This window comes from Halomonas sp. DP5Y7-2 (assembly GCF_019802025.1).
Lineage (GTDB): Bacteria > Pseudomonadota > Gammaproteobacteria > Pseudomonadales > Halomonadaceae > Halomonas > Halomonas litopenaei_A.
The window spans coordinates 1-57,671 of sequence record NZ_JAHVHY010000006.1; the positions used below are offsets into that span (position 1 = coordinate 1).

General features: G+C 62.7%; 48 protein-coding genes (1 of these 48 running past the window's edge). 23 read left to right on the forward strand and 25 right to left on the reverse strand.

The genetic code is table 11. From position 1 onward, the window contains the following. The first annotated feature begins 1,076 nt into the window (after positions 1-1,076). A complete protein-coding gene (locus KUW18_RS12195) occupies positions 1,077-1,565 on the forward strand; it encodes a DUF2938 domain-containing protein (protein WP_222561529.1) in 489 nt (162 codons plus the stop codon). Here KUW18_RS12195 and KUW18_RS12200 read toward each other — a convergent pair. Further along, on the reverse strand, positions 1,558-2,301 hold the full coding sequence (locus tag KUW18_RS12200; RefSeq protein ID WP_222486598.1) for a hypothetical protein: 744 nt from the start codon (positions 2,299-2,301) through the stop codon (positions 1,558-1,560). The genes KUW18_RS12195 and KUW18_RS12200 overlap by 8 nt on opposite strands. 843 nt (positions 2,302-3,144) lie before the next feature. Between KUW18_RS12200 and KUW18_RS12205 the strand changes: the two genes are divergently transcribed. After that, positions 3,145-3,585 (forward strand): hemerythrin domain-containing protein, encoded by a 441-nt coding sequence (locus KUW18_RS12205; RefSeq protein WP_222561530.1) that lies wholly within the window; start codon positions 3,145-3,147, stop codon positions 3,583-3,585. Between the two features lie 292 nt (positions 3,586-3,877). Next, positions 3,878-4,729, forward strand: coding sequence for an SDR family oxidoreductase (locus KUW18_RS12210; protein ID WP_222561531.1), 852 nt, complete (start codon positions 3,878-3,880; stop codon positions 4,727-4,729). A 113-nt stretch (positions 4,730-4,842) separates the two neighbouring features. Here KUW18_RS12210 and cysK read toward each other — a convergent pair whose 3' ends face one another. Both cysK and KUW18_RS12220 read right to left on the reverse strand, forming a co-directional pair. Continuing rightward, positions 4,843-5,814, reverse strand: coding sequence for a cysteine synthase A (gene cysK, locus KUW18_RS12215; protein ID WP_206936878.1), 972 nt, complete (start codon positions 5,812-5,814; stop codon positions 4,843-4,845). Positions 5,815-6,075: 261 nt separating this feature from the next. Then, the gene (locus KUW18_RS12220; protein ID WP_222561532.1) at positions 6,076-7,014 is read right to left on the reverse strand and encodes an alpha/beta fold hydrolase; all 939 of its coding nucleotides are present in this window, start codon (positions 7,012-7,014) and stop codon (positions 6,076-6,078) included. A 417-nt stretch (positions 7,015-7,431) separates the two neighbouring features. On the opposite strand from KUW18_RS12220, the gene KUW18_RS12225 reads away from it, so the two are divergent. After that, complete coding sequence (locus KUW18_RS12225) at positions 7,432-8,301, forward strand: oxidoreductase (protein WP_222561533.1); 870 nt, start codon at positions 7,432-7,434, stop codon at positions 8,299-8,301. Positions 8,302-8,437: 136 nt separating this feature from the next. On the opposite strand, the gene KUW18_RS12230 is transcribed toward KUW18_RS12225, so the two are convergent. The 8 genes from KUW18_RS12230 to KUW18_RS12265 all read right to left on the reverse strand — a co-directional run bounded on the left by KUW18_RS12230 (position 8,438) and on the right by KUW18_RS12265 (position 17,031). Then, the gene (locus tag KUW18_RS12230; protein ID WP_222561534.1) at positions 8,438-9,244 is read right to left on the reverse strand and encodes a transporter substrate-binding domain-containing protein; all 807 of its coding nucleotides are present in this window, start codon (positions 9,242-9,244) and stop codon (positions 8,438-8,440) included. 116 nt (positions 9,245-9,360) lie between these two features. Further along, positions 9,361-10,860 (reverse strand): tripartite tricarboxylate transporter permease, encoded by a 1,500-nt coding sequence (locus tag KUW18_RS12235; RefSeq protein WP_222561535.1) that lies wholly within the window; start codon positions 10,858-10,860, stop codon positions 9,361-9,363. A 30-nt stretch (positions 10,861-10,890) separates the two neighbouring features. Next, positions 10,891-11,454: a tripartite tricarboxylate transporter TctB family protein gene (locus KUW18_RS12240; protein WP_222561536.1), complete on the reverse strand. Its 564-nt coding sequence runs from the start codon at positions 11,452-11,454 to the stop codon at positions 10,891-10,893. Then, complete coding sequence (locus tag KUW18_RS12245; protein ID WP_206936886.1) at positions 11,451-12,422, reverse strand: Bug family tripartite tricarboxylate transporter substrate binding protein; 972 nt, start codon at positions 12,420-12,422, stop codon at positions 11,451-11,453. The genes KUW18_RS12240 and KUW18_RS12245 overlap by 4 nt, the downstream gene beginning before the upstream one ends. Positions 12,423-12,522: 100 nt before the next feature. Continuing rightward, the gene (locus tag KUW18_RS12250) at positions 12,523-13,053 is read right to left on the reverse strand and encodes a chromate transporter (RefSeq protein ID WP_222162924.1); all 531 of its coding nucleotides are present in this window, start codon (positions 13,051-13,053) and stop codon (positions 12,523-12,525) included. Next, a complete protein-coding gene (locus KUW18_RS12255) occupies positions 13,050-13,619 on the reverse strand; it encodes a chromate transporter (RefSeq protein WP_206936890.1) in 570 nt (189 codons plus the stop codon). The genes KUW18_RS12250 and KUW18_RS12255 overlap by 4 nt, the downstream gene beginning before the upstream one ends. A 3-nt stretch (positions 13,620-13,622) precedes the next feature. Continuing rightward, positions 13,623-15,185, reverse strand: coding sequence for a gamma-glutamyltransferase family protein (locus tag KUW18_RS12260; RefSeq protein WP_261317443.1), 1,563 nt, complete (start codon positions 15,183-15,185; stop codon positions 13,623-13,625). A gap of 343 nt (positions 15,186-15,528) precedes the next feature. Further along, a complete protein-coding gene (locus KUW18_RS12265; RefSeq protein WP_222561537.1) occupies positions 15,529-17,031 on the reverse strand; it encodes a Na+/H+ antiporter NhaC family protein in 1,503 nt (500 codons plus the stop codon). Between the two features lie 377 nt (positions 17,032-17,408). Here KUW18_RS12265 and KUW18_RS12270 point away from each other — a divergent pair, with 377 nt between their 5' ends. Beyond that, positions 17,409-18,086, forward strand: coding sequence for a GntR family transcriptional regulator (locus tag KUW18_RS12270; RefSeq protein WP_206936895.1), 678 nt, complete (start codon positions 17,409-17,411; stop codon positions 18,084-18,086). Between the two features lie 52 nt (positions 18,087-18,138). Here KUW18_RS12270 and KUW18_RS12275 read toward each other — a convergent pair whose 3' ends face one another. Both KUW18_RS12275 and KUW18_RS12280 read right to left on the reverse strand, forming a co-directional pair. Next, entirely contained in the window at positions 18,139-18,831 is a 693-nt protein-coding gene (locus tag KUW18_RS12275; RefSeq protein WP_206936897.1) for a GntR family transcriptional regulator, read from the reverse strand. Between the two features lie 104 nt (positions 18,832-18,935). Then, on the reverse strand, positions 18,936-20,711 hold the full coding sequence (locus tag KUW18_RS12280) for an IlvD/Edd family dehydratase (RefSeq protein ID WP_222485646.1): 1,776 nt from the start codon (positions 20,709-20,711) through the stop codon (positions 18,936-18,938). A 339-nt stretch (positions 20,712-21,050) separates the two neighbouring features. Here KUW18_RS12280 and KUW18_RS12285 point away from each other — a divergent pair, with 339 nt between their 5' ends. The 7 genes from KUW18_RS12285 to KUW18_RS12315 all read left to right on the forward strand — a co-directional run bounded on the left by KUW18_RS12285 (position 21,051) and on the right by KUW18_RS12315 (position 28,873). Then, positions 21,051-22,022, forward strand: coding sequence for a tripartite tricarboxylate transporter substrate binding protein (locus tag KUW18_RS12285; RefSeq protein ID WP_222561538.1), 972 nt, complete (start codon positions 21,051-21,053; stop codon positions 22,020-22,022). A gap of 60 nt (positions 22,023-22,082) precedes the next feature. After that, positions 22,083-22,643 (forward strand): tripartite tricarboxylate transporter TctB family protein, encoded by a 561-nt coding sequence (locus tag KUW18_RS12290; protein ID WP_222561539.1) that lies wholly within the window; start codon positions 22,083-22,085, stop codon positions 22,641-22,643. Positions 22,644-22,720: 77 nt separating this feature from the next. Next, on the forward strand, positions 22,721-24,238 hold the full coding sequence (locus KUW18_RS12295; RefSeq protein ID WP_224852046.1) for a tripartite tricarboxylate transporter permease: 1,518 nt from the start codon (positions 22,721-22,723) through the stop codon (positions 24,236-24,238). A gap of 205 nt (positions 24,239-24,443) precedes the next feature. Then, positions 24,444-25,565 carry a mandelate racemase/muconate lactonizing enzyme family protein gene (locus KUW18_RS12300; protein ID WP_206936904.1) on the forward strand — a complete coding sequence of 374 codons (1,122 nt, stop codon included), beginning with the start codon at positions 24,444-24,446 and terminating at the stop codon, positions 25,563-25,565. A gap of 115 nt (positions 25,566-25,680) precedes the next feature. After that, positions 25,681-26,619: a dihydrodipicolinate synthase family protein gene (locus KUW18_RS12305; protein ID WP_222561540.1), complete on the forward strand. Its 939-nt coding sequence runs from the start codon at positions 25,681-25,683 to the stop codon at positions 26,617-26,619. Positions 26,620-26,693: 74 nt separating this feature from the next. Beyond that, a complete protein-coding gene (locus KUW18_RS12310) occupies positions 26,694-27,689 on the forward strand; it encodes a 2-hydroxyacid dehydrogenase (protein WP_222561541.1) in 996 nt (331 codons plus the stop codon). Between the two features lie 23 nt (positions 27,690-27,712). Further along, the gene (locus KUW18_RS12315) at positions 27,713-28,873 is read left to right on the forward strand and encodes an alpha-hydroxy acid oxidase (protein ID WP_222561542.1); all 1,161 of its coding nucleotides are present in this window, start codon (positions 27,713-27,715) and stop codon (positions 28,871-28,873) included. 141 nt (positions 28,874-29,014) lie between these two features. On the opposite strand, the gene KUW18_RS12320 is transcribed toward KUW18_RS12315, so the two are convergent. Beyond that, positions 29,015-29,446: an STAS/SEC14 domain-containing protein gene (locus tag KUW18_RS12320; protein WP_222561543.1), complete on the reverse strand. Its 432-nt coding sequence runs from the start codon at positions 29,444-29,446 to the stop codon at positions 29,015-29,017. Positions 29,447-29,678: 232 nt separating this feature from the next. Here KUW18_RS12320 and KUW18_RS12325 point away from each other — a divergent pair, with 232 nt between their 5' ends. From KUW18_RS12325 to KUW18_RS12335, 3 genes are all read left to right on the forward strand, one after another. Beyond that, on the forward strand, positions 29,679-30,197 hold the full coding sequence (locus tag KUW18_RS12325; protein WP_222485638.1) for a hypothetical protein: 519 nt from the start codon (positions 29,679-29,681) through the stop codon (positions 30,195-30,197). 201 nt (positions 30,198-30,398) lie between these two features. Continuing rightward, positions 30,399-30,848: a VOC family protein gene (locus KUW18_RS12330; protein WP_261396666.1), complete on the forward strand. Its 450-nt coding sequence runs from the start codon at positions 30,399-30,401 to the stop codon at positions 30,846-30,848. Positions 30,849-30,928: 80 nt separating this feature from the next. Then, entirely contained in the window at positions 30,929-31,117 is a 189-nt protein-coding gene (locus KUW18_RS12335) for an ArsA-related P-loop ATPase (protein WP_222561544.1), read from the forward strand. Between the two features lie 9 nt (positions 31,118-31,126). On the opposite strand, the gene KUW18_RS12340 is transcribed toward KUW18_RS12335, so the two are convergent. Beyond that, on the reverse strand, positions 31,127-34,240 hold the full coding sequence (locus KUW18_RS12340; protein ID WP_222561545.1) for an efflux RND transporter permease subunit: 3,114 nt from the start codon (positions 34,238-34,240) through the stop codon (positions 31,127-31,129). Continuing rightward, complete coding sequence (locus KUW18_RS12345) at positions 34,240-35,406, reverse strand: efflux RND transporter periplasmic adaptor subunit (protein WP_222162938.1); 1,167 nt, start codon at positions 35,404-35,406, stop codon at positions 34,240-34,242. The genes KUW18_RS12340 and KUW18_RS12345 overlap by 1 nt, the downstream gene beginning before the upstream one ends. A gap of 330 nt (positions 35,407-35,736) precedes the next feature. Between KUW18_RS12345 and KUW18_RS12350 the strand changes: the two genes are divergently transcribed. Next, on the forward strand, positions 35,737-36,912 hold the full coding sequence (locus KUW18_RS12350; protein WP_222162939.1) for an NAD(P)/FAD-dependent oxidoreductase: 1,176 nt from the start codon (positions 35,737-35,739) through the stop codon (positions 36,910-36,912). Positions 36,913-36,921: 9 nt separating this feature from the next. Here the strand turns inward: KUW18_RS12350 and KUW18_RS12355 are convergent, their stop codons facing one another. Then, complete coding sequence (locus KUW18_RS12355; protein WP_206936918.1) at positions 36,922-37,824, reverse strand: LysR family transcriptional regulator; 903 nt, start codon at positions 37,822-37,824, stop codon at positions 36,922-36,924. A gap of 125 nt (positions 37,825-37,949) precedes the next feature. Here KUW18_RS12355 and KUW18_RS12360 point away from each other — a divergent pair, with 125 nt between their 5' ends. The 6 genes from KUW18_RS12360 (at position 37,950) to KUW18_RS12385 (ending at position 46,371) form a co-directional block, all read left to right on the forward strand. Continuing rightward, on the forward strand, positions 37,950-39,014 hold the full coding sequence (locus KUW18_RS12360) for a tartrate dehydrogenase (protein WP_222561546.1): 1,065 nt from the start codon (positions 37,950-37,952) through the stop codon (positions 39,012-39,014). 165 nt (positions 39,015-39,179) lie between these two features. Beyond that, positions 39,180-40,154, forward strand: coding sequence for a TAXI family TRAP transporter solute-binding subunit (locus tag KUW18_RS12365; RefSeq protein ID WP_206936921.1), 975 nt, complete (start codon positions 39,180-39,182; stop codon positions 40,152-40,154). 95 nt (positions 40,155-40,249) lie between these two features. Further along, entirely contained in the window at positions 40,250-42,448 is a 2,199-nt protein-coding gene (locus KUW18_RS12370; protein ID WP_222561547.1) for a TRAP transporter permease, read from the forward strand. Positions 42,449-42,745: 297 nt separating this feature from the next. After that, positions 42,746-43,309 (forward strand): RNA polymerase sigma factor, encoded by a 564-nt coding sequence (locus tag KUW18_RS12375; protein WP_222561548.1) that lies wholly within the window; start codon positions 42,746-42,748, stop codon positions 43,307-43,309. 206 nt (positions 43,310-43,515) lie between these two features. Beyond that, a complete protein-coding gene (locus KUW18_RS12380) occupies positions 43,516-45,303 on the forward strand; it encodes a vWA domain-containing protein (RefSeq protein ID WP_206936926.1) in 1,788 nt (595 codons plus the stop codon). Positions 45,304-45,354: 51 nt separating this feature from the next. Next, entirely contained in the window at positions 45,355-46,371 is a 1,017-nt protein-coding gene (locus KUW18_RS12385; protein ID WP_206936928.1) for a CHAD domain-containing protein, read from the forward strand. 39 nt (positions 46,372-46,410) lie between these two features. Here the strand turns inward: KUW18_RS12385 and KUW18_RS12390 are convergent, their stop codons facing one another. From KUW18_RS12390 to KUW18_RS12410, 5 genes are all read right to left on the reverse strand, one after another. Then, positions 46,411-47,145, reverse strand: a complete 735-nt coding sequence (locus tag KUW18_RS12390) for a ParA family protein (RefSeq protein WP_206936929.1) — start codon at positions 47,143-47,145, stop codon at positions 46,411-46,413. Between the two features lie 318 nt (positions 47,146-47,463). Then, positions 47,464-47,757, reverse strand: coding sequence for a YqjK-like family protein (locus KUW18_RS12395; protein ID WP_222561549.1), 294 nt, complete (start codon positions 47,755-47,757; stop codon positions 47,464-47,466). Then, entirely contained in the window at positions 47,754-48,185 is a 432-nt protein-coding gene (locus tag KUW18_RS12400; protein WP_222561550.1) for a phage holin family protein, read from the reverse strand. Before KUW18_RS12400 ends, KUW18_RS12395 begins: the two co-directional genes overlap by 4 nt. Beyond that, positions 48,185-48,565, reverse strand: coding sequence for a YqjD family protein (locus KUW18_RS12405; RefSeq protein ID WP_206936934.1), 381 nt, complete (start codon positions 48,563-48,565; stop codon positions 48,185-48,187). Before KUW18_RS12405 ends, KUW18_RS12400 begins: the two co-directional genes overlap by 1 nt. Before the next feature lie 152 nt (positions 48,566-48,717). Beyond that, complete coding sequence (locus KUW18_RS12410; RefSeq protein WP_206936936.1) at positions 48,718-49,818, reverse strand: phospholipase A; 1,101 nt, start codon at positions 49,816-49,818, stop codon at positions 48,718-48,720. Positions 49,819-49,969: 151 nt separating this feature from the next. Between KUW18_RS12410 and mscK the strand changes: the two genes are divergently transcribed. Next, positions 49,970-53,392 (forward strand): mechanosensitive channel MscK, encoded by a 3,423-nt coding sequence (mscK, locus tag KUW18_RS12415; protein ID WP_222561551.1) that lies wholly within the window; start codon positions 49,970-49,972, stop codon positions 53,390-53,392. 33 nt (positions 53,393-53,425) lie between these two features. On the opposite strand, the gene KUW18_RS12420 is transcribed toward mscK, so the two are convergent. From KUW18_RS12420 to KUW18_RS12430, 3 genes are all read right to left on the reverse strand, one after another. Further along, positions 53,426-54,184 carry a TlyA family RNA methyltransferase gene (locus KUW18_RS12420; protein WP_222561552.1) on the reverse strand — a complete coding sequence of 253 codons (759 nt, stop codon included), beginning with the start codon at positions 54,182-54,184 and terminating at the stop codon, positions 53,426-53,428. A gap of 180 nt (positions 54,185-54,364) precedes the next feature. After that, positions 54,365-56,392, reverse strand: coding sequence for a hypothetical protein (locus KUW18_RS12425; protein WP_222561553.1), 2,028 nt, complete (start codon positions 56,390-56,392; stop codon positions 54,365-54,367). Between the two features lie 173 nt (positions 56,393-56,565). Then, positions 56,566-57,671, reverse strand: partial view of an acetyl-CoA carboxylase biotin carboxylase subunit family protein gene (locus tag KUW18_RS12430; protein ID WP_206936942.1) — the 3' portion only. 118 nt of this gene lie beyond the right edge of the window; 1,106 of the gene's 1,224 nt are visible here — the last part of the coding sequence; its start codon lies beyond the right edge, outside the window; it ends in the stop codon at positions 56,566-56,568.

Consider the following 57,671-nt stretch of genomic DNA (forward strand, 5'->3'; position numbering starts at 1 on the left):
TGGGGCCGCACTGCGTGCGGTCCGGCCACTCGCAGGCTCGTGGCGTTCGCCACCCCTTGCAGCTTCGCTGCAAAAGCCAGGGTGGCTCACCCCCATGCGAGAGACATTGATATCTAAGCTGATATCTAAGCGTCATCGTCAGGCATTTATTCAGAAGAACCCCGATTATCGAGAGATGGTCGGGGTTTCTTAATTTAAAAAGCCGCATGCATGGGTTCTTGATACGTTCAGCCCTCTTTATTTGTGGGGCCACGCCGAATACCCCCTCGGCGCGGTCCGGCCCGGCTCTTCTCAAGGGCAGGCTCGTGACGTTCGCCACCCCTTGCAGCTTCGCTGCAGCCCTTGCAAAGAGCTCCAGGGTGGCTCACCCCCATGCGACTCCCCTGTAGGGAACAGGGGAGAACCGCCGCAGGCGGGCCCTGAGGAACGAAGGGCGAGTCTCAGGGATGAGGCGAGTAAAGACATTGATATCTAGGCGTTATCGTCAGGCATTTATTCGGAAGAACCCCGATTATCGTGAGATGGTCGGGGTTTCTTTTGTGTAAAAAGCCGCATGCATGGGCTCTTGATACATTCAGCCCGCTCTTTATTTGCGGGGCCACGCCGAATACCCCCTCGGCGCGGTCGCGCCTGGCTCTTCTCAAGGGCGGGCTCGTGGCGTTCGCCACCCTTTGCAGCGTCGCTGCAGCCGTTGTAAGGAGCTCCAGGGTGACTCACCCCCATGCAAGAGTTGCTGTAGCCACGGCGTCATCGTCAGGCATTTATTTAGAAGAAGCCCAATTCCGAAAGGAGTTGGGCTTTCTTTATTTAAAGAGCCGCATCCATGGACTCTCTATACGTTCAGCCATTTGCTACACGTGGGCGCGCTTAAGCACTATCCGTTGTACTTAAGTTCGTTGTGATGAGGGGCTGGGCGTCTATGTCCTGTCGTTAGCGCAGCGATCACGGGAGATCCACCCAAAAGGGCATTGTGGAAATGTGTCGACCTATTCGATAGTAGAGCGAACAGGGATGGGCCTCGTGGCTTTTCTCTACTGGATCATCAGGGGCACGAGTGCCCCGGCAGGGAGGCGAACATGCTGGAAACCTTGGGACTTGCGGTATTGATCGGGCTTGGTGGCACTGCGCTACTCGATGTATGGAACCTGCTGCTGAACAGGACGTTGGGTCAGCCGCTACCGCCCTGGCACCTGATCGGCCGCTGGTTCGCCGGCCTGCCGCGAGGTCAGCTGGTTCATCGTCAAGGTATCTCGTCGTCGGCACCTATCCGAGGGGAGCTGGCCATCGGATGGTGCATGCACTACGTGGTAGGAATCAGTTTCGCGCTGGTACTTCTGCTGATTTGGGGCCTTGAATGGGCCGCTATGCCGACGTTTGGTCCGGCTTTGCTGGTGGGGCTGGTGACCGTTGGGGCCGGCTGGTTCATCCTGCAGCCGGGACTGGGGGTTGGCGTGGCTTGTTCCAATGCACCCAACCCCGGTCTAGCACGCATGAATAATGTGGTAGGTCATGTGGTGTTCGCGCTCGGCATGTATCTGGCGGCGCGACTCTTCACTGCTATCTGAGCGGCGCTCTGATCAGTGATGCAGGGGTGAAGTGTGGCTCCAGGTAGACGGTATTGGCGCTAAGGGGCATGCCTTGCAGCGCTGCAGTGAGTGACGATCGGGTAAGATCCGGCGCTGCCAAGGCTATCGCTTCGCCGAGCAGGATGCCCAGAGCATAGCCTCTTAGGGACTCTGGCCCTTGCTCATGGGCAGCGGCCCAACTGAGTGCTTGCGGATGAGGAATGGCGAGAATCACATCATGACCGTTGGCGGCCAAGGCTGCGGCGTGATTGCCCAGATGACCAAGGCATCCCGCCAAGGTGCGTGGCGTCTGCCGTCGCTCACCGTCTTCCAGCTCTGCCACGATGTCCTCGCTGGTGACCAGCGCAACGTCGGGCGCTGCCGTCACCGGTAATATCATGGTCAGCAGGCGAAAGCGGAACTCATCGCCATCTTGCCCCAGTAGCCCGACCTGCTCGGCGCTGATGCGGCGTACCTCGGCCAAGGCTGCCAGGAGGCAGGCGGTTTTCAGGCGCTCTTTCAACATGGTGTCCAGCTCCACCAGGGTGAACAGGGCATCCTGTCGTGTGGTCATTTCAATCCGATGTGACGAAGGACCCTGCTGGTGGTGGCGGGAAATGGCGGCGCTAAAGCCGATATCAAGATCGGAGCTGCCGGAGATACCGATCAAGACACGCTGATCGTCGGCAGCCGGAGCGGCATTCGCCGCGTAGCTCGGGTGACTGGGGTGACTCAATAGGACAACGCACCCTGCCAGAAGCAGGCTTCGAAGGACGGCTCTCAATAGGAAGGTCCTTGTCGCATGTTGTATTAGCAAACCACCAATAGCGTGAGTGATCAAGCCAGGGGTGACCGTCAGCGGGACCCATGCTTGAGCGTTGCGGCCTCTTGCCGCAAGCGTTCCGCCAGGGCGCGAGCCGGCTCGCTCAGTAAGCTGTCTTTGCGAGTGATCAGGCCGAAGGGAGCCAAGGTTCTTGCCAGAGTGACCGGTAGGAGACGGGCCCATCGTGTACTTACTGATGCAGCTGTGCTCAAGATATCATTCGGCGACGATAAGACAGAACCCCAGGTACCAGCCTGGCCACGATTCACCACAATTTCATCGGTGGCGCCTTCGTTGGCTTGTTTGAGCGCCTTTAAGTCTTCGACCCAGCCAGCGGGGGATATTCTGCGGCGTATTTTTGGACCGTGGGAGATCGGGCGTCCTCAGTTTTCTATGGCTGAGCCGCTGTTTCTGGCCCTGATGTCCCGTCTTGACGTTCCCGACCCCGACGTCACTTTCCTTGAGCTCTTTGGACCGGGCCATCTCTATCGTTGCTTGTGTTGCTCTATCGTTGCTTGTGTTTCGTTCCCACCGCGCTTAGGCATCAATGCTACTGGTCAGTTGCCGTCAGCTCGGTAGACTTCGGCCTCGGCAGGCTGTCGGTTGCAGTTCTCGATCTGTGCGTCCATTCTTGTATAAGTTTGGTACATGACGTAGTGCGTCTTGCTACGCACAGTTCGGACCGTGATGTTGCCGGTAATCAGACGCCGCTTACGGCGCGATCCTGGCACCGCTTCTACAAGGAGGAAGAGAACCGTGACCATCTTTGAAGCCCTGCGCGAGAGCCACGACAAGCAGCGCCGCCTGCTGGAACTGCTGGTGGAGACGGAAGGTAATAGCGAAGGGCGTGACGAGCTGTTCAAGCGACTCAAGGAGGAGCTCGAGAACCACGCCGGCGCGGAAGAACGGGCGCTGTACATGCCGATGATGGAGCATGACATGACCCAGGAGAAGGCGCGCCACAGCGTTGCCGAGCACCACGAAATCGATGAATTGATCGAAACACTGGAGTCCACGGACTATAGCTCGCCGGGCTGGCTGGCCAACGCCAAAAAACTGCAGCATCTGGTCACCCATCACCTTGACGAGGAAGAGCAAGAGGTCTTTCAACTGGCAGGCCGCGTGTTTGATGACGCCACCAAGGCCAATCTGGCCGAGGAGTACCATCAGGACATGCAGGATCGCGAAGCCAGTTGAGAAGGAGGGTGTCCAAGCCGTAGGCAGGACAGGCGCCGGAGACGACTCCGGCGCCTTTTTTATGGAGGCCCATTGGCAGCTGATCCGAGTGGTAAACTCGTGTGTCGTTGCTTGCCCCTTGAAGTCAGTCGCTGACTGCTCCACTCTCTACAGAAGTGGTACGCAACCTTTACAGCGCGTGCAGATAATGGGTTCCTGCCGCAAACGCCTGTTGCGTACCATCGGCCCCCAGGGATGCCCTGAGCGGCGGGGGATGACGTTCACCATGTCGATGAGCCGAAGGAGTGGATTCATGTCTACACAGCAACCCCCTCAGCAACAGCATCGTCAGCCCGGCAGCGAGTCGGCCATGCAACCCGAGCCGGAGGTAATCCGCGACAGCTACCGTGGTAGCGGCAAGCTTGACGGTAAGGTGGCGCTGATCAGCGGCGGCGACAGCGGTATCGGCCGCTCCGTGGCGGTACACTATGCCCGTGAGGGCGCACACTGCGCCATTGTGCATCTGGAAGAAGACCAGGATGCCGAGACCACCCGCCAGATGGTCGAGAAGGAAGGCGGTGAGTGTCTGGTGCTAAAAGGGGATGTCGGCGATGCTGACTTCTGCCGTCAGGCCGTGGCCAGCACCATCGAGCGGTTCGGGCGGCTTAATATCCTGGTCAACAATGCCGCCGAACAGTATGACTGGTCCGACATTACCGAGGTGGATGAGGCGCAGCTGGAGCGGACCTTCCGCACCAATGTCTACAGCCACTTCTATCTGGCCAAGGCGGCGGTGCCCCATCTCGATGCCGGCGACACGATCATCGCTACGTCGTCGATCAATGCTTTCAAGGGCAACGACACGTTGCTCGACTACACCGCGACCAAGGGAGCAGTACAGGCACTGGTCCGTTCGCTGTCAGCCACCCTGATGGACCGTGAAATTCGCGTTAACGCCGTCGCACCTGGTCCTGTCTGGACTCCGCTGATACCGGCAAGCTTCGACGAGGAAAAGGTAGCTGAATTTGGTAGCCAAGTGCCTATGAATCGAGCGGGTCAGCCCAGCGAAATGGGGCCCGCCTATGTCTACCTGGCCAGTGAAGAGTCGTCTTACATGAGTGGACAGACGCTGCACCTCAATGGTGGCGTCGTGCTCAATACCTGAGATGCCATGGCTGGCTTGACGACTCGTCTCACCGGCAGCAGTGGTGCCAGGCAACATCGAAATGGCAGGCGAGCCGGCCCGTGCCGGCTCGCCTGTTGTCCGTCTGACGGAGCTTACTGATTCAGTTCCTGTTCGGTGAACAGTTCCGTGAACAGCGCGGAGGTAAGGTAGCGTTCGGCGCTATCCGGCAGTATCACCACGATGTTCTTGCCGGCGAATTCCGGCAGCTTGGCGATACGAGTGGCGGCCGCAACAGCTGCACCGCACGAGATACCGCACAGGATGCCCTCTTCACGCATCAGCCGGTGAGCCATCTCCATGGCATCATCATTGGTGACCGTTTCGATGCGATCCACCAGACTCATGTCCAGGTTGTCCGGGACAAAGCCAGCTCCGATGCCCTGAATCTTGTGGGGGGCAGGAGAGAGGGACTCGCCGTCGCGGGTCTGGGTCAGGATGGGGGAGTCGCTGGGCTCCACCGCCACCGTGGTGATGGCCTTGCCCTGGGTGTTCTTGATATAGCGTGAGACCCCAGTGAGGGTGCCTCCAGTGCCGACACCAGCGACGAAGACGTCGATGGCGCCATCGGTATCCTGCCAGATTTCTGGCCCGGTGGTGGTTTCGTGGATACGCGGGTTGGCCGGATTGGAGAACTGCTGCGGCAGGAAGTAACGCTCGGGATCCGACTTGGCCAGTTCCTCGGCCTTGGCAATGGCGCCCGGCATGCCCCTGGCAGGATCGGTCAGCACCAGCTCTGCGCCCAGGGCCTTCAGCACCTTGCGGCGCTCCAGACTCATCGAGGCCGGCATGGTCAGCGTCAACGGATAGCCTTTGGCGGCGGCCACGTAGGCCAGGGCAATCCCGGTGTTGCCGCTGGTGGGCTCGATGATGGTCATGCCCGGCTTGAGCACGCCGCGCTCCTCCGCGTCCCAGATCATCGCTGCGCCGATTCGGCACTTGACGCTGTAGGCCGGGTTGCGGCCCTCAATCTTGGCCCAGATGGTAGCGCCTTCATTGACCCGATTCAGTCGTACCAGAGGGGTGTTGCCGATGGCCGTGGCGTTGTCTTCATAGATCCGTGCCATATCAGGGCTCCTTCGCTTGAGGCCCGCCGTCCAGCGCTGTAGCGGTGACCGCCTGTCGCGTGCGGGCTGGGGTGGTCGAGGTATAAGGCGTCTAGGTGTTCTCACTATGCATCAGTATGGCCTCTATCACGAGAGAGCGAGGACTCGCTAACCTTTCAACGCTATCAGCGCGAGGAAAAGAGCACGCCCGCGCAGGGCGGGCGTGAGGTCGGTGGCGGGAGCCAAGTGCGTGCGCTAAGTGCGTGCGTAAGATGCGTGCGCTCACTCACGGTCCCAGCGAACAAAGGCGTCGACCACCTCCTGGGGACGTTCCAGCGGATAGAAATGGCTGGCGTTCAGGTACTCCCAGGTCGCGTGAGGCATGATCCGGGCCAGGGCAACGCCTGAGACGTAGGGGGGCTGGAAGGGATCATGGATCCCCCACAGCAGCATCGCAGGCTTGTTCCACATCACCATCTGGGGGGAGGCTTCAAGGGTCAGGCGATTGTCCATGGCCTTTAAATATTCAATGAAGTGGCGCCGGGTGGAGGCGTTCTCTGCATAGTTGCCGTAAAGGTCGTTGAGTATCTCGTCTGTCAGGGTCTCGTCGGGATTCAACAGCCCCGCAGATGCGAAATTCCTGACGATGTCCCGCACGTTTTCTTCGTTGAAGATCTCTTCCGCCTCATCTGACTTGGCCTTGGCGATAGCCGCGTTGGCCTCAGGGACCGGCCACATGTCCAGCACGGCGGAGTTGCCGATGACGATCTTGCGCACCGCGTTGTGATCTTTCAGCTCAGGATCGGTCACCATGATTTGAGCGATACCACCGCCAAGGTCGTGGCCGAACAGAATATAGGGGCCTGGCATCACCTGATTGGCAAAGGCCGTCATGATCTCTGCTTGGCCCTTGAGGGAATGGTCGGCGTCCATGGGTCCGTCGGTGTAGCTGAGACCGAGCTGGCCCGGCGCGAACACATGGTAGCCCTGATCTGCCAGCAGCGGACCGACCTTGGAAAACAGCACGCTGTTGAGGGGGATGCCATGGATGAGCATGACAGCAGGATCACCTTCCTGCCCCCACTCTCGATAGGCGACACGGTAGTCGCCCACATCTGCATACTGGCGTCCGGGCATTTCATCGGCCGCGGCGATCTGGGAACCTGCTGCCAGGGGCAGGCAGAGGGCAACAGCAAGAGCGATAGCAGGGATCGTGCGCATCAATTGGCGACTCCTTCAGGGGCGTGGTTTCTTGTGACGCGGGATGTGGTGACGCAGTGACGTTGAACAGCCCGTCCTGAGGGCGTGGGCGGCATCGCTGGGGCCGCCATTGCCAGCAGTACAGACGCCGTTCGATGGCACCCGGCTTATGGCGTCTGGAGTCCGCGCAGAGAGCACTCAGCGAACGGCTTGTCAGGCACAGTCCAGGTCAAGACCTATCCAAGACAGCCCCCATCCACGTCAAGAAAAGGCAGTTCATACTCTAGATCAGCGTATGTCGTTTGAGAGTGGGCCTTGCCTATCAGAAGCATGTTTGAGCATAACGTGATGGAAGCAGGCTGATTTCTGCCAAGTGTCCGTGACCACAACCGTGACAGGCATGGCGCACAGGCCATCACGAATCAAGGAATCTTGCATATGACCGAGCAATATCAAGCGTCGCCCGCAAAAGGCAGCGTACTGGTGACAGGGGCCTCATCCGGCATCGGCGATGCCATCAGTCGGGCGCTGCTCGAGGAGGGCTTCACCGTCTACGCCGTTGCCAGGCGTACCGAGCGCATGCAGGCATTGGCGCAGCAAGGCGCCCACGTCATGGCGCTCGATATCGCCGATGGAGACAGTATCGCCAGGCTGGTGAAGACGCTGAGTGATGACGGAGTGGTGCTCGAGGGGCTTGTCAATAATGCCGGCTATGGCAGCTATGGGGTGCTGGAAGAAGTCCCCATCGAGGAAGCTCGGCGTCAGTTCGAGGTCAATGTCTTCGGGCTGATGGCCTTGACCCAGGCGTTGCTGCCCAGCATGCGCCAGCATGGCCGTGGTCGCATCGTCAATATCGGTTCCATGGCGGGACGACTATGGATGCCCGTGGGCGGCTGGTATCACGCCACCAAGTTTGCGCTCGAGGCCCTGAGCGATGCGTTGAGGGTCGAGCTGCGACCCTTCGGGATCAAGGTGAGCCTGGTCCAGCCCGGAATGATACGTAGCGAGTGGGCAGACATCGCACGTGCATCCCTGGAGGAGGATACCGCTGGAACACCCTATGCTCGCATCAAGCGTGGCATGTCCAGGGTGCTGGCTGATCAGCGCCAGGATGGCGAGCCTGAGCAGATAGCAAGGGTAGTGCTGCATGCGTTGACCGCGGCGCGACCGCGTCGGCGTTACCTGTTGCCGCTGCACGCCAAGATCCTGGTGGGACTGCACTGGTTGCTGCCCACCTGGCTTTACGAACGCTGTGTTCGCGCACTGTTGGCACGGCAGGGGGCTTCCACGCGAGATGGTCGATCTTAGGGACTCGATTGCCTAACGTCGCCGCGTACCGGCACGTGAGGGTGGCATACCCCTGAATGCGACACGCCCCCAGCCGCAAGGTGAGGGCGCGTTTCGTTACGGGCCGACGGTCATGTCAGGCGCCACTCTAAGCGGTTTACAGTCGGCTGGCGGGACGCAGATCGTAGTCGAAGTACTGCTCCATCAGGCGCTCAAAGGTGCCGTCGGCATAGACCTCGTCGAGGGCCTCATTGAAGGTTGCGGCCAGGGCCTCGTCCCGGGGGCGTACGGCGATAGCGTTGCCCCTGCCAAAGATCGATTCCGGTGAATTGATGCGCTCGCCGACCTGGGTGAAGTCGCCGTCTTCCTGCTGGATGGAGAGCGCTTCTATGGCCACCGGGTAGTTGATGAAGGCGAGATCCAGGCGCCCGCTTTCCATATCCAGGGCCACCTCATCGGCGGTGGCATAGCGCCGGATGTCCAGCACCTCACGATAGCGACCGGTGATATAGGTGTCCTGGGTGGTGCCGCGCTGGACGCCGACGGTCATGCCCTCGAGGCTTGCCAGGTCTTCGGGATCGACTACGGCGTCTCGGCGAGCCACCCAGACCTTGGGTGACATGGCGTAGGGCTCACTGAAGCGCACCTGGCGCTCGCGGGCCTCGGTGATGCGCATGGATGACAGGATGGCGTCGTACTTGCGTGCCAGCAGCCCAGGAATGATGCCGTCCCAGCCTTGCACGATCCATTCGCAGTCGAGTTCAGCTCGGCGGCAAAGCTCGTTGCCCAGATCAATTTCGAAGCCGGCGAGTTCACCGTTGGCATCGCGATATTCAAACGGAGGGTAGGGCACATCCACGGCAATGCGTACCTGGCGGGACTCATCGGCGAAGGAGGGGGCTGCCGCCACCACCGCGCAGGTAAGGGCAAGGGGAGACAGCAAATACTTGGAGATTGAACGCATGGAAGACCTTGTGTTGTCGTCGGGGGAGTCTTGGTGACGTTGTCGTTATGTGGATCACGGGGGGCTGCTTGCGCCCCCCATGGTCTGTCGGGTGTCGGGTGTCGTCCGCGCCGGGGTCAGGCCGGCTGCAGGCGTCGGGAGCGACGGTGGTGGCGTATCGCCAGCACAATGGACAGTGCCGCCAGCAGCAGCAGTCCTAGTGAGATGGGTCGCGTGAAGAACAGCGTCCAGTTCTCATCGGACATCAGCGCCCGGCGCAGGTTGGTCTCGGCGATGGGGCCCAGGATCACACCCAGCACCAGCGGAGCCAGAGGATAGTCGAGCTTGCTCAGCAGGTAGCCGAAGATGCCGACGCCCAACAGCAGGTAGACGTCAGTGACGCGGTTGTTGAGGGCAAAGGCACCGATCACGCAGCACACCAGCACAACCGGAACAATGATCGACTTGGGTACCTCGGTGACGCGCAGGAACCAGCGCATGCTGAACAGGCACACCACGAGCACCATCACGGCGGCCACCAGCATCGCCATGAACATGCCGTAGACCAGGTCGCCATGGTCCATGATCAGCCGGGGGCCGACGCCGATACCATGCACCATCAACGAGGCCATCAGTACGGCGTCCACGGCACTGCCGGGGATGCCGAGTGCAATCATCGGAATCAGGCCGCCGCCGGAGGTGGCGGAGTTACCGGATTCCGAGGCGATGACCCCCTCGGGGGTGCCCGTTCCGAAGGCTTCCGGTGTCTTGGAGGCACGCTTGGCCTGGTCGTAGGCGAGCAGGTTGGCGATGCTGCCTCCGGCACCGGGAACAGCACCAATGAAGACGCCGACCAGCGAAGAGCGCAGCAGGTTGATCGGATAGCTGATGGTTTCCTTCAACGCCTTGAGCGGGCTGAAGCTGACGCTCTCCGGCATCAACGCCTTACCGTGCTTGATGCCGTCTGCGTCCTCTACCTCGGACAGCAGCTGGCTGACCGCAAAGATGCCAATCAGCACCACCAGGAAGGGAAAGCCGTTGGCGAGCAGGTCAGAGTCAAAGGTGAAGCGAGCCACGCCCATCATCGGATCGGAGCCGACAGTCGCGATCAACAGCCCCAGAAGCCCAGTCATCAGGCCCTTCAGCATGGACTTGCCGACCAGGCTGGCGACCACCGTCATGGCGAAGATGATCAGGGAGAAGTATTCCCAGGCACCCAGTTTGACGGCGATGATCGCCAGCGGCGGGGCGGCGATGATCAACACCACCACGCTGACCAGGGCTCCGAAGAAGGAGGCCCAGATACCCAGCGCCAAGGCACGACCCGGCTCGCCCTTGCGCGCCATGGGGAAGGCGTCGAAGGTGGTCGCAACCGATGACGGCGTGCCGGGAATGCCGAGCAATGCGGCCGAGATCAGACCGCCGCTGTAGCCGCCGACATACACCGCCAGCATGGTGGCCACGCCTTGCAGCGGCTCCATGGTGAAGGTGAGAGGCAGGGTCAGGACGATGGCCATGGTAATGGTGAAGCCGGGAATGGCCGACGCAATCACACCGGCGATGACACCCAGCAGCATGGCGATCATGGTTGAAACGGTAAAAAGCTGATCCATACCGGACAGCAGCGTATCCATCATGAGAAGTTTCCTCGAGACGTCGTTGCCGGTTTAGCCGAACAGGCCGCGGGGCAGGCTGATGACGAAGACGTCACGGAACAGAGTGTCCACGCCTAGCGAAAAGATCACCGCGATCACCACGGCGATGGCCACCGGCTTTGCGGTGCGGGCACCCAGCAACCATTGACCTGCCAGCAGGAAGCCGAAGGACGCGAAACTAAAGCCCAGCCAGGGCAGCGTGATGATGTAGACCGCAAAGAGTCCTAACACGGCAAAGGCCAGTCGATGCCGCCATATCCAGGTGCCGGCCTGGCCGCGAGCCGCAGCGGGCTGGGCCATGAAGCGGCGGCCTTCCTTGACGGTAATGGCCAGGTTGAGAACGACTAGCGCCGCCAGCACCAGACGCGGGAAACTGCCGGACCCCAGTGGCTCCCACATCGAGGAGGGCAGGTCACGGGCCTGCACATAGAGACCGGTGAACAGCGCCGCCAACCCCAGGTTCAGAAGCACGTGGGCCAGGTGGTCGCCACGTCCCTGAGCGTCCGGCCCCCCCTGGGGGGAGCCGGCTGATGGAGCGGTTGCAGGGGACAGGGTGTCGTCGTGGGAAGCACTCATCGCGCCAGCTTCCCTGATAGACGCTCGATGGTGGCATCGCTGGTCTCGAGGTATTCGGCGAAGGCGTCGGGGCCTTCAAAAACCACGCTGGCGCCAGCGTTGTGCACGGCCTGGGCGAAGGCTTCATCCTGGCTCATGGATTCGAAGGCGGCGGCCAGCACGTCGATACGTTCCTCGGGTGTGCCCTTGGGCGCCAGGATGCCGCGGATGATGTTGAGCTTCAGCTCCGGGTGTCCCAGTTCGGCGAAGGTGGGCACGTCCGGCGCTTCTGGCTGGCGCTCCTCGCTGCCGACGGCCAGGAAGCGCAAGTCACCGTTCTTGACGAATTCCCCGCTGGAAGAGATATCCCCGATGGCGGCATCAATATGACCGCCTACCAGCGCGCGAATGCGAGGGCCGGTGCCTTCGAAGCCGACATAGCGAAACTGCAGGTCCTCGGCTTCCTCCATCATTGCGGCGTGGATATGTGGCACGCCACCCAGGGTCACGCCGAAGCGCACCTCGCCAGGATGCTGCTTGGCGTAGTCGACGAACTCGTCAAAGGTGCTGTAGGGAGCATCGCCGGGCACGGTCAGGTACTGAGGGGACTGAGTGACGGCGGCTACCGCCTCGAAGTCATCGTAGTTAAGAGGTGTGAGGCCGGTGTGGCTGGCGACCATCAGGCCCTCGTGCACCTGCCCGATGGTGTAGCCGTCCGCATCGCGCCGTGAGAGTTCCTTGAGACCGGTAGTCCCGCTGACGCCGGGCATATTGATGACCGGCAGGGGCTGGCCAAGGTAGGTTTCCGCGTGGTTCGCCACCAGCCGCATCAGGGTGTCGCTACCGCCGCCAGGGGACCAGGGCACGATGAACTCGACGGGGTCTTCTGGAAACGCCTCCTGGGCCATGGCCTGGGGGACGATGGCCATGGAAGCAGCTGCCACGGCAAGGGCGAGGGAGGTAGCGCAACGGCGATGTACAGTGGTCATGTTGATGTCCTGAGCAAGTGATCGTTGTTGATGATTGTTGTGAATGAAGCGTCGGTTGTTATGTGTCGTGGTGTTCACGTCTGTCGTCGGCGTGAGCGGATCACCCCAGCAGCAAGGCCCCGTAGGCGAGGCCGAAACACACCACTAGGGCCGGATGTACCTTGGTCCGAAGTAGCAGGAAGGCGGCCACTGCGGCGATGATGGCCGTGTGCAGCAGGCCTGACGTCGCCATTCCTTCGCGCAGGAAACTCACCGTCAGATAGGCCATGAGCACCATGACAACAGGTCGGACCCATTGGCTCATGGACTTGACCTTGATCGAATCTCGGTAGCGATACAGGGTGCCCAGGGCGGCCAGCATCAGCAGCAGCGAGGGACCAACGGTGGCCAGCACCGCGACAATGGCACCGCCGGCGCCGGCCACGTCGTAGCCGATGTAGCCTGCCATCTTGGTCGCGATGGGGCTGGGCAGGGCATTGCCCAGAGCGAGAGTCTCGGCAAAGGCCTGATGGGTCATCCAGCCGTAGTGGCCGACGACCTCGTTCTCGATCAGCGGGATGATGGCCGGTCCGCCGCCATAGCCGACGATGTTGGGAATGAAGAAGGCCAGAAAGAGCTGCCAGTAGATCATGCAGAGGGCCCTCCCTGAGATGCCTTGCGGCTGGCCTCGGGCCGCAGCAGGGCGGCGACGAGAAGGGCGCCGATGACCAGACCTGGATGTACGCCGAGGCCGTAGATCAGCCCGCCGGCGACCCCGCCAAGCACCAGGGTGGCGATAACGCCGAGACCTGCACGGGACTTGTTGAAGAAGTCAAAGGTCAGCTGGGCCATCATCACCATGACCACCGGTACCACCCCGAGGCCCATGCCCTGGACCCAGCGTTGATCGCCGTAGCGACTGTAGAGCCCAAGCAGGGCGATCATCGCGAAGATCACCGGCACGATGACGGCAACCACCGCGTTGATGGCGCCCAGCACGCCACCGACACGGAAGCCGATATAGCCGGCCATCTTGGTGGCAATCGGGCCCGGTAGGGTATTGCCGATCGCCAGCACATCGGCGAAGGCGTCGTCGTCCATCCAGGCGTGGCGCTTGACCACCTCCTGGTGGACCAGTGGGATCATCGACGGTCCACCGCCGAAGCCGAAGATACCGATGCGAAAGAACGCGGCGAACAGTGAGGCGTGTTGTCCCATGGCTTAGAGCACCGCAATGCTGGAGTCGGTACGCGGCTCGGTACCGCCGCAATAGATGCCGGTGTCCGGGTCTCGCAGGATCATCTGTCCGCGGCCATAGCTGCGGCTGTCGGTGTCGACCTGCATACGGTGACCGCGCGCTGCCATGGCGCGAACCAGCGGCGCAGCATAGCTGTGTTCGATACCGATGGTGCGTTCGCCCAGCCACTGCCAGCGCGGCGCATCCAGTGCTGCCTGGGGATTGAGCCCGAAGTCGACCAGATTCATCACGACCTGCACGTGGCCCTGGGGCTGCATGAAGCCGCCCATGACGCCGAACGGCCCCAGCGCCTTGCCATGACGGGTGAGAAAGCCGGGAATAATGGTATGGAACGTCTTCTTGCCGGGCTTGAGGACGTTGTCATGATGCTCGTCCAGGCTGAAATCATGGCCGCGGTTCTGCAAGGAGATACCGGTACCCGGGACCACGACCCCCGAGCCGAAGCCGTGATAGTTGCTCTGAATGAACGACACCATGTTGCCATCGGCGTCGGCCGTGGCCAGGTAGACGGTGCCGCCGGCCTTTGGGTCACCAGGCTCGGGGTCGATGGCCGAGTCGCCGATCAGCGCGCGGCGCGCGTCGGTGTAGTGGTCGGACAGCAGCTCCTCGACCGAGTAGGTCATCGCCTCGGGCTCGCTGATGTGCGTCTTGCCGTCGGTGTAGGCCAGTTTCATGGCCTCGAGCTGGCGATGCAGCAGTTCAGGATCGTCGCGATGGGACGGTGCAAAACCGTCGAGCAGGCGCAGTGCCATCAAGGCCACAAGACCCTGCCCATTGGGCGGTATCTCCCACACATCCACGTCACGATAGCGGGCAGAAATGGGGGTGACCCATTCGGGCTGATAGCTCGCCAGGTCTTCCTTGCGCAGATAGCCACCGGTACGGCGTGAAAATGCGTCGATGGCCTCAGCCAGCTCACCGCGATAGAAGCTCTCCCCATGGGATGCAGCGATCGCCTCCAGGGTGTCGGCCTGACCGGGGTTGGTAAACCATTCACCCGCCTGCGGGGCACGCCCGTCGAAGGTGAAGGTATCGAACCAGCCCTGGGTGGCCTCACCTTCGAGGTGGCGCTTGAAGGTGGCCGTGTCGCGCTGCCACAGGCTGGCGATAACGGGCGAGACCGGGAACCCTTCCCGGGCCAGGCGAATGGCGGGTGCCAGCAGGCTTGCGAAGTCCAGCTTGCCGAAGCGGCGCGACAGTTCCGCCCAGGCGGACGGCGTACCGGGGACCGTGACAGGGGTCCAGCCGTATAGCGGCACCTTGTCATGCCCCGCCTCGACCAGCATCTCCCGCGTCAGCGCCTGGGGGGCAACACCGCTGGCGTTGAGTCCGTGCAGCTCGCCGTTGCCGTTGTCATCGCTGGCGATCCAGACCAGGGCAAAGGCGTCGCCGCCGATGCCGCAACCGGTCGGCTCGACGACCGTCAGTGCCGCTGCCGTGGCGATAGCGGCATCGACTGCATTGCCGCCGCGGGCCAGCACGTCGCGTCCCACCTGGGCCGCCTGGGGCTGCGAAGTGGCCACCATGCCGTGGCGAGAATACGTAGGGCTGCGTCGAGACGGGAAGGGCGTGGCATCGGGATAGGGCGTGGACAGGTGACCGCAAGCGGTTGCGGAAGCAGTGCCAGGGATATCGCGCTGGGAAGACATGGCGTCTCTCGTCGAAAGAAAAGGTGGTAATCGGTATTGTGTTTAAAAATCGATTTTGTGGTTTGACTATGCCGTGCGCTGCAGCGAGCGTCAATCCCTGGGCAGGCGACTGATGTCAGTGCCGTGCGGGCTCTCTCCAACCACCGCCCCTGGGCAAGACAGCAGGGGCGGTGGCGACAGGGCTATGGCAACAGGGCTATGGCGTCAGGGCTATCGCTTGTCAGCGCAGGGTAGCGGGTTGCTGTTGCGGGAGCTCTTCACTGTCGTGGCCCAGGGTCCAGCCGGTCAGGACATACAGCAGGGAAAAGGCGATAGCGCCGTAGCAGAGGATGGCGTAGACAAAGAAGTCCGCCGTGGCGACGCCCAGGGTGGCGGCGGTAAAGGCCCCGGTGACACCCCAGGGCACCAGCGGCGACAGCGTGGTACCGGTATCCTCGAGGATGCGTGACAGGTTCTTGGTAGGGCTGCCGCTGCTGGCGACCAAGGGACGTAGCAGCGGGCCGAGCAGAGAGAATGTCACGTAGTAGCTGCCGGTCAGCAGAAAGGCCAGGCTGTGCAGTGCCATCGATCCTCCCAATACCTGGCGGCGCGCGGCGTGGCGGCGGGCCAACCAGGCAATGGCGGCGTCCAGGGTGCCGGCGCTCTTGAACGGTGCTCCCAGCACCGCCGCCGCAATCAGCACCGCCACGGTGGACATCATGCCCTGCAGTCCCCCACGGGAGAGCATCTTGTCCACCATCGCCACGCCAGTATCGGCAACAAAGCCTGCGTTCATGGCGCTACCGATCTCGGCGAGGCTCGCGCCTTGCAACACCACGGCGATCAGCGCAGCGCTGACGATACCCAGCATGAAGGCGGGCAGCACCGGCTTCTTGGCCAGGATGCAGCCGAACACGACCAGCGGCGGAAGCAGTGTGAGTAGATTGTCGCTGAAGGTAGCGGCCAGGGTGTCGATGATGGCTTGGGTCTGGTCCGACATGCCGTCCGTCGTCATCGCCGCACCGGCTTCGGCGACACCATTGCCGAGCCATGCATAGACGACCAGGGCGATCAGGTACGCCGGTAGGGTCGAATAGAGCATGTGGCGAATGTGACTGATGATGTTGACCTCGCACACCGCCGAGGCCATGACGGTGGTGTCCGACAGGGGCGACAGCTTGTCGCCGAAGAAGGTGCCGGTGACGATGGCTCCTGCGGCGTAGGCGGGCGGAATACCCAGTCCCAGCGCGACGCCCATCAAGGCCACACCGATGGTGCTGAGGGTGCCCCAGGAAGTACCGGCCATGACCGACATCAAGGAGCACGAGAGACACGCCACCACCAGGAACAAACCCGGCGTCAGTGACTCCAGGCCTAATGTCACCATGGCCGGGATGGTGCCGGACAGCATCCAGACCCCCACCATCATGCCGACACTCATCAGGATCAGGATAGGCACCAGCATCGCCTGGATCCCCTTGAGCAGGTCGGCTTCGAGGCGTGACCAGGCGATACCCCACACCAGACACAGGGTCATGGCGATGGCGCCGGCGACGATCAATGCCACCGCCGTGGGAATGCCGAGGCCCATGATGCCGACCAGCAGGCTGCCGATGGCGGCTACCAGCAGCAGCGCGTGGCGACGGCCAGAAAGGGAGACCGCTGGTTCCTGGACGTCTTCGGGGTGGGAAGGGCCTCCCGTGGAGGGGGCACGTTCAGCCGCTGAAGAGGAGTGTTGGGACATAGGGCGCTCCAAGGCAAGTTGTTATGGTTGTGTTGTCGAGATCGACGTTTAGAGAGCTGTTCAGATAGCCGTTCAGATAGCCCTTATGGCCGCTCTTTACGACAGCTCTCTTCACGCAGACCGCCTGGTGACCGTCCCTGCTGAAGGTTCGCGAAGGCTCCAGGTCTGGTCCGGCCTGGACGATGGCGACTGAAGCGTGGCCGAAGGCTGGCTGACGTGCGGTCGATCTCTGATGTTTCTTGGTTGATGTCGCAATTGATGTAAGAAATATCGTCATATTATGGTAAAATCGATATTTCGGCAAAAACTATGCCCCGGCGCTTGGCGAACGTCAATTGCCGACGTACCCTGCATCTCTGTCCTTCACGAGTCCTGTCATGACCACGTCCCAACCGGCCGAGGCGGCCACCAGCGGCGAGACCGCAGCCAGCCAGGTATTCCATGCCCTCAAGGTGGATTTGATTCGCGGTCGCTTTGCCGCCGGGGAGAAACTCGCCATCAGCGCCCTGAAGGACCGCTATGAGGTGGGCTTGAGCCCCCTGCGGGAGGCACTGAATCGGCTTGCCGCCTACGGTTTGTTGGAACAGCACAATCAGCGGGGTTTTCGCGTGCCGCCGCTGTCAGCGGATGAGCTTGAAGACATCGCCAGGCTGCGGGTGCAGCTGGAATGCATGGCACTGACCCAGGCGTTTCAAGAAGGGGATGCGGAGTGGGAGTCACAGCTGCTCGCCGCCAGTCACCGGCTGACGCGTGCCAACAAGGTTCAGGGCGAGGTGGAACAGTGGGAGCAGGCCCACCAGCGATTTCATCGCACCTTGCTGGCGCCCTGTGGCTCTCATTGGCTGCTTCGCTTCATCGAACAACTGCACGATCAGTTCGACCGCTATCGCCGTCTGGCCCCGGGCAATCCTGAGATTCGCGAGCGCCTGGACGCCCAGCACGGTGAATTGGTGACGCTGGCGCTGGAGCGCCGCATTCATGATGCCCGGCATCTGCTGGAGGACCACATCCGTCAGTCCTGGGAAGTGGCCAAGGGCGCCTGCGCTGCCCGCTGATATTGCCCAGGCAGCGCCCTGGTAGCGCCTAAATACGGCCAGTGGTCCAGTGTCAGCGGCGGGTTGGATGCAGCTGAAGGTAGCGATTTTTCGACGGGAGCAGGTGCTGGCGACACAGCTCGCGAAGGGCGTCGCGATCTTGATGGCGGATGGCGTCGATCATCGCTTGGTGCTCATGCCGTGCCCTGGAGAGACTGTCACTATCGGCGATCGCGATAAAGCGAATGCCGTGTGCTTTCTGGGCGAATTCATTGATCGTGTCAGCCAGGTAGGGATTGCCGGTCGCCGCAAACAGGGCCCGATGAAAGGCGATGTTGAGGTGAAAGACACGGCGCAGGTCCTGCGCGTCCACCGCAGCGCTGTAGCGCTGGTGCAGTTCGCTGAGCTCGTCAAGCCATGAGCTCGGAGCCGGCAAGGGCAGGGCGTCGACGCCGGCCAGCTCAAGAATCTCGCGCATGGCGTAGAGGTGTTCCACTTCCTCCGGCGTATAGGCCTTGACGAAGGCGCCGCGATTGCGGATGCGCTCGACCAGTCCGATATCCTCGAGCTGGAACAGCGCCTGACGCACGACATGCCGCTTGCAGTCGAAGCGTTCAATCAGATCCTCTTCCACCAGACGTTCTTTCGGGTGCAGGCGCCCCAGAACAATGTCTTCTTCTACACTGCCGACTATCTCCTCAGCCACACTGGCGGCACTTGGCCGAGTCTCGAGGTCGTCAGCATCCTGCACACTAGATCGGCTCATCTCGCGTCCCCTGCGATGGTGGTGGCGGTCGAGCATCGGCGCGAGGACGATGCTCGTCTAGTCTACCAATAGCGGCGAGCGCCTTCACCGCTGGTCTGGCATTGTCACCGCTGGTCAGGCGTCTGGGCACTGCGGCGCGGCACGCGACAGTGGAGTTCAGGGCGACATACGGCAAAATCACAGCCCTGGTCAGCCTGCAGGATCTGCTCCATGAACAGCCGACGATAGCCGAGCAAAGCGCCCGTGTCCGCAGCGGCTGGACTGTGCTGCCGACGACGGCTTTCCAGGGTCTGCTCATCGACCTCGAGCGACAGCCGGTTGGCGGCCACGTCGAGGGTGATGATATCGCCATCGCGCACCAGCCCAAGGGGGCCTCCCTCGGCAGCCTCCGGCGACACATGCAGGACAATGGTGCCGGCGGCGGTGCCGCTCATGCGCCCGTCGGAGATCCGTACCATGTCCTTGACCCCTTGGGCGGCAAGCTTTTTCGGAATCGGTATATAGCCCGCCTCCGGCATTCCCGGCGCTCCCTTGGGGCCAATGTTGGCCAGCACCAGCACGTCGTCCGGATTGACGTCGAGCTCAGGGTCATCAATGCGTTGGGCCAGGTCTTCCAGCGAGTGAAACACTACCGCTCGTCCGCGATGCTGCATCAGGCTGGCAGACGCCGCAGACTGCTTGATGATGGCGCCGCTGGGCGCGAGGTTGCCGCGCAAGACGGCGATGCCGCCCTGGGCATAGATGGGGCGCGAGCGAGGGCGGACCACCGGCTGATCGATCAGGTGCACGGCCGCCTCGATGTTTTCGCCTAGCGTACGACCGTTGATGGTCGGTGCGTCCAGGTGCAGCAGCGGCCCCAGCTCACGCAGCAAGGTGGGCAAGCCACCCGCCCGGTGAAGGTCTTCCATGTAGCCCTCGCCAGAGGGCTTCAGGTCTACCAGCACAGGGGTCTGCGCGCTCATCTGATCGAAGGCCTCTAGATCGATGTCGATGCCCAGTCGTCCGGCAATGGCCGTCAGGTGAATCAGGGCATTGGTCGAACCACCCAGTGACAGCAGCACCCGCAGGGCATTCTCGAAGGCCTCGGGGGTGAGAATCTGCGATGGCGTGATGCCTTCCTTGGCGAGCCGCACGGCCTCGGCCCCCGACTGTTCCGCGATTCGCTGACGGTCAGCGTAGACCGCCGGAGCGGTCGCACTATTGGGCAGCATCATGCCCATGGTCTCGGCCAGACACGCCATGGTGCTGGCGGTCCCCATCACCGAGCAGGTCCCCACCGTCGGCACCAGCTTGTCGTTCACCTCGCTGATTTCCGCATCATCGATGTCCTGTCCACGGTAGGCCGCCCAGTAACGCCGGCAATCGGTGCAGGCGCCGACACGAGTGCCACGATGGGAGCCGGACAGCATCGGGCCTGTCACCAGCTGGACGGTGGGAATGTCGGCGCTGGCGGCGGCCATCAGCTGGGCCGGCACGGTCTTGTCACAACCACCGATCAGTACGACAGCGTCCATCGGTTGGGCGCGGATCATTTCCTCGGTATCCAGTGCCATCAGGTTGCGCAAGTACATGCTGGTGGGATGGGCAAAGGACTCGTGCAGGGTAATGGTGGGGAACTCCACGGGCAGTCCTCCGGCCAGCATGACCCCGCGCTTGACGCTCTCGACCAGCCCAGGGACGTTGCCGTGGCAGGCGTTGTAGCCGCTGTAGGTATTGGCGATGCCGATAACCGGCCGGGACAGCGCGTCGTCGGTGTAGCCCATGCCCTTGATGAAGGCCTTGCGCAGGAAGAGCGAGAAGTCGGCATCGCCATAATTGGTCAAGCGGTTGGACATGCCCAGGGTGGCACTCTTGTGGTTGTTGTCGGAGTCCTGGCTCATGGTGGGGTCCTCACAGTTCTGGGTGCTGACGGGTGAGCGATAGCGTGCGTTTACCTTGGCGTTGTTATCGCTCCCGAAGGGAGGTGACAGGGAAGGGTGTCACTGGTCCTTCCCGCCTCTCGTTGCAGCAAGATTAGGACGAGAAAAGATGGTTAACAAGATTATTGACAATTTTATTGGCAACCTACTACGTTGATGTTGGCAATCACGATGTGCTCGGTGCCGGACCCGATAACACCCAGCGCCCCAGGGCGTGACCAAAGCTCGACATCGAACCGCACGCAACAACAAGCGCAACTACAAGCGCAACACAATGACAACAGCACGTGAGGTGCAGCCATGAACAAGCGTGGAGCATACGCCGCCATTCTCCTCTCGACCCTGCTCTTGCCTGGCGCCGCCATGGCGGACTATTCCGCCGGCGACGAGATCAAGGTGCTTCAGGGCTTCAAGGCGGGCGGGGGGAGCGATGCCCTGGCCCAGTTGACGCAGCCTTTCCTGCGCGAGCAGCTCGGGGTCGACTTCGTCAACGAGTATCTGCCGGGGGCGACCGGGGCCATCGCCTGGACGCGTCTGGCCAAGCAGACCGAGGCCGACGGCACGACCATCAGTATCACCAATACGCCAATGCTGATGACCAACTACATCATGAACGACAGCATCACCTATTCGATTGATGAGCTGACGCCCATCGCCAACGTCGTGACCGACCCCGGCATCATCGTGGTGCCGGCCGACAGCCCCTACCAGAGCGTCGAGGACTTTCTCGCCGCCGCTGAGCAGAGTCCCGGCGCCATCACGGTCGGCAATTCCGGCGTTGGTGGAGACGACTTTTTCTCGACCATCCTGATCGAGCAGGCCACCGGGCTGAGCTTCCAGAAGGTGCCCTTCCAGGGCGATGGTCCATCGGCCACGGCGGCCATGGGCGGGCAGATCGACGCCAGTTTCAACAATCTTGGCAACGTCTACGGGCATATCCAGTCTGGCAGCCTGCGTCCGCTGGCCGTGTTCTCTCGTGAACGTCTGTCGATGCTGCCGGACGTGCCCACCCTGAGCGAGAAGGGCATCGAGGTGGTGGCCGGGTCGTCGCGAGGCTACAGCGCGCCCGCCGGTATTCCTGACGAGGCACGCCAGCAGCTGATCGATGCCTTCGAGGCGCTCAAGACCAACGACGAGTTCAAGAAGGTCGCCGAGGAGCGCGCCATGAACCTGGATATCCAGACCGGTGACGACTACCAGCGGATGATTGAGGAGATGGAAGGTCAGTTCGAGCAGATCTGGGCCAGCGTCAAGGATGACGTCAACGGTTGATGGCAGGGGTGGGAGAGGTCGAGCGCCTCTCCCCCCTCGACATCATCGGGAGAAGACAAGATGAAACTTAGCCGTCTGCTGTTTGGCCTGCTGGCGCTCGGTGTTGCCGCGCTGTTTGGCATCACCTCGCTGGGATATCCCAGCGCTGCGGCAAGAATGCCGCTGATCTATGCAGTGGTGGTGGCAGGCTTCGCCCTGGCGATGATTGCTCAGGAAGTGCTCGGAGCCAGGAGGGCAAGGACCGCCGAGGCCAGTCATCGACCGACGCGAGAAGGCAGTCAGTTGCGAGATGTGAAGGCCCATGACCCCGCCGCCGTACCAGGTGAAGCTGATACCGCCGACGCTATCGATTCCGCGGGCCTTGCTCAGACCCAGACACCGCCCGCCAAGCCGGTCAAGGCGCTGATGGTGTTCGCGCTGGCTGTCGTTTACGTCCAGGCCATCAACTATCTGGGCTACGTGATCGCGACGGCGGCCTTCATGGGCCTGGCGCTGGTCCTGGTCCGCCACGTATCGCTGCGCTTCAGTCTGATCGGTATCGCGGCGCTGATCACGGTGGTGTGCCTGGTGTTCATCGGCTTTCTGGGCCTGCCCGTGCCGCTGCTGCCGTCGCTGTCATGAGCCGGATAGTGTCCTGCCAATGTGATCCGCTTCGCCGGAGCCTTGAGCGCATCTGAGCGAACCTGGAGCCTGACCCTATGAACGAAAATCTCGTCATGGTGGGGTTGAGCAATGTGCTCACCCTGACCAATGTGTCACTGATCCTCGGCGGTACCTTGCTGGGGCTGTTTGTCGGCGCCATGCCTGGGCTGTCCGCCACCATGGCATTGGCCTTGCTGCTGCCACTGACCTTTACCATGGACCCGGCGACCGGGCTTAGCATGCTGGCCTCTTTGTACGTCGGCGCTTCCTACGGTGGCTCCATCGCCGCCATCTTGCTGCGTACCCCTGGTACCCCTTCGGCTGCTGCGACCGTGCTGGACGGATTTCCGCTGTCCCAGCAGGGGCAAGCGGGCAAGGCGCTGGGGATTTCGCTGTTTGCCTCCTTCTTCGGGGGATTGATGAGCGGCGTCGCGCTGTTGACGGCGGCACCGCTGCTCGGCGTGCTGGTGCTCAAGTTCGGCCCGGTCGAGCTGTTTGCCATTGCCGTGCTTGGCATCACCATCATTGGTTCCTTGTCCCAGGGCTCCATCGTCAGCGGCCTGCTGTCGGGGGTGATGGGGCTTCTGCTCAGTACCGTGGGCATGGACCTGATCACCGGCACTCCACGCATGACCTTCGGCAACATCAACCTGTTTTCAGGCATCGAGTTCACGGTGGCGCTGATTGGGCTGTTCTCGATTCCCCAGGCATTGATCCTGCTGGAGAACGCCCACGACAACGATAAGGTGGCAAGCAAGATCACCGACCGCCTGGTACCGCGGTTCAGGGAGCTGCGCCAATTGATGCCGAACATTCTGCGCTCAGGCGGTATCGGGATCGTGACTGGCTTGATCCCCGGCACGGGGGGCGATACCGCCAGCTGGTTTGCCTACAACGAGGCCAAGCGCTTCGCCAAGGACAAGAGCCGTTTCGGCAAGGGTGACATCGCGGGGGTCGCGGCCCCGGAGTCCGCCAACAACGCCGTTGTCGGCGGTGCTCTGATTCCCACCATCGCCCTGGGCATTCCAGGCAGTTCTTCCACCGCGATTCTGCTCGGCGCGCTGATGGTTCAGGGCATTCTGCCTGGCCCCAACCTGCTGACCGACTACGGCGACGTGACCTACACCCTGATCTGGGCGGTGATTCTGGCCAATGTGGGCCTGCTGGCGGTCGGCCTGGCCTTCACCCGTGTCTGCGTGGGCGTGACCAAGGTGCCGGACAGCTTCGTCGCCTGCGCCATCATCACGCTCTGCGTGATCGGCGCCTTCGCGATCAACAACAGTCTGTTCGAGGTAGGGCTGATGCTGGGGTTCGGGCTGTTCGGCTACTGGATGAACAAGGCCGGTATCTCGCCAGCTCCGATGGTCATTGGCCTGATCCTGGGGCCGGTAATGGAAACCAGCTTTCAGCAGTCGATGCTGATTGGTCAAAACAGTCCCGTGATTTTCCTCAACAGTCCCATCGCCATGGTGCTGCTGGGTATCGCGGTGCTGTCGATCCTCCAGGCAACGCCCTTCTTCCGCTGGCTGCGGGGACGACTGACCGGCGCCTCACGCCGGGGCCGCACGGGCTAGCGCCAGAACGTGGCTAGAGCGCGGCTAGAGCGCCGGGGCACAGTGCCCACCCCCGGCGTTCGTCCTCCAGGGTGGATCGCCGGGTATCGACCCTAGGCACGTTTGAAATAGACACGTTTGAAATAGGCAGGTCCGACACAGACACGCCTGAAATAGACACGCCCGAAACAGACAGATCCAACAACAATGTCTCAAGGAGTTCGCCATGACCCGTATTACCGATGTTCGTGCTCGTACCGTCAGCGTTCCATTGGATCACCCCACCAGTTTCTCCAACCGCCAGGTGTTCAAGCGTGACTATGCACTGGTCGAGGTCGAAGGCGATGACGGAGTGGTGGGTATCGGCTTCTGCTACGGCGGCAATAACGCCGGCGCACTGGTGTCACAGGCGGTGCGTGAGTTGCTAAGACCGGTGCTGTTGGGGGCCGACGCCCACGCCACGGAAGGCGTGTGGCAGGCCATGTATCAGGAGTCGTTGCTGCATGGTCGAAGTGGCTCGGTGATGCGAGCCATCAGCATCCTGGATACGGCACTGTGGGACCGCAATGCCCGTGCCGCCGGGCTGCCCTTGTTCAAGTATCTGGGGGCCAGCGACAGCGAGTCGGTCCCGGCCTATGCCAGCGGTGGCTATTACCTGGAGGGCAAGACGCCCGCCTTGCTGGCCGAGGAGATGGCCGGCTATGTGGCGCAGGGCTTCAAGGCGGTGAAGATGAAGGTGGGGCGCGACGATCTCGCAGGCGAGGAGGCCCGACTGGCAGCGGTGCGCGAAGCGGTGGGGCCGAACGTGGCGGTCATGCTCGATGCCAATAATGCCTGGCGAGACCTGCCGTCGGCGCTGGCCTTTATGCGCATGGCTGAGCCCTATGCCCCTTACTGGATCGAGGAACCGTTCAGCCCTGATGACATCGACAACCATCGCCGTCTGGCAGAGCGGACGCCGGTGCCGGTCGCCACCGGTGAGATCGAGGCCGGGCGGTGGCGCTTCAAGGAGCTGCTGGAGCAGGACGCGGCGATGATCCTGCAGACCGACGCCGCCGTCTGTGGCGGCATCACCGAGTTTCGTCGAATCACTGCGACGGCGGCGAGCTTTGGCGTCGAGGTCTATCCCCATTGGTTCCATGACTTGCATGTCCATCTGGTGGCGTCGGCCCCGAACGCGCGCATGGTGGAATTCTTTGCCGACGATCAGGTGCTCAACTTCCGCCGCCTGGTCGATACCCAGCTGGAGTTTGCCGACGGCAACCTGCTGCTGCCCAAGACCCCTGGGCTCGGCTTCAACTTCTGCAGCGATGCGCTGGAGCGTTACGCCAGCGAGCCATGGTCGTGAGACCGGTTCTTGAGACCCGCTCTTGAGGCCCGCTTTTGAGGCACGGTCTAGCCATGGAATAGCGGCATGTGACGTCGTCAATCTGCCGCCCTGTACAGCGTGAGGAATCCACATCATGAACGCGAACCATCCTGAACGCCGGGGCAGCGCCTGGGCGCCGGTCATTACTCCCTTTACATCGTCGCTGAGCGTGGATACGCCGAGGCTGATCGACCACTGTCGTTGGCTCCAGTCCCACGGTGTGGGGCTGGCGGTGTTTGGCACCAACTCCGAGGCCAACTCCCTGAGTGTCACCGAGAAGCGCGACCTTTTAAGCCGTCTGGAGCGAGCCGGGCTGAATCCGGCGCGGATGATGCCTGGTACAGGCCACTGCGCCATCGATGACAGTGTGGCGCTGACCCGTGATGCGGTGCAGATGGGGGCCGCTGGGGTGCTGATGTTGCCTCCGTTCTACTACAAGGGGGTCAGTGATGAAGGGCTGTTTCGTTACTACGCCGAGGTCATCGAGCGGGTCGGCGATTCCCGCTTGAAGGTGTTCCTCTACCATATTCCGCCGGTGGCGCAGGTCCCGCTGTCGCTGGGGTTGATCGAACGTCTGCGTGATGCCTTCCCACAGACCGTGGTTGGCATCAAGGACAGCGGTGGGGACTGGGCTCATACCCTGAACCTGATCGAGCGCTTTGCCGCTGACGGCTTCGAGGTGTATGCGGGCAGCGAACGTTTCCTGCTCGATACCTTGCGGGCAGGGGGAGCCGGCTGCATCAGTGCCACGGCCAACGTCAACCCCGCGGCCATCGCAGCGCTTGCCGGTGCGTGGCAAGACGCCGACGCCGACCAGCGTCAGGCTGGCCTCAACCAGGTGCGTGATCTGTTCGAAAGCTACCCGGTGATTCCCGCCATGAAGGCCGCCAAGGCGAGCTTCTCGGGTGTCGACGACTGGCACCGGCTGCGGCCGCCGCTGGTCGAGCTGGATAGCCAGCGCCGGCAGTCCTTGCTGGCAGCGCTCGAGGCTCAGGGGTTCAGCATGCCGGAAGGCAAAGATGTGTCCCACTAACAGGATGGGTGAACGAGGGCATCAGCATGGCAAGCACGATGGCACGTACTAAGACACGTACTAAGTCACGTACTATGGCACAACACGACCTCAGGATTGTGGCCCTGCGCAGATTGAGCGAGGCGCACCTGGCCGCGCTGCAGGCGGTGGCCCAGGTCGACTACTTTGATGAGCTGCATGACGGCAATCGTGCCGAGTATGACGCCGCGCTGGCCAGGGCCCATGGCCTGATTGGCGGCAAGCTGGAGCTGGATGACGCGGCACTTGAGCGCGCACCGCAGCTGAAGGTGGTGTCGACCATTTCGGTGGGTTACGACAATCTGCCGCTGGCGGCGATGAATCGTCGCGGTATCCTGCTGTGCAACACGCCGGATGTGCTGACGGAAACCACCGCGGATACAGCGTTCGCCCTGATCATGGCCACTCAACGGCGGCTGGTGGAGCTATCCTGCATGGTGCGCGAGGGGCGCTGGCAGAACCATGTTGGCCCCCAGCATTTCGGTCATGACGTGCACGGTAAGGTGCTGGGCATTGTTGGCGCCGGCCGTATCGGGGCGGCCATCGCCAGGCGCGCCGCGCAGGGGTTCAACATGCCGGTGCTGTATGCCGCGTCCACCCCCAAGCCGTCTCTGGAGCAGCAGCTGGGGGCCGAGCGTTGCTCGCTGGACGAGCTGCTGGAGCGTGCCGATATCGTCTGCTTGAGCGTCCCGTATCGGGAGGACACCCACCACCTGATCGACGCCGCCGCGCTGGCGCGCATGCAGCCATCGGCCGCCTTGATCAATGTGGCCAGGGGCAAGGTGGTGGACGAGCAGGCGTTGATCGATGCGCTGCAGCGTGGCGTGATTCGCGCGGCTGGGCTGGATGTGTTTGAACAGGAGCCGCTGAACCCCGACTCACCCCTATGCCGAATGGACAATGTGGTGGTGTTGCCGCACATTGGCTCGGCGACCCATGAGACGCGTGCCGCCATGGCTGGGCGCGCGGTCGCCAATCTGATCAATGCTCTGACGGGACGCGGAGAGGTGGACGCGGTCAATGGCGGTGTCCTGGCCGACGACCCTCGGTGAATAACAAGGAAGGGAGAGAGCGAATGAAGCGGTGTCTCGATGACATCTACAGCCTTGATGACTTCGAGCGGGTGGCCCGTCGTCACTTGCCGCGTCCGCTGTTTGGCTATGTGGCCAGCGTCGCGGAAGAGGGCGCCACGGCGCGTGCCAGTCGCGAGGCCTTCGATCGTTATCAGTGGCTGCCGCGAGCGCTGGTGAATGTCTCGACGACCTCCACCGAAGTGGAGTTGCTGGGACAGCGCTATGCCCAGCCCTTCGGGATTGCCCCGATGGGCATCAGTGCCCTGACCGCCTATCAGGGTGACCGGGTGCTGGCCGATGAAGCCCGCCGAGCAGGGATTCCGATGATCGTCAGCGGCTCGTCCCTGATTCCCATGGAAGCGCTCGCTGAGTCACACGGTGCCGAGTGGTTCCAGGCCTATCTGCCAGGCACCCTGGAAGGCATCGACGCCTTGCTTGATCGGGTCATACAGGCGGGCTATACCCGTCTGGTGGTCACGGTGGACTATGCGGTGCCGCCCAATCCTGAAAACCACCGCAGAGCGGGCTTCTCCAGCCCCTTGAAGCCCAGTGTCAGGCTCGCCTGGGATGGGGTGACGCGGCCTCGCTGGCTGTTCGGCACCTTCCTGCGAACGCTGTATCGCCATGGCGTGCCTCACTTTGAAAACAACTTTGCCACCCGTGGCGTACCGGTACTGGCCAAGCATGCGGCCCGTGATTTTGCCGGGCGTCGTCATCTCGACTGGTCGACCCTGGAGCACGTGCGCTCGCGCTTCCCGGGCAAACTGGTGGTCAAGGGGATTCTGCATCCCGATGATGCGCGTCGGGCGCGGGACATCGGTGCCGACGGGCTGATCGTTTCCAATCATGGAGGGCGCCAGCTGGATGCCACGGTGGCGCCCCTGACCATGCTTCCTGAAGTGCTCGAGGCGACCGAGGGCGCTATCCCGGTCATGATCGATGGCAGCTTTCGGCGCGGTGGCCAGGTGCTGAAAGCGCTGGCGCTGGGGGCTGACTTTGTCTTTATCGGCCGCCCCTACAACTACGCCGCCAGCGTCGCAGGACCTGCTGGTGTGGCCCACGCCACACGCCTGTTGAGCGAGGAAATCGAGCGCAACATGGCGCTGCTCGGCATCACCCGGCTCGACCAGCTGGGGCTCCACTCATTGAGAAAGAGCAGCTGAACAGGAGATTGTTCTTGTAGTCGGCTGGAAGGCGTAGCGATACAGATACAGATACAGTGACAGGGGCGCTCGGCTGAGCGCCCCTGTCCGTGCTGTCTGCTATCTCGAGTAGGCACGGAGCTGGTGTCGGGAGCCGGGCCGTCAGGCGCCGTGATAGCCATCTCGTTCCGGCTCATCCCCGCTTGCTGCGTCAGCGCCTGGCGGCAGCGCAGCGACCCAGGCCATGGCGGCGTCCCGCTCCTTGTGTGAAAAGGTGCGGATCTCGATCTTCTTCACCAGCCGATCTTCCAGATGGGCGACGTGCTTGATCCACTCCTTGTCGGTGATCACGGCGGCACGATGATAGTGGTCGAGCTCCCCAATCTGCGTCAGCCCGTAGCCAAGGTCTCGCAGCAGCGCGGTCAGCGTCATCCAACGCAGGTCATCAAGCTCGGCCACCATGCTGACCTTGGGGCAGCGCTTCTTGGCGGCTTCGATGAGGTCGATGGCCTGCTGCAGTTCCTGAGCGGTCACGGTGCCACCAGCACGGATGGCCACCACATGATCAGCGGGATGTGGAATCTGCTCGAGCATCGGAAATCTCCTTGTCGGGGGACGGTGGGGGCGCGTCGCCAGGTCGCGGGAGCAAACCTGGAGCACCATGTTCAGCATAGTCGCTGCTGGCCGCGACGGGCGCTGCGCGGGCTTACGTTGGAAAGGCCTGACGTTGTACCTGTAAGGCCCCTTGGTCGGTTGGCGACGACGATGGAGCAGGGCGAAGGCCTCTTGCCTCGCCTTCATCATCATGCAAACGAGGGTGGCCTTTATGCAAGCTCGGGCAACGAGTGTTCACGGCGGCAACAGGGGGTGGTGGGCGAGTTGGGCGTTGGCGCTCGGGTTGGCCGGGACGATCGGCTGGACGGCTCCCGCCCAGGCCGCTGAGTCCCACGCCGCGTCTCCCAGGGTGATCGAGCTGACCCAGGTGGGCTGTCAATTCCTGGAAAGCGAAAACGGCACCCACCATGGTGTCCAACCGCGCAGCAAGGCTGACTGCGAGGCCTTTAATGATGAGACGGGCGAGGCTCGTCTGGCCGCGTCCAAGGTGATCCACCTGACCCCTGGCGACTACGTCTTTCGGGTCAAGAACGAAGGTGTCCCCTACGAACTGGGCTTCTGGCTGCGCGGGGATGGGCTGGTCAACCGTGCGCGTCTGCCCAGCGTATCAGGGGGCGGGTTGGCCGCCGGACAGACCAAGGATTTTGCCATCAGCCTGGAGCCCGGTGAGTACGTCTATTCCTGCCCGCTTAACCCGACCCTGGACTACACCCTGGTCGTTGAAGGCTGAGCCTGTTTCCCGCACCCAGCCAGGCCGCCGGCGGGGCCACAGAGAATGGCCTAGCCAGACGGCGAATAACTGAACCACACCGATACCCGACAGATACCCGCTGTGTCATTTCGGCACGGCGGGTGTTTACGCATCCAGCATGCAAGGTTTCCCGTCTAGGCTCTCAGCATGGCGTGTAACGCCTCAGGAATGGAGAGTCGAATGATGCCAAAGGCCGAACCCCGCCCACCGGAGCCGCGTATCGGACTGATTACCCTCGGGGTCCAATCGCTTGATCGGGCCATCGAGTTTTATCAGCACGGACTATGTTGGCCACGTCTAGAGGAAGATGACGCCAAGATCGCTTTCTTCACCCTGCAAGGCACGTGGCTGGCCCTCTATGGCTGGAACGCGCTTGCCGAGGATGTGATGGTCAATGCCGGTGGCGAGGGCTTTCGTGGCGTGACCCTGGCCTATATGGCTCGCGACATTGATGAGGTGAATGCGGTGCTGGCCCAGGCCAAAGCCGCGGGAGGCACGCTGCTCAAACCGGGTCAACAGGTGTTCTGGGGAGGCTACTCGGGCTACTTTGCCGACCCCGACGGACATCTCTGGGAAGTGGCCCACCATCCCTCCTTCTGGCCAGGCCCATCCGGCAAACCTGGTCCGTGAATTGATCTCGGTCGCCATCCTGGCAGATATCTAAAATGCTGTTTTTGGCATAGTTTTGAAGGTGGTATCTAGGGGGAGGGGTGCTGCCGGAAGAGGCCGATGGCGCTTTCCTGGCATCCCGGCGCGCTCAGGAGCAGAGCTACCTGAGCCGCATCGATGAGACCTTTGCCCACTTGCCGCGTCCCCGGGTGCCCTGGTTGCCCACTGATATCCAGGGTGTCGATGCCCTGGAGCGTCTGGCCAGCTGTCTTGAGCAAGCGGGCCTGTGACGCTCTGCTTCAGTGGGCTTCCGGCGACTGTTCCATTTCGCGTTCCAGCTTGCGCGCCACATCCCCGGGAGACCCGGTGCGCCGTGCCATCAGGTCGTAGGCCACCGGGACCACGAACAGCGTAAAGAAAGTGGCGGCGGCGACGCCGGTGAAGATCACCGTGCCGATGACCATGCGCGTCTCGGCACCGGCGCCGCTGGACAGGATCAGCGGTACGCTGCCGGCGATGGTGGTCACCGAGGTCATCACGATGGGCCTCAGGCGGGTCATGGCGGCTCGCATCAGCGCTTCACGGAAGGCGATGCCTTCATCTCTCAACTGATTGGCGAATTCGACGATCAGGATACCGTTCTTGGCGGCCAGCCCCACCAGCATGACCAGCCCTACCTGACTGTAGATATTGAGGGACTGTCCCGTCAGCCACAGCCCGAGCAGGGCGCCGCCGATGGCCAGCGGTACCGTCAGCATGATCACCAGGGGGTGGATAAAGCTCTCGAACTGGGCCGCCAGAACCAGGAACACCACCAGCGTTCCGAGCACCAGCAGGAAAGTGGTCGCGCCCGTGGACTCCCGATAGTCACGGGCCGCCCCTTTGACGTCGGTCTGTACGCCCGCTGGCAGCACCTCGTTGACGGCATTTTCGAGATAGTCGAGGGCCTCGCCCATGGAGTAACCGTCGGCCAGGTCGGCCTGAAGCGTCACCGCACGCAGCCGGTTGTAGCGATTGAGCTGGCTGGGGCCGGCGAAGGCTTCCACGGTAACCAGACTTGAGAGCGGAATCAGCTCGCCGCTGCGATCGGAGCGCACCCGCACGTTGTCCAGTGAACTGGGCGTTGGATTGGAGCCGCGTTCACCCTCGAGGATAACGTCGTACTCCTCGCCCTGATCGGTGAAACGGGTCACTGTGCGCCCGCCGAGCAGGGTCTCCAGGGTGCGGCCAATCTCGCTGACGGTGACGCCAAGGTCCGCCGCCCGGGTGTAGTCGATATTGACGTTGAGCTGGGGCTGATTCTCCTCGTAGTCACTTTCCAGGTTGAGCAGGTTGGGGTTGGTCTGGCGGATATGGTCCATCAATGCATCGCGCCAGGTGGCCAGCTGCTCATAGCTACCGCCGCCTAGCACGAACTGCAGGCCCTGTTCGGTACCCCCACCGAAGCCTTGGCGCATGACCGGGAAGGCACGAATGCCCGGCAGTTCTGCCAGGGATTGGCGAACTTCATTCATGATCGGCCAGGCGGGGCGTCGTTCGGCCCAGTCCGACAGGCCAACGATGCTGAAGCCGGAATTGAAATTCTCGGTATTGCCGCGGCCCTGGGGGGCGATGATCAACACGCGCTCGACCTCGCCGGACTCGCGCAGCGGGAGCAGTCGGGCTTCCACCTCGTCCATGTAGTCCTCCATATAGGAGAAGGTGGCGCCAGGGGGACCGCTGATGATGACGAAGAAAGTGCCGCGGTCCTCTCTGGGCGTGTACTCGGCGGGTAGCTGGGGGTAGAGCCAGGCGATGCCGGCGAGCATGGCGACGAAACAGGCCACCACCAGCCAGCGCGCTTTCAGGACCGCCTCGAGGCAGCGCCGATAGACCCCCTGGGCACGCTGCAAGCCTTGATCGACAAGGTGAGCCAGGCGCCCTTCGTGGAGACTCGATGACAGGATCTTGGAAGCCATCATCGGTGTCAGGGTCAGCGCCAGCAGGGTGGAAATGGCCACCGCCGCCGACAGTGTCAGGGCAAATTCGGTGAACAGCTTGCCGACGTCTCCCTGGATGAAGCTCAGCGGCACAAATACGGCGATCAGCACCAGGCTGGTGGCAATTACCGCAAAGGCCAGCTGGCGGGCGCCGCGGAAGGCGGCCACCAAGGGCGTTTCGCCGTACAGGTGCATGCGCCTGTGGATGTTCTCGAGCACCACGATGGCGTCGTCCACCACCAGGCCGATGGCCAGCACCAGGGCGAGCAACGTCAGCAGGTTGATGGTAAAGCCCATGGCGGCCAGGGCCGCAAAGGTGCCGATCAGGGTGACCGGCACGGTGACCGCAGGGACCAGGGTGGTGCGCAGGTTGCCAAGAAACACGAAGATCGCCACCACCACCAGGCCAATGGCGATCAACAGGGTACTGACCACCTCGCGGATGGCACCGGAAACGAAGGTCGAGGCGTCATAGTTGAGCGACAGACTCATGCCATCGGGCAGGCGAGGGGAGAGGCGCTCCATCTCGGCGCGCACGGCACTGGACAGGGCCATGACGTTGGCGGTGGACTGCTTGACCATGCCGAGCCCCACCACCGTGTTGCCGTTGCCGCGAAACAGCGAGCGCTCCTCGACGGTGCCAAGCTCTACCCGGGCGACATCGGACAGCCTGACCAGGTAGCCGCCTTCGCCGCGGTCCAGTACCAGCGCACGGAAGTCTTCCGGGGTCGAGAAGCTGCGCGGCAGGCGTACCATGAACTGGCGGTCCTGGGATTCCACCGCGCCCCCGGGCAGCTCCACGTTCTCTGCCCGCAGGGCCGACTCCACGTCGCTGACGGTCAGCCCGCGGGCGGCCAGGGCATCGTTGTCGAGCCACACCCGCATGGCGTATTCCTTGGCGCCGCCGACGAACACCCCCGAAACGCCTTCCTGGACCGAAAAGCTGTCCACCAGATAGCGTTCGGCGTAGTCGGTCAGCTCTGCCGTGGTGTAGCCCTCGCCGGACAGCATCAGCCACATCACCACCTCGGAGCTGGTGTCTTCCTTGCGCACCTCCGGTGGGTCGGCTTCATCGGGCAAGTTGTCGGCGGCGCCAGAGATCCGGTCGCGCATGTCGTTGGCGGCGGCGTCGATATCGGTGGACAGGCTGAACTCGACGTTGATGTTCGAATTGCCGTCAGTAGACGTAGAGGAAATGACCTCGATCCCGGCGATGCCGGCGATACGCTCCTCCAGTACTTGGGTGATGCGGGTCTCGACCACATCGGCTGAGGCGCCAGGGTAAGCGGTGCGAATGCTGACGATGGGCGGGTCGATGGTGGGATATTCCTGCAGCGGCAGGCGGGTCAGGGCAAGCAGGCCAAAGGCGACAATCAGCGCGGCCATGACGGTGGCCAGCACCGGTCGCTGGACGGACACATCGGACAGGCGCATCAGCGGTCGCCCTCCTGGCGCTGCTCAAGCAGGATGTCGCTGACGCTGGTGGTCTCGTCCTCGATGCCGATCAGCTCGACCCGGGAAGCCTCGTGCAGTCGATCGTTGCCGTGGGTCACGACCAGCTCTCCAGCCTCGAGTCCGTCGATGACCTCGACGTCGCCCTCGCGGCGAGAGCCGACTTCGATATCTCGCTGCACCACGTCGCTGTCCTCCCTTGAGGGCAACACCCAGACCCGCTGGCGCTGGCCTTCGGGGACCAGGGCCGACTCGGGAATGACCAGCGCCTGGCGGGGGCTTCGGGCAATGGTCACACGCATCAGCATTCCTGGTCGCAGCAGTCGTTCGTCGTTGTCGAGCAGAGCCCGCACGGTGATGCTGCGACTCACCGGGTCCACTCGAGAATCGATGGTGGCGATCTCGCCCTCGAATACACGCTCTGGATAGGCGGCGGTCGTCGCGGACAGACTAAGACCACGCGATAGCGAACCCAGCTGCACCTCAGGAACGTCGAAGTCGAGCTTCATGCGCGAGATGTCGTCGAGGGTGGTCAGCTCGGTGCCCGGCGTGACCAGGGTACCCACGCTGATATCGCGTACCCCGACCACGCCGTCGAAGGGCGCGCGGACGCGGTAGTTGTCGAGCATGGCTTCGAACCCGGCGATGGTGGCATCCACCTGCTGCAGCTGGGCACGACTGTCTTCTACATCGGCTCGCGGCGCCAGGTTGCGGCTTTGCAGTTGGGCGAACCGGTTGACTGCGTTCTGGCGCTCGGTACGCAAGGCCTGGGCCTCGCGCAGGGCCGCACGCTCTTCGGTATCGGATAGCTCCACCAGAATATCGCCCTGGCTGACTTCTTCACCGCCCTCGAAATTGATCGCCGACACCGTGTCCGTCACCGTGGCCGATAGGGTGACACTCTCATTGGCGGACAGCGTGCCCAGAGATTCCAGCGGGTCTGACCAGTCGTCTAGCACCACCTCTGCAGCGATGATCGGGGTCGGCGGTGGTCCTTGCGGTGTGGTTCCGGGGGCCTGCTGAGCGTGGGAGGGGGTAGCAAACAGAGCGAGCGCCGGGAGCAGGGCGTTGGCCCATGCCAGGCAGCCTTTCCGGTGCCGTGATGCAGTTTTCGGCAAGAAAGGTGACCGTGGTAAGCGTAGTGGCATGGTAATCGTCCTGATAAACATGGGCGAAGCAGCGGCGTCGACACCCGGCAGCCCTTCGGCGGAGCGTGACAACGAAACGGGTGGGTCACCTTGAGTGACAGAATGTCCGAGTATAGCGACAGCATGCCGGAGACATGGCGTTGATAGCCCGAGCCTGGTGCACTTGCACATTGTTTTCGCAAGTCGTTCGCCGGATAACAACAGAGCGTTGCACACGCCCGTTTCACCCGCGAGACGGCAGAGCGTGACGTCAGGGCGTCGAAGCTGGGCGATTCATGGCGCACTGTTTGCTAGTATTGGCGGCTTTGTCAGGGTGTGGGGAGCAGTCGTATGAAGGTGGATGTGGTCATCATTGGCGCGGGTGCCGCGGGGTTAATGTGTGCGCTCACGGCCGGCTACGCCGGTCGCTCGGTCATGGTGATCGATCACGCCAACAAGCCGGGCAAGAAGATCCTGATGTCAGGCGGCGGCCGCTGCAACTTCACCAATATGGCGACCTCCGCTGCCAACTTCTTTTCCGCGAACCCGCACTTTTGCATTTCGGCCCTCAAGCGCTATCGCCCCGACCATTTTGTCGAGCTGGTAGAGCGGCATGGTCTGGAGTACGTAGAAAAGGCCCCCGGTCAGCTGTTCTGCGCCGACTCCGCCAAGGATCTGCTCAACGTGCTGTTGACCGAGTGTGACTGGGCCGGTGTCGAGCTGTGCTTGAAGACCCGCGTCGAGCGCATCGAACGCCAGGGGGAAGGCATGCGCCTGACGACCTCGGCCGGTCGCATCGAGGCGGGAGCCGTGGTCATCGCCACAGGAGGCCTGTCGATTCCGACCATGGGTGCCAGTGGCTTTGGCTACGATATTGCCCGCCAGTTTGGGCTTGAGGTCACCGAGACTCGGGCGGCCCTGGTGCCGTTCACCCTGACATCGCAATGGAAGGAGCGGGCTTCGGCGCTGTCGGGTCTGTCGACGGATGTCGTCGCCCGCTGTCGCGGTGGCGAGTACCGCGAGCCGCTGCTGTTCACCCATCGCGGGCTGTCGGGCCCTGCCATGCTGCAGATATCAAGCTATTGGCAGCCCGGCGATGACCTAGAGATTGACCTGCTCCCCGGTGAAGACGCCTTTGAGGCGCTGTGTATCGCCCGCCGAGAGACGCCGAAGCGGCGCTTGTCGACCTGGCTGTCCGAGCGCTACCCGAAGCGCCTGGCTCAGGCGCTGGTGGAGTGGCACGGGGATGATGGCGTGCTGGCCGAGCGTTCCAACGCAAGCCTCGCGTCCTGGGCCGAATCCCTCAACCGCTGGCGCATCAAGCCCGCCGGCACTGAAGGCTGGCGCACAGCGGAAGTGACCATGGGGGGCGTGGCGGTCGACGCCATCTCCTCGAAGACCTTCGAGGTCCAGGGCCTGCCGCAGCTGCGCTTTATCGGTGAGGTCCTGGATGTGACCGGCGAGCTTGGCGGCTACAACTTCCAGTGGGCATGGGCCAGTGCCGTCGCCTGCGGGCAGTCGCTGTAGGCAATCAGCTCAAGTAGCACAGGGCAGAGCTTCCATCTCGCTGACCAGGTGGTCGATAAAGCGACGAATGCGGGTGGGCAGGTGGTCGGCGTAGGGATAGACGGCGTAGATGTCGGCGTTGGGGAGCTGATAGTCGGGCAGTACCTGCACCAGTCGTCCCTGTGCCAGATGCTCGTGCACGTCCCACTCTGCCCTTACGGCGATGCCGTGTCCGCGCATCGCCCAGGTCAGGACACTCTCACCGTCGTTGGCGGACAGGTTGCCGCGGACCTTGATCTGATGGTGGCGCTCGCCGCGGGTAAAGCGCCAGTTGCCGTAGGTGTCGTCGTTCTGCCTGAGCACTATGCAGTTGTGATCGCTGAGTTCCTCCGGTGTTCGGGGATGGCCGTGTCGGTCCAGATAGGCTGGCGAGGCGCACAGCAGGCGGCGATGTGAGGCGATCTTGCGCGCATGCAGTCCTGAGTCAGGCAGGCTGCCGAAGCGAATGCCGATATCAAAGGCATTGGCCACCAGGTTGAGCGGGTGGTCCGATAGCTGAAGCTGGCAGTCGATACCGGGATATTGTTCGACAAACGTCGCAACAAAAGGGGCGATATGTCGGCGGCCAAAACCGAAAGGCGCGTTGATCCGAATCTGTCCCGAGGTGTCGTCGGAATTGACCTTCAGGGCGCGTTGTAGTGATGCCATATCGGCCAGCATTCGCTTGGCATAGCGCAGCATCACCACCCCATCCGGCGTCACACTCATCGCACGCGGGGTGCGATAAAACAGCTGAGTCTCCAGCGCTTTCTCCATGTTTGCCAATCGCTTGCTGGCCGCAGCGGGAGTGATATCCAGGTCCTTGGCGGCGCGGGACAGGCTGCCGGCTTCGCACAGGTAGACAAAGAATTCGAGATCGGCAATGGATTTCATGGTTAACCCTAGGGTCAAGGTAGCTTCAACCGCCAGTCTATTGCCGCTATTTCCTGCTGTCACTTAGCCTTCGTTGACACCATCAATGACCAGGTTTTCTGGTCCGTCAACGAGGTCCAAGACAGATGAGAATACACAAGGTAGCGATCATGCCCGGCGATGGGATCGGGCTGGAAGTCATCGAAGCGGGCAAGCAAGTACTGCAGGCTCTGGCCAAGAAAAGTGGCGACTTCGGCTTCGAATTTGAAGACTTTGACTGGAGCTCCAAGCGCTACCTGGAGCAGGGGCAGTACATTCCCGACGGTGGACTGGAGCGTCTGAAGGGCTTCGATGCCATCTATTTCGGCGCTGTGGGCAGCGAAGACGTGCCCGACCACGTGTCACTGTGGGAGCTGCGCCTGGCGATCTGCCAAGGGTTCGATCAGTACGCCAATGTGCGCCCGGCCAGAGTGCTGCCGGGGGTCAAGAGTCGCCTGCAAGGCGCCGACAAGATCGACTGGGTGATCGTCCGTGAAAACAGTGAGGGTGAGTATTCCGGCAACGGCGGCCGGGTGCATCAGGGGTTGCCTGACGAGATTGGCACTGAGCTCTCCATCTTTTCGCGCAAGGGCATCGAGCGTATCCATCGCTTTGCCTTCGAGCTGGCCCAGAGCCGCCCGCGCAAGAAGCTGACGCTGGTGACCAAGTCCAATGCCCAGCGTCACGGCATGGTGCTTTGGGACCAGCTGTTTTTCGAAGTGGCCAAGGACTTTCCCGAGGTCGAGATCGACCGGGAGCTGGTGGATGCGGTGACCACCCGCATGGTGCTCAAGCCTGAGACCCTGGACGTGGTGGTGGCCACCAACCTGCACGCTGACATTCTGTCTGATCTGGCGGCGGCGCTGTCCGGCAGCCTGGGCATCGCCCCGACCGCCAACCTGAACCCGGAACGCAACTTTCCATCGATGTTCGAGCCGATCCACGGCTCCGCCTTTGATATCGCAGGCCAAGGCATTGCCAACCCGGTAGGGTCGTTCTGGACGGCCGCGATGATGCTTGAACACCTCGGCGAAACCACTGCCGCAGAACGCCTGATGGCAGCCATCGAACGCCTGACAGCCTCCGGCATGCAGACCAGGGATCTGGGCGGTGACGCCACTACCCGAGACGTGACCGCCGCCATCTGTGCAGATATTGAAGCCCAGGGATAAGCCTGACTCCCCCTGGAGCCGTGGCCTCGGGGGGCGATGACGTGACTCGCGCAGCGTCATGTCCACCTGCGTGAGTCTCTGGGGAGCCGGAGACCATCGGCTCTCCGCTCCACAAGCCCAGCAAGAGGCTTGCCAGCAACAATCACAATATCGAGGAGCAACGCCATGAACACCACACCGCTTATTGTCAGCGCACTGATCGCTGCCGCCGCTAGCCCGGTCTTCGCCTCCGACGACTCGGCAGACTGGCCGCAGAGCGTCACCATCGGTACCGGCAGCCAGGGTGCCACCTATTACATCTACGGCAGCGGCTGGGGCAACCTGGTCGGCGAGCGCACGGGCATTTCGTTTGGTGCCGAGGTCACCGGTGGCCCGGTGCAGAACGTCACCATGGTGCAGATGGGCGAGCATGAGTTCGGCATGGTCACCATGGGACCCGCCTATCAGGCCTGGCAAGGCAACAGCCAGCTGGCGCCAGGGGTTGAGCACACCGACGTGCGGGCGGTCTTCCCGATGTACCAGACCGCACTGCAGGTCATTGCGCTCAAGGATTCAGGCATCGATTCTATCGCCGACCTGGACGGCAAGACCATCGGCATCGGGCCTGCCGGCGGTACCGGTGATCTCTACTTCCCGCAGATCTTCGACAAGCTGGGTATCGAGGTCGACACCCGCAATGGCGGCGCCGCTGATCAGGCGGGGCAGGTCCAGGATGGCCTGCTCGATGCCTTTGCCTTCGCTTCCGGTATACCGGTTTCCGCGTTCAGTCAGCTCGAGGCGCAAGCCGACGTCAATATCTTCTCGTTCTCCCCGGAGGAAAGCGCGCAGTTCCTGGAGGACTTCCCTGCGTTAAGCGCTTCGTCGATTCCGGCGAGTGCCTATCAGTCGCTGGAACAACCGACCCCAGCCGTGTCGATCTGGAACTTTGCCATCACCCACAAGGATATGCCCGAGGGGCTGGTGTATGAGGTGACTAAGACGGTGATGGAAGAGCACGAGCGCATGCTCAAGGTGCACGGCTCGGCCAAGGAAACCCTGCCGGAGAACGCTTCCCAGAACAGCTTCATGCCCTGGCATCCGGGAGCGGTCCGTTGGTTCGAGGAAAACGGCTACGACATCCCGGACAACCTGGAAGGCTGATGCGCATGGGCCGGCCGATGTAGCGGCTGGCCTTGATGCCCTTGCGCCGAGGCCCTGGGTGGGTCTCGGCGTTGGTGATCTGAGGGACGACTAACATGACCACGACAAGACAAGCGGAGCCCGCTGGCGAGGTGGCTCCTCTGCACACGGTGGTGGCTGAGGGCGCCGATGACCTGCCCCGTGCCCATAATGAGCGCGTGCTTGACGGCCTGGTCGGCCGTACGGTGATGCTGGGGTGCGTGCTGTTTACGGCGATGCATCTCTATGCGCTGAACATTGCGCCGATCGAAACCTGGACCTTTCGCATTCTTCACGTGGCAGGCGGTCTGCTGGTGGGGTTCGCGATCACCGCGGCGATGTCGGTAGACCCTGATGCGGTGACAAGTGGAGCGCGCCGGCCGTCTGGCGCCGAGCGGGCGATGGCCACGCTGACCCTGGCAGCGAGCCTGTACGCGGCGGGTTGTGCCCTGGTGCTGTGGGGACTCAGCGATGCCCGTGGCGCCGCCTTTCACCCTGCTTTACCGATGCATCTGGCCGTCTCGCTGACGCTTGCCAGTACGCTCGGCGTGCTCGCAAGCTGGGCCTTCTGCCGGGCGCCGAGCAGTCGAGGGGACCGGATTCACTGGCCGGACCTGGCGTTGATGGTGTCGGCGCTGGTGGTGGCCGCTTACCTGATCTTTGTCCTGGGCCGTTGGCGCATGGCGGCGGGAACACCATTGGTCGGCACCGCTGAGTGGCTGGTCGCTGCCAGCGGTATCCTGCTGATCATGGAGCTTACACGGCGTATCGCGGGACTGGCGCTGATCGTCATCACCAGCGTCTTTCTGGTCTATGCCTTCGCCGGCCCCTACCTGCCCGGCATCCTGGCCCACGACGGCTACACCGCCAAGCGTTTCTTCACTTACCTGTACACCGACAGTGGGGTGCTTGGGCCGACCACGGCGGTATCGTCGACCTACATCATTCTGTTCATTACCTTTGCCGCCTTCTTGCAGGCGTCCAAGGTGGGCGACTACTTCGTCAACTTTGCCTTTGCCATGGCCGGGCGCTCCAGGGGTGGGCCCGCCAAGGTAGCCGTCTTTGCCTCGGGACTGATGGGCATGATCAACGGCACCTCTGCCGGTAATGTGGTGGCGACCGGGTCGCTGACCATTCCGCTGATGAAGCGGGTCGGCTATCACCCGCTGAGTGCCGGGGGAATCGAGGCGGCGGCCTCCACCGGTGGCCAGATCGTGCCGCCGATCATGGGTGCCGGGGCCTTCATCATGGCCGAGATTACCGGTATCCCGTATACCGAGATTGCCTTTGCCGCGCTGATTCCGGCGGCGTTGTACTTCCTCGCCATCTACCTGATGGTGGATCTGGAAGCGCGCCGGGATGGCATGCAGGGCCTGCCCAGGGAGCAGCTGCCCCAGGTGGGTGAGATGGTCAAGCGGGTCTACCTGTTCCTGCCGATCATCATCCTGATCGCCACGCTGTTCATGGGGTATTCGGTCATCCGTGCGGGCACGCTGGCCATGGTCAGCGCCGCCGTGGTGTCCTGGCTGACGCCGCACTGGATGGGGCCGAAGGCCTTGCTCAGGGCGCTGGAGCTGGGCGCGCGGATGTCGGTGCCGTTGATCGCGGTGTGTGCCTGCGCCGGGATTATCGTCGGCGTCATCTCGCTGACCGGTGTGGGCGCGCGCTTTGCGTCCATGCTGCTGGGAATTGCCGATACCAGCCATTTCCTGGCGCTGTTCTTCGCCATGTGCATCTCGATCCTGCTGGGCATGGGCATGCCCACCACGGCAGCGTACGCGGTGGCCGCCTCGGTGGTGGCGCCAGGACTTCAGCAGATTGGCATCTCACCGCTGGTGTCCCATTTCTTCGTGTTCTACTACGCGGTGTTGTCGGCGATCACGCCGCCAGTGGCGTTGGCGGGCTACGCGGCGGCAGCGATCTCCAACACCAATGCGCTGAAGACCGCGGCCACCTCATTCAAGTTCGGCCTGGCCGCCTTTATCGTGCCTTTCATGTTCTTCTACAGCCCTGCGCTGCTGATGCAAGGAGCCTGGTGGGAGATCGTCAGGGTGGCGGTCACCGCCAGCATCGGTATCTATCTGCTGGCGGCGGCGCTTCAGGGCTACTTCCTGGCAGCACCTGTGGGCTTGGTGGCAAGGCTGGTACTGGGAGTGGCTGCCCTGGCGATGATTGCTGGCGGACTGGTGACCGATCTGGTGGGGCTGGGGCTCGGTGCGACGATCTGGGGCGCCCAACGCTTGCGCCACAAGAGCGCCGGCACGCTGCCCTCCTGAGTCGCTACGCTGCCCTGTCAAGAACGGCAAGGCAGCGAAGACAGGGCGCAGCGATACCTGGCGTCTTGAAGCAGAGCGCAAGCCCGGGTGGCAAAGCGCGGGGAGGCGGCCTACGGGCCGCCTCTTTTTTATGCTACTACCTTGCACAGACGTGGAGGCTTCCTGTTCAAGGGATGCTGCCTGCGGTTTTTTTTCTCGGCCGCCCAAGGATCAGGGCATCAGCGACGTCTTTACATGAAGACGCCCCCCTGTGGGGTGATGTGATTTTCCGAGAGTCCGACCGCGAGGAGCGGCCACTTGTCGATTCAACAGCCCGAAGCCCGGGTACCAACGGATATAGAACTGGTGAAGGGCGCTGCCGGAGGCGAGCGTGAGGCCTTCGCGCGCCTGCTGTCTCGCCACTACGATCGGCTGTTTGCGCTGGCCTGGCGGCTGACCGGAAGCCGCGCCGAGGCCGAGGATCTGACCCAGGACATCTGTCTGGCACTACCCGATAAATTGCCGAGTTTTGACGGGCGTGCTGCCTTTTCCACCTGGCTGTATCGGGTCGCGGTCAACGCCGCCCATGATCGCCGCCGGCAGCAGGCTACTCGGCGCAAGGCTGCCGAGGGCTGGGAGGCTTGGGAGCAAGACCGACATCGGCGCAATCGACAGCGCGACGATGAGCATCGCTGGCTCGCCAGGGCGATGGCGACGCTGTCGATGGAGCTGCGTGACACCGTGGCGCTGTCGCTGGGTGAAGGCATGACCCAGGCCCAGGTGGCCGAGGTGCTGGAGGTATCTGAGGGCACCGTAGCCTGGCGCATGAGTGAGGTGAAACGACAATTGAGCGCGCTGGCCCGGGGGGAGGAGGAAAGATGAGTGATGAGCTGAAGCGCCTCGAACGGGCTCTGTCATCGGCACCCGCGCCAGAGGCGGAGGTGAAGTCCGGGCATTTGAAGGCGGCGCTTGATCGGTTCGATCAATGTCAGGCCACCGACCAAGAGTCCAGGGACGAGCCACGTCTCTCGGGGGAAGGTCGCGACGACACCAGGTCGCGGCCACGTTTCCCCCGGAGGGATACCCCTATGAATCGATCAAGCACACATCGACCCTTGCACCGTCGACCATCGGTGGCTGCCGCCGCCTCGCTGGCGGCGCTGTCACTGGGGCTTTACCTGCTGTGGCCCCAGGGCCAGGACGTCGACGTCGTGACGGGGTCCGAGCCGAGCCAGGATGCCGAGATGGTCGTCGCGCCACCTCGAACGGCCAGCAAGTCCGAGGCCGCCCTTGAGTCGACCGAGCGTGGACGTCTGGCTTCTTCACCATCGGCGTCGCTCTCTCCTGCGACATCGACATCGACATCGACATCGACGGCGATGCGCGGCCTGATGCCGAGTCAGGAGGTCGCTCGGATAGCGGCCGTGCCGAGCCCGGGGCCTTCGGCCCGGGTGTCTACCGTCACCACGGAAGCCTATCCCGAGTTCGATGCCTCAAGCCTCAGGGTGACCGCCGAGGCGCCGGTGTCGACCTTTTCGGTGGACGTGGACACGGCGAGCTACGCGGTGGTGCGCTCGTCGCTGATGCAGGGACAGTTGCCGCCGCCCCAGGCGGTGCGCATCGAGGAGATGATCAATTACTTCAGCTACGACTACCCGCAGCCTGACGCAGAGGCCTTTCTCCCGATCGTTGACGTCTTTGCCTCGCCATGGAACTCCGGGCGCCAACTGGTACGAGTAGCGCTTCAGGGCAGGGCGGCCACGCCAGGCCCCCGCCCGCCGGTCAATCTGGTGTTGCTGATCGATACGTCTGGCTCGATGCACTCGCCGGATAAGCTGCCCTTGCTCAAGCGATCCATGGCGCTTCTGTTGGGTGAACTGGAAGACGACGACGAGATCGCCATCGTCACCTACGCTGGCAGCGCCGGTATAGCACTGAAGCCGACCAGGGTCGCCCAGCGTGATGACATCATCAGCGCACTGGAGCGTCTGACGTCGGGTGGTGGCACCGCCGGTGAGGCGGGTTTGCGTCAGGCCTACCGAGTGGCGAGGCGGATGAGCGGCGAAGGCGAGACGACCCGAGTGGTGCTGGCCACCGATGGCGATTTCAATCTGGGCATCAGCGACCCCGAAGCGCTGGAGCGCTTTATCGCCGACCAGCGCGACGATGGCGCCTACCTGTCGGTGTTGGGCTTCGGGCGCGGCAATCTTGACGATGCCGTGATGCAGTCCCTTGCCCAGCATGGCAACGGCCAGGCGGCCTACATCGACAGCTTGGCCGAGGCGCAGAAGGTGCTGGTAGATCAACTGTCGGCATCGCTTGAGCCCATCGCCAATGACGTCAAGGTGCGTGTCGAGTTCAATCCGGCGCGGGTGCAGGAGTACCGCTTGATCGGCTATGAAACCCGGGGGCTGAGGCCTGAGGACTTCCGCAATGACCGGGTAGATGCCGGCGATATAGGCGCAGGGCACCAGGTCACCGCACTTTACGAGATCACCCCGGTGGGGTCCCATGCCGCCATGAGCGAACCGCGGCGCTACGCCAAGGAGGATCACAGCCCGGCGGGTCCCTACAGCGACGAGCTCGGCCATTTGGCGCTTCGCTACAAGGTGCCGGGGGGCGATCGCAGCCGTCTGATCGAGATGCCGATCAAGGCGCCGACGGGAGCAGCCTGGCAGCTGCCCGATAGCGAAGCGTCCTTCGCCGCCGCCATCGCTGGCTTTGGCCAGTTACTCAGTGATGACCGTTATCTCGGTGACTGGGGCTGGGACGATGCCATCGCTCTGGCGGAGGGCAACAGGGGCGAAGATCGCTTTGGCTATCGTGCCGAGGCAGTACGCCTGATGCGACTGGCCAGAGACCTGTCGGAGCGCTGAGGTTTTACGCTACGCTTGGATGTATCACAACTTTCTTGTTCAGGAGGGGGCATGGCCAAGGCGTTGGGGCGACGGCGTGTAAATGCGGCCATGGCGTCCATCATCAGCGCTCTTCTCGATGAGGCGCGCCAGGCCTACCCGCGTATTCGCCAACCTCATGAGCCGGAAGGGCTTCACGATTTCCGGGTGGCCCTGCGTCGCCTACGCTCCTTGCTCAAGGATTTCCGCTCACAGCCCGGCGTGGCTGTCGATAAAGAGCTCTATCGACAGCTGACAGCGCTGGCGCGTGCGACCAACGACGCGCGTGACAGCGAGGTCATGCTGGCTTGGCTGGACGAACAGGTGGCGACCAGTGGAGCCGCTGAGCGGGGCGCACTCGGTTGGTGGCGTGAGCGCCTGGCGCCTCAGGTCGACAGGCATTACGCCAGGCTGGATGCGCCGATCGCGAGCTTCCCTATGCTCGATGCCAAGCTGCGCGAGGCGGCCAATCGAGCGCGGGGTAAACGGGCGGCACTGGGCACCAGCGCCAAGCGGAAGTCGACGCGCAAGCAGGATGTGCGTGAAGCCCCCCGTTTTGGGGTTGCCAGTGCTGAGGTCCTGGAGCGCCTGCGAGACCAGTGGCTGGCGGAGCTTGCCCAGGTGCGCGTTGGCGCTGAAGAGGAAGCGCTGCATCGTCCGCGTATCACCGGCAAGCGATTGCGCTATCTGCTGAAACCCTGGCGAGAACAGGGCAGTGCTTTTGTTGAACTGGAAGAGGAGATGAAGCGCTTTCAGGATGCCTTCGGCGATCTCCACGATGACCTGGTGCGGGCAGATGCCCTGACGGCCGCAGCACTGCGACACGCCGAAGATGAAACATTAGACCGACTGGCAAGTGCTGTGACGGATGCGCCACTGCGGGCTAGCGCTCCCCGCCATCTGCGCGGATTTATGCTGTTGCATGGACGCCAGCAAGAGCAGACTGAGGTGCATTTGACCCGTGTCATGACCCTGTGTCGCAAGCCGCAGCTTGAACGTCTGGCGACCAGGTTCGAAGAAGCCGCTCAGCAGATGAGGGCATCGTCCTGACCTCAGCATCGTTCTGACGGCTGCAATGGCCTGACAGTACTACTGCAGACGCTGGGACACTTCCCTCCACAGGCCAGCGTAAGCGTGAGCAGCCGGGCTTGCTGGGGCAAAGTGACGGATCGGGGCACGCTCAAGCCCCATGCGCTCGACCGCACTTGCCGCCGGAATCACCGTCGACAGTCGCAGTGGCCAGCGCTTGTCGAAGCTATCGATGACCTCCCGATGCAGGCTTCTGCGCCGGTCCGCCAGGGTCAGGAAGGGCCATAGTGGGCAGGTAAGATGGCGATCATCGAGGAATGTCTCGAGCTGCTCAAGGGTGCGCAGAGAAAGGGTCGACGGCACGACCGGCACCAGTAAGGCATCGACACTGGTGAACATGTTTTCCGACATGTGCGAAAGGGTAGGCGGGCAGTCGAGGATGACCAGGTCGTATTCGTCTCTTACCCGAGCCAGTATCTGGCGTAGGTGGCTGGTCCCCTGATGCTCCAGCAGGTGGTCCATTTCCCTCGAGTCCAGCGATGCCGGGAGCACATCGAGACCGTCCACATTGGTCGCGCGAATGACCTTGTTGAAAGCGGCCTTGCCTTTGACCAGCTTCTCGACGCCACCGCGAATCTTTGGCTTCACCTTGAGATAGAAGGTGGTGGCCGCCTGAGGATCCAGGTCCCACAGCAGCACGCGCAGGCCTGATCCAGCGGCTTCACTGGCGAGATTGACGGCGGACGCGGTCTTGCCGACGCCGCCTTTGATGCTGTAGAGCGACAGCATTCGCATCGCCGATTATCCCTGATAATTGATGACGTTATCGAAGGACTCTAACACAGCTTTAGCAGCTTCGCTGTGTCATGGAACGGAGGTTGAGTCTTCCGTCAGCAACGCGCAGATTGCACGGCCGAGTCGTTGTAGGATAAGCCCCTGTCGCGGCAGAGCCCATGCCGGGCTGGCCAAAGGCTGGCGCTCGATAGAGGTAGACGTTGGGACCAGGTTGAAGGCGGAGCAGAGGAAGCGGGGCAGAGGAAGCGAGGCAGAGGGAGGCAGAAAGAGTCGGTCAGGAACAGCGTGGCAAGAGAATGCCAGGCAAGAACCACCAGGCTAGCGCTGGATCAGGCGTCTGACCCGCTGCACGGCCAGCGCGGTAACGACCAGCTTGCGTCCCCAGCGTGTCAGTCGACCTGGGTGGCGCAGAACCGGAATGAGCGCGGCACCGGCTCCAAGCAACAGCGGGGTGCGGTAGCGGCTCACGGCCTGCCAGCCAGCGTCGATGCGTTGGCCGGCCTGCTGGTAGCGGTGGGCGGCCAGCAGAATGTCCAGCCGCTGCTGCTCGATAGTGGCTTCGAGCGCTGCCTTGCGCTGCGCTCGAGTGGCAGAAGGTTGATCACGATTCATGCCGAGGGTCCTCGCATATCCCGATGCGCGTCAGGATCGTCGTTGAGCGATGACTCTGCCAGTTCGCGATCCAGCGCCAGGTGTTTCAGCGTGCTGACCAGCAGGGTGCGCTGGCGTGCCATGCGCATGGCCACCAGCGCCATGCCCACTCCCGACAGCAGCAGGACGGCCGCACTGACGGCGATGGCGGTCAGCCGATACGAATCCCAGAAGACAATGATCACGAACGCCGTCAGGGTCGCGATGCCCAGCATCAGCAGTACCATGCTGAGGCCCAGCAGCAGTGCCATGGTGACCAGTCTGGCGCGTTCTTCTTCCAGCTCAAGCACGGCGAGACGCAGACGCGTCTCGCCGGTGGCGATCAGGCTGGAAAGGACACGCTTCCCTGCGCCGAACAGTCGCTGTGCCGGTCCTTGGCTGTCAGACATCAGCGACGCCCGAGCAGCATGCCGATCACGACGCCAGCGGCGGCGCCGATACCGATGCTCTTCCACGGGTTGTCGTGGACATAGCGGTCGCAGGCATCCACTTGCTCGGTCACGCTGTCACGGGTCTGGCGATAGACTCGCTCACCGGTGGCCTCGAGACGAGCGCGGGTATCCTTGAGGCGCGCTTCGGCCTTGCTGCGCCATTCCTTCACCGCTTCACTGGAGTCATCGGCGGTGGCGCTGAGCAGATCCTCCAGTGTGGTGGACAGCTGCTTCAGGTCTGCGCGCAGCTGCTCCGTGGAGGCGCTTGAAGAAGCGGCTTCGGCGGCATCGGCTTTGGCGTTGGTCTTGCTGGTGGTGCTGGAGCTTCGTGTAGCCATCATGTCTTCCTTTGACGTGGGTGGACAGACGCTGAAGAGGCATCAGCCATCTTCTTTATGCTCGCATTAGAGTAGCAGGTGCCGCAATGGCCTTGGCGCCTGGCAAGGCGGCTCGCCAGGGCGCCGGACCTGCGACTCACGCTAGCACCTTATCAGGGACTGAAGCTTCCCGCCGAAAACAGCGGGTTCAAGCTGAAGCCAATCCCCAAGCGGTTGGTACGCTCATCATAGTCGATCAGGCTTTCGCCGTAGCCGTAGTAGTACTGCAGGTGGCCACGCACCTTGCCGAACAGCGGCCAGGAGTAATCCAGCTGGCTGCCGTAGTTACCTTCGTCAGGATTGCCCCTCATCATCAGGCTAGCTTCATGGGTTCCGAACATTTGCCGCGCCACGGTGATATCGGCGTAGCCCATGTAGTCCTCGATGTCCGGGTTGTCATCGTCGTTATCGTCTTCCGGCACGCGCCAGTAGGGTGCGACGGCCACTGCCCACTCGTCGTTGACCCAGGCGGTGGTGCCGATGACGCGGTTCCAGCTGCGCGACAGCGGATCGGAGCGGCCGTTGGACTGGTGGTTGAGGGAAATACGGTTGCTGACGTTGGTCCAGCCCCAGAGCTTGTAGTCGTTCTGGAATTCGAGGAAGAACTCCGGCTCGTAGTTGGTCTCACGGAAGGGCGATGACTCATCACCGTTGTAGGCCTGCCACCAGCTCTTCTGGGTGTAGGCGAAATACAGATCGCCATTGTCGAACACGAGATCTTCCGCCAGGTTGAACTTGGCACTGAACTGGAACTTCAGTTCGGTGTTGTCCATGTTCGGGTCGTCGTCGTCCGCGCGGAATGCATCCTCGTTGGGGCTGCTGTTGTAGGTCACCGGCAAGATGTAGTTGCGGCGGTGGGTGGTGATCGCGAAGGGGTTGCTCGCGGACTCACGTTCCAGCAGGCGACGCTGTTCAACCGTCTCTTCAATAGGTTTGCCGGACGCCTGGGCGACGATTTCTTCAGACGCTGGCAAGCCAGTGGTATCCGGAGCCTCACCGGCCGTGCCCGTCAGGGCCTGGGCGGTCTCCTGCTGGGCTTCATCGTCGTTGAGCTCGCTTTCCAGCCTGGCAAGTTCGGCCTTGAGCGCTTCAACGCGGGCTTCCTTGGCCGAGCGTTCTGCCTCAGTCAGGCTTGCCGCCTGGGCCGACTGCCCAGCGATGGCAAGCACCAGCAGGGTGGGTAGCAAGGATAAATGGAGGGCGGGGCGGCTCATAGGATGATCCAATGGACAGGTTGAGGCGTTGTTCTACCATGGCGGCAGCACGAGTCAACTTCATGAAAGAATCTTGCACTGGATTGCCATACTGACACACTGGGTTGAAAATCGCGCCTTTCACCCCGTTGCGACAGGAAATTTCCTTAAGATGCCAAGCCCTCGTTCCGCGCTGTTAGTGCTGCTGTCCTGCTTGCTCTGCCTGGCGCTTGCGGCCTTTCCGGTGGCCGCTCAGGAAGCTCCCGACAGGGGGCTTCCCGATAAGCAGGAGCTGCAGTCCCGCCTGGACGAGCGTATCGCCAATGCCAGTGATCCCCCCAGTGCTGCGGCGCAACAGGATATCGATGCGTTGACCTCGGCGATTGACTCCCTGGAGAAGCTTGAGGACGTCAAGCGAGACATGGCGAGTCTCGAGCGACGCCTGGAGGAGGCTCCCGAACGTCTGGCGGCGCTGGAGCAGGCGTTGCGCCAGCGAGAGGAAGACGAGTCCCATGACCTGTCGGAGCTGGAAGGGCTGCAGATACCTGCCGTGGAGCAGCGTCTGAGTGATGCAGCGCGTGTGCTTCAGTCGACCCAGGACACGCTCACCAGTGTGCAGAGTCAGCTGTTGGGTGCCCAGACGCTGCCGGAGCGCGCCCAACAGGCCATCACGGAGGCCAATCAGGCCATGGACGATGCGCGTCTGTCGCTGGAGGAGCTGAACCGTCGTGATCTACCGGACGATGCTCCACAGCGCCTGGCGGCGAGAGCCCAGCAAGCACTGGCCGACGCACAGCTGGATTTTCATCAGCGTCAGTTGACGACCAACACGCGGATGCGCGAAGTGCTGCAGGAGCGCCTGGAGCTGCTCGAACTGGAAGCCGCCAGCGAGGAAGCCTGGGTGTCCGCACTACAGGGACGACTCGATCAGCTGCGTCGCGAGCAGACCGAGCGTGCGATTGCCGATGCGGTGCGTGACGAGCCTGAGGCAGTGTCGCAGCATCCGATCATTCAGGCGGCCCAGGTCACCAACCGGGAGCTGTCGAGGGACTTGCTCAATGCCACGTCCCGGGCCAATGACCTGGTACGGGATGGGCTCGAAGTCAGGCGTCAACTTGAAAGGGTGCGTCGCCTGCAGCAGGGGCTCAGTCAGAACATCGAAGCCGTACGCGGCAGTATTCTGCTGTCTCGCATTCTCCGCGAGCAGCGTCAGTCACTGCCCGAAGTGCAGCCGCGCCCCGGGCTGCGTGATGAGATCGCCGATGTGCGCCTGGCCCAGTTCGAGCTGGATAGCGAGCGAGAGGCACTGCGATCCCCCGAGAGCATGGCACGCAAGGCGCTTGACGAGGCCGCGGTAGACAACCCGGAGCCCCTGGTTCAGCCCCTTGTGCAGCTGCTTGACTCCCGCCGGGAGCTGATCAACCAGCTGGAACCCACCTACGGTCAAATCCTGAGTGCGGCCATCGACCTGCAGCTCAACCAGCAACAGCTGCTGGATATCAGTGCTGAGCTGCGCTCGAGCATCGATGAACAGCTGTTCTGGGTCGCCAACGCCCGCCCCATCGACCTGGGGTGGATGATGAAGATTCCCCAGAACCTGCTGATGGAGTGGCGCGAGGGAGAATGGCGGCAGGTGCTGCCGACACACTGGCAGTGGCCCGGACCTGGGGGATGGATAGCGGCGCCGGTGCTGCTGGTCGTGGCCCTGCTGTTGTTACTGCGCCGGGCCATTCTGCGCAGGCTAGGCGAAATTCATGAACAGATCGGCCGCCTGCGCTTCGATAGCCAGCTGCACACGCCGAGGGCGATTGCCCTCAACGCCTTGATTGCCGCGCCGGGGCCACTGTGCCTGGTGGCGTTTGGGCTGCTGCTGACGCTGGGCGGGTCTGAGGTGGCGGTGGATATCGGTCACTCCGTACTGCAGCTGTCGCTGGCCTGGGGCGTGGTGGCCTGGTCGCGCCGACTGCTGGTGAACGACGGGGTCGCGACCCGGCATTTCCATTGGCCGGTCAAGTACGCCGCCAAGCTGCGCTGGTGGATGCTGTGGCTGGGGGTGAGCTTGGCCCCGGTGCTGCTGATTGCTCCCCACGCCCGGGATGCCGCGCTGACCTTCAATCAGCGTCCGCTGGGGCTCGGGTTGCTGCTGGTGGGGCTGCTCGGCATGAGCGTGGCCCTGTCCAAGCTGATCCTGGCGCATACGCCATTCTTCGGGGTCAAGCTGTTCCGGTTGGTGCTCGGGCTTGCCCTGGCGCTGGTGCCGATTGCGCTGGCTGGGGCGGTGCTCTACGGCTACGTCTACTCTTCGCTCAGCTTGATCAGCCGTTTCGTGATCTCCCTGTATCTGCTCGGTGTATGGATACTGGTCGAGGCGACCGTGGTCCGCGGCTTGGCCGTGGCGGCCAGGCGGCTGGCGTACCGCCGCGCCTTGGCGCGGCGGCGGGCCTTGAGCCAGGATGACAGCGGCCTGGACATCGTCGAGGAACCACCGCTCGACATGGAACAGGTCAACCAGCAATCGCTGCGGCTGTCCAAGCTGCTGTTGACCATCGGCTTCGCCGCCATGCTGTATGTGGTGTGGGCTGACTTTCTGGCGGTCATCGGGTATCTCGACAATGTCACCCTGGTCGAGGGTGCCATGGGCGAAGGCGGCGAGGCGCTGGAGGACAACCTCAGCGTGGGCGACGTGCTGGTCGCGCTGTTTATCGCCGGTATTACCATGATGCTGGCACGCAACCTGCCGGGTCTGCTCGAGGTGATGGTGCTGTCGCGGCTGGAACTGAAGCAGGGCAGTGCCTATGCCATCAGTTCGCTGCTGTCCTACGTGATCGTCGGTACCGGCTCGGTGATGACGCTGGGTGCCCTCGGCGTGTCCTGGTCCAAGCTGCAGTGGCTGGTGGCTGCGCTTGGTGTGGGTCTTGGTTTCGGCCTGCAGGAGATCTTTGCCAACTTTATCTCGGGCCTGATCATCCTGTTTGAACGCCCGGTGCGTATCGGCGACACCATTACGTTGGGGAACCTGACGGGTACCGTCAGTCGTATTCGCATCCGTGCGACCACGGTGACGGACTTTGATCGCAAGGAAATCATCATCCCCAACAAGACCTTTGTTACCGATCAGCTGATCAACTGGTCGTTGTCAGATAGCGTGACGCGGGTCACCCTGAAATACGGGGTCAGTCATGACGCGGATCGCAGTCTGGTGCATCGTCTGCTGGAACAGGCGGCCCAGGAGAACGAGCGGGTGCTGACCGATCCGCCTCCAGAGATCTACTTTATGGCGTACACCGCCAGCACCATGGAATACGAGCTGCGTATCTACGTGAATGCGCTGGGGGACCGTCTGCTCGCCACGGATGAGCTGAACGGTCGCATCGGGGACCTGTTTGCCGAAAACGGTATTCGTATCGCCTTCGATCAACTCGATGTGCATATACGGCGGTCGGGCCAGCGAGACGTGTGGAAAGGTATTCAGCGCCAGTATGCCGACCCTAGCGATGGTCACCCCCCTCCCGGCGCCAAGGGAGACCCAGGGGATGTCGGTATCGGCGGTGGAGAGGGTGGCGCAGATGGCGGTGGCGATGCCGGGGGGCGCTGATCGCGAGCGCAGTGTGGGTTCAGGCCCTTGCCGTCAACGGCGTCGGGCCTGAAGCAGGAATTCACGGTTACCGTCGCCGCCAAGGATCGGGCTCTCCTGCCAGTGCAGGATGTCGAATCCGTGCAGGTCGCAGCAGCGGCGAATCCGCTGTTCGACGTCGGCGTAGCGGCGCGGGTCGCTGACCAGTCCACGCTGATCGACCGCGCCTGGCCCCAGCTCGAACTGCGGCTTGACCAGTGACAGTAGCAGGGCGTCGGACGCTAGGAGCTTGGCCAGCTCCGGTAGAATCAGCGTCTGCGAGATGAAGGATACGTCCATCACGGCGACGTCCGGGCGCCCATCCCTTTCCAAAAGCTCGAGCAGCGGCGCGGCGCTTGCCATGTGGCGGGCGTTTAGCCCCTCAAGGCAGGTGACCCGGCTGTCGGCGCGCAGGCTGGTATCCAGCTGATCATGGCCGACTTCGACACCCACCACGTGCCGCGCCCCGGCTGCCAGTGCGCAGTCGGTAAAGCCGCCGGTCGACTGGCCCACATCCAGCACGCGAAGGCCTTCCAGAGATAACCCGAGGGTCTGTAGCACGGCTTCCAGCTTGAGTCCTGCCCGTGAGACGTAGCGATCTTCCGGATCCTGCTCCACCTGGAGTGCCAGGTCCTCAGGGCACTTCTCACCAGGGCGGGTGAGCACCTTGCCATCTGACAGGCGGCTGACGCGGCCGTGGCGTATCAAGCGCTGTGCGCGGGTACGAGAGCGGGCGAACCCCTGGCTCACGAGAAGCTGGTCGAGACGAAGCATGGCGATAGAACGTTCCTGACGTGAGATGCGGCGGCATTATGCCATGGGCGCCGCCACTCTCACGACGGGTGGCGCCCACGGTTTGAACGAGAGGTTGCTCGAGAGGTTGCTCGAGAGGTCGCTTGAGGGATTAACCAAAAGGCCGGTCAGGAGATGGGGCAGAATTCACCGTGCTGCGTGTCACCCTGGGTTGCTGCTGTCCACGGCCTGCAGGCCCCCCGCCGGAATCCTGTCTGCCCCCCAGCTCTCTTGAATCATTGCGATGACCCGGTCCAGCTCTTCTTGCCTCACCTGGGCGAGCTCGCCATGCTCCAGTGGATCGTAGTGGTAGATGTAAAGGCGTGAGGCAAACTGTTCGAAGGATAGTGAGGCTTCACCGAAGCGCTCGCCCTGGCCAGAGGTGCTGACCTTGACGCCCAGGCCCCAGTCCTGACCACTGTCGTTATTGGGGTTGAAAAAGTAGACCCGCATGTCGCCGGCGGGATCGAGGGAGGCGCGCAGGATGGTGATGGCGTGCCAGCCAATGAAGCGGCCGGCGCTGTCGGTGACCGCGATGCCGGCAGGTTGCGGGTGAATCAGCGGTTGGTTGCCGTTGTAGTAGGGGTGGTAGCTGGCATAGAAGTGGCGCAAAAAGATGTCCACATCGGCCAATTGCCCGGTGGCGACGTCGACGTTGATGCCAAAGCCACGGCCGGCCCACCAGCCGTGAAATTCCGGATTGACCCAGCGGTGGGGGTCTCCCTCGCGACCGATACAGCGGCGCCCCATTTCCGCATAGATGCGATCGAGGTGGGGAACGACCAGTAATGACACCGGGTCGAGATCCAGCGGCAAGGTCTGGGCAACCCCTGACTCGCTGTCGCGGGACGAGATGGGCTGGCCCTCGAAGTGCATGATGATTTCATCATCCCTGGCTGCCCAGGTCACCATCTGCAGCAGGTAGTCCGGGTCGTTGTAGGCCCACATGGACAGGGCGCGAGCGGACTGGCAGGTGGGGTTGTTGCCCTGGCCGACCCCCAGGGGCAGGCCCAGCATGCACAGCACGCCCTCCATCAGTCGGGCGCGGTGTGACACCGCATCCCCGAAGGCGGCATGCAGGCGCGCCTCTGACCAGTCCGACAAGGTGAGACCCAATTGTCTCCACAGGGCGGGGGCTACGGGGGGCTGATAGAGAATGCCGCGCTCCAGGGTCAGGGCCAGGCCGTAGACCGCCTGGGCTGTCTGGGGATGAATCGCGGTGCGAATCATGCTGTGCACCAGGTCCCGATAGCACAGCAGACAATCACGCCCGGTCGACGACAGGCCAAGGGCTTCCGACAGCAGGTTGTCGCCCAGGTCCAGCAGGTGCCTGAGCAGGACCGGGTGATAGGGTGACACCAGTCCCGTGTCATGCATGGCCCGGGCAAAACCGCTGGCTTCGTATTGCAGTGCCCTGGCATCCATGGCGGTCAGGCGCTCCCGATAGACTTCCACGCCGGGGTCTTCGCGACAGCCCTGGGTCGGGCCGAACAGCGAGCTGACCAGCCGGTCCGCGCCTTGGCCACTGGCGCCCAGATCAATATTCGGGTTGGCCTGGCAGAGCGCAATCTGGGTCACCATCTGCTTGACCGGCTCGACCTGAATCGGCCGCTGCTGGAGTATCCGCCAGATTTCGCTGATCAGCTCGTCGATGACGTGTTCGTAACCGACCCGGTTGGCCAAGTGCTGGAACAGCGCGCGGGGGATCTGGGCCAGTCGCCCCTGGGTTTCCCGCTCCGCTTCGCTGGGGGCCGAGAACAGCAGCGGCAGATTGATGGCCATGACCTGGGTCAGATAGCGGTGAGCCCCTTCACTCGAGATCAAGGGGTGTCGGTACTGCTGCTTGGCCACTGCCAGCATACGCAGCTCGCTCAGCACCTCGATCACCACCAGCTGCGGGTCAGCACTCTTGAGCGAGTGGCTGGTCAGCGACGGGATGAGAATGTGGGGGTAGGCCCAGTCGGAACCGTCAAAGACACCCGCCTGCTCCAGGCGCTGTGCTCGCGTTTCCAGCTGCGCACAACCATCGGGCTGCAGCAGCACCCGGCGGCAGATGTCGAGTACATGGGGGAGCTTGCCTGGTTTGGCGAACGCGGCAGCGGCCTCAAGACCAGCGATGGCATCGTCCAACTTGACCAGCAGTCCCTTCAGCTTGTCGTTGTCGGTGGGGGAGATGTCAGGGGAGGTCACTCCGGCTCCTGGGCGGTTGGTGGGCGAGGGCGTCTAGCCGTTCCGGTATGATGCGTGACGCTGGCGCAAATGTGCAACGCCGCCGCGTGCCACGGTGTCGTTGTGCAGGCATCGGCACCGTGGACGGGGGCAATAACGCGTGGTGACGCCTTTATGAACGGTTGGCCCGGCGCCTAGACGTAGTAGTCCTCGTCTTCCTGGGCTTTCAGCAGGTCTCGAAGGGTGTGCGCATCGTCACCACGGAAGTACACCAGTCCCCAGTGGGTGCCGAAGGCGGTGCGCTTGGTCACCGTCTCTTCCAGGGGCGCAGTCAGTTCGTGGGACTCGAAGTAGGGGTGGTCCTCCACCGACTCCGGGATTTCCAGACGGCTGACCACACGGCGACGGGGATAAACGCCAAAGCAGCCTGCGAATCCGTTGGCGTCGACCACCTCTTTGGGAAAGAAGTCCGCGACTTCCTCGGCCGTTGTCTTGGGGTCGAAGACCAGCATGCTGGCCTGATAGGCGTTGAAGCCGTAAACCCGCTCCAGCAGTTCGAACACCTTGAAGCCAGGGGGACGATAAGCCACTTCACCGAAGTACATCTCGCCGTCGCTGGTGACGAAGTATTCCGGGTGAATCAGGCCGAAGTCGATATCGAAGGCCTTGATCAGCTTTTCGATCTGTACCCGAATCTGCTCCCGGTAGCGCTCCAGCTCCGGTGAGGCCGGGACAAACACGGAGTAGCCCAAGGTCACGTATTCGGAAATGTTGAGGAATGCGATCTTGCCGTTGTGAATCCATGCCTCGACGGCGAACTCCCAGCCATCCAGGTGGGACTCCATCAGGACCGGGAATTCTTCCTCCGGGATGGTGTCCACCTCGTCTGGCGTGCGAATGACCCGATGACCCAGGCAGCCCGCCTTGTCGAAGGCCTTGAGATGGATGGGGTCGTTGGGGTCGCCATCAAGCTTGAGCAAGGTCTGGTTGACGCGCTTGAGAAAGCGAATCACGTCCTGGTGATCGTGGGCCTCTTCGAAGATGCCGACGCGGATGCCCCCAAGCTGGGCGCGACGCTTCATTAGTGCCTTGTCGCGCAGCAGCAGTGACTGGCCGTAGAGACGGGGGTTGTCCAGCAGTACCGAGTTGATAGCGCCAGACCATTCGACCGTTTCCTCGAACAGCGGGATGGCGACGTCCACGCCCATGTCGCGCAAGGTCTCGGCGATTTCCATGGAGCGATCATTGAGTCGCTCAAAGTTCCAGGAGACATAGGGGATGTCGTGCTGCTTGCAGTAGT

Bases quoted from the DNA above. Each gene is read 5' to 3' on its own strand.
- KUW18_RS12195 (WP_222561529.1), top strand. From the start codon at position 1,077: ATGCTGGAAACCTTGGGACTTGCGGTATTGATCGGGCTTGGTGGCACT.
- KUW18_RS12210 (WP_222561531.1), top strand. From the start codon at position 3,878: ATGTCTACACAGCAACCCCCTCAGCAACAGCATCGTCAGCCCGGCAGC.
- cysK (WP_206936878.1), bottom strand. From the start codon at position 5,814: ATGGCACGGATCTATGAAGACAACGCCACGGCCATCGGCAACACCCCT.
- KUW18_RS12220 (WP_222561532.1), bottom strand. From the start codon at position 7,014: ATGCGCACGATCCCTGCTATCGCTCTTGCTGTTGCCCTCTGCCTGCCC.
- KUW18_RS12225 (WP_222561533.1), top strand. From the start codon at position 7,432: ATGACCGAGCAATATCAAGCGTCGCCCGCAAAAGGCAGCGTACTGGTG.
- KUW18_RS12230 (WP_222561534.1), bottom strand. From the start codon at position 9,244: ATGCGTTCAATCTCCAAGTATTTGCTGTCTCCCCTTGCCCTTACCTGC.
- KUW18_RS12235 (WP_222561535.1), bottom strand. From the start codon at position 10,860: ATGATGGATACGCTGCTGTCCGGTATGGATCAGCTTTTTACCGTTTCA.
- KUW18_RS12240 (WP_222561536.1), bottom strand. From the start codon at position 11,454: ATGAGTGCTTCCCACGACGACACCCTGTCCCCTGCAACCGCTCCATCA.
- KUW18_RS12245 (WP_206936886.1), bottom strand. From the start codon at position 12,422: ATGACCACTGTACATCGCCGTTGCGCTACCTCCCTCGCCCTTGCCGTG.
- KUW18_RS12250 (WP_222162924.1), bottom strand. From the start codon at position 13,053: ATGATCTACTGGCAGCTCTTTCTGGCCTTCTTCATTCCCAACATCGTC.
- KUW18_RS12255 (WP_206936890.1), bottom strand. From the start codon at position 13,619: ATGGGACAACACGCCTCACTGTTCGCCGCGTTCTTTCGCATCGGTATC.
- KUW18_RS12260 (WP_261317443.1), bottom strand. From the start codon at position 15,185: ATGGTGGCCACTTCGCAGCCCCAGGCGGCCCAGGTGGGACGCGACGTG.
- KUW18_RS12265 (WP_222561537.1), bottom strand. From the start codon at position 17,031: ATGTCCCAACACTCCTCTTCAGCGGCTGAACGTGCCCCCTCCACGGGA.
- KUW18_RS12270 (WP_206936895.1), top strand. From the start codon at position 17,409: ATGACCACGTCCCAACCGGCCGAGGCGGCCACCAGCGGCGAGACCGCA.
- KUW18_RS12275 (WP_206936897.1), bottom strand. From the start codon at position 18,831: ATGAGCCGATCTAGTGTGCAGGATGCTGACGACCTCGAGACTCGGCCA.
- KUW18_RS12280 (WP_222485646.1), bottom strand. From the start codon at position 20,711: ATGAGCCAGGACTCCGACAACAACCACAAGAGTGCCACCCTGGGCATG.
- KUW18_RS12285 (WP_222561538.1), top strand. From the start codon at position 21,051: ATGAACAAGCGTGGAGCATACGCCGCCATTCTCCTCTCGACCCTGCTC.
- KUW18_RS12290 (WP_222561539.1), top strand. From the start codon at position 22,083: ATGAAACTTAGCCGTCTGCTGTTTGGCCTGCTGGCGCTCGGTGTTGCC.
- KUW18_RS12295 (WP_224852046.1), top strand. From the start codon at position 22,721: ATGAACGAAAATCTCGTCATGGTGGGGTTGAGCAATGTGCTCACCCTG.
- KUW18_RS12300 (WP_206936904.1), top strand. From the start codon at position 24,444: ATGACCCGTATTACCGATGTTCGTGCTCGTACCGTCAGCGTTCCATTG.
- KUW18_RS12305 (WP_222561540.1), top strand. From the start codon at position 25,681: ATGAACGCGAACCATCCTGAACGCCGGGGCAGCGCCTGGGCGCCGGTC.
- KUW18_RS12310 (WP_222561541.1), top strand. From the start codon at position 26,694: ATGGCACAACACGACCTCAGGATTGTGGCCCTGCGCAGATTGAGCGAG.
- KUW18_RS12315 (WP_222561542.1), top strand. From the start codon at position 27,713: ATGAAGCGGTGTCTCGATGACATCTACAGCCTTGATGACTTCGAGCGG.
- KUW18_RS12320 (WP_222561543.1), bottom strand. From the start codon at position 29,446: ATGCTCGAGCAGATTCCACATCCCGCTGATCATGTGGTGGCCATCCGT.
- KUW18_RS12325 (WP_222485638.1), top strand. From the start codon at position 29,679: ATGCAAGCTCGGGCAACGAGTGTTCACGGCGGCAACAGGGGGTGGTGG.
- KUW18_RS12330 (WP_261396666.1), top strand. From the start codon at position 30,399: ATGATGCCAAAGGCCGAACCCCGCCCACCGGAGCCGCGTATCGGACTG.
- KUW18_RS12340 (WP_222561545.1), bottom strand. From the start codon at position 34,240: ATGCGCCTGTCCGATGTGTCCGTCCAGCGACCGGTGCTGGCCACCGTC.
- KUW18_RS12345 (WP_222162938.1), bottom strand. From the start codon at position 35,406: ATGCCACTACGCTTACCACGGTCACCTTTCTTGCCGAAAACTGCATCA.
- KUW18_RS12350 (WP_222162939.1), top strand. From the start codon at position 35,737: ATGAAGGTGGATGTGGTCATCATTGGCGCGGGTGCCGCGGGGTTAATG.
- KUW18_RS12355 (WP_206936918.1), bottom strand. From the start codon at position 37,824: ATGAAATCCATTGCCGATCTCGAATTCTTTGTCTACCTGTGCGAAGCC.
- KUW18_RS12360 (WP_222561546.1), top strand. From the start codon at position 37,950: ATGAGAATACACAAGGTAGCGATCATGCCCGGCGATGGGATCGGGCTG.
- KUW18_RS12365 (WP_206936921.1), top strand. From the start codon at position 39,180: ATGAACACCACACCGCTTATTGTCAGCGCACTGATCGCTGCCGCCGCT.
- KUW18_RS12370 (WP_222561547.1), top strand. From the start codon at position 40,250: ATGACCACGACAAGACAAGCGGAGCCCGCTGGCGAGGTGGCTCCTCTG.
- KUW18_RS12380 (WP_206936926.1), top strand. From the start codon at position 43,516: ATGAATCGATCAAGCACACATCGACCCTTGCACCGTCGACCATCGGTG.
- KUW18_RS12385 (WP_206936928.1), top strand. From the start codon at position 45,355: ATGGCCAAGGCGTTGGGGCGACGGCGTGTAAATGCGGCCATGGCGTCC.
- KUW18_RS12390 (WP_206936929.1), bottom strand. From the start codon at position 47,145: ATGCGAATGCTGTCGCTCTACAGCATCAAAGGCGGCGTCGGCAAGACC.
- KUW18_RS12395 (WP_222561549.1), bottom strand. From the start codon at position 47,757: ATGAATCGTGATCAACCTTCTGCCACTCGAGCGCAGCGCAAGGCAGCG.
- KUW18_RS12400 (WP_222561550.1), bottom strand. From the start codon at position 48,185: ATGTCTGACAGCCAAGGACCGGCACAGCGACTGTTCGGCGCAGGGAAG.
- KUW18_RS12405 (WP_206936934.1), bottom strand. From the start codon at position 48,565: ATGGCTACACGAAGCTCCAGCACCACCAGCAAGACCAACGCCAAAGCC.
- KUW18_RS12410 (WP_206936936.1), bottom strand. From the start codon at position 49,818: ATGAGCCGCCCCGCCCTCCATTTATCCTTGCTACCCACCCTGCTGGTG.
- mscK (WP_222561551.1), top strand. From the start codon at position 49,970: ATGCCAAGCCCTCGTTCCGCGCTGTTAGTGCTGCTGTCCTGCTTGCTC.
- KUW18_RS12420 (WP_222561552.1), bottom strand. From the start codon at position 54,184: ATGCTTCGTCTCGACCAGCTTCTCGTGAGCCAGGGGTTCGCCCGCTCT.